The organism is Ornithinibacillus gellani (assembly GCF_003730295.1).
GTDB lineage: Bacteria > Bacillota > Bacilli > Bacillales > Amphibacillaceae > Ornithinibacillus_A > Ornithinibacillus_A gellani.
In genome coordinates this window covers 115,343-173,013 of the sequence record NZ_QTSZ01000049.1, presented here as the reverse complement: position 1 = coordinate 173,013, position 57,671 = coordinate 115,343, and the positions used below count along the sequence as shown (strand labels likewise).

General features: G+C 36.6%; 59 protein-coding genes (1 of these 59 cut by a window edge). 4 read left to right on the top strand and 55 right to left on the bottom strand.

Annotation, left to right across the window (positions count from 1 at the left end; all coding sequences use genetic code 11):
* The 8 genes from DX933_RS15620 to DX933_RS15585 form a co-directional block, all read right to left on the bottom strand.
* Nucleotides 1–357: the 5' end (the start) of a DNA cytosine methyltransferase gene (locus DX933_RS15620; protein ID WP_123317358.1), read on the bottom strand. The gene continues 705 nt to the left of window position 1, outside the view; only the first 357 of its 1,062 coding nucleotides appear in the window; its start codon is at nucleotides 355–357; its stop codon lies off the left edge, out of view.
* 619 nt (nucleotides 358–976) lie between these two features.
* Complete coding sequence (locus DX933_RS15615) at nucleotides 977–1,327, bottom strand: DMT family transporter (RefSeq protein WP_057995855.1); 351 nt, start codon at nucleotides 1,325–1,327, stop codon at nucleotides 977–979.
* Between the two features lie 17 nt (nucleotides 1,328–1,344).
* Nucleotides 1,345–1,659, bottom strand: coding sequence for a DMT family transporter (locus DX933_RS15610; protein ID WP_057995856.1), 315 nt, complete (start codon nucleotides 1,657–1,659; stop codon nucleotides 1,345–1,347).
* Nucleotides 1,660–2,196, bottom strand: coding sequence for a TetR/AcrR family transcriptional regulator (locus DX933_RS15605; protein ID WP_123317389.1), 537 nt, complete (start codon nucleotides 2,194–2,196; stop codon nucleotides 1,660–1,662).
* 341 nt (nucleotides 2,197–2,537) lie between these two features.
* On the bottom strand, nucleotides 2,538–4,103 hold the full coding sequence (locus DX933_RS15600) for a recombinase family protein (RefSeq protein ID WP_123317357.1): 1,566 nt from the start codon (nucleotides 4,101–4,103) through the stop codon (nucleotides 2,538–2,540).
* Between the two features lie 3 nt (nucleotides 4,104–4,106).
* Nucleotides 4,107–4,520 (bottom strand): serine integrase family protein, encoded by a 414-nt coding sequence (locus DX933_RS15595; protein WP_123317356.1) that lies wholly within the window; start codon nucleotides 4,518–4,520, stop codon nucleotides 4,107–4,109.
* Nucleotides 4,520–6,082: a recombinase family protein gene (locus DX933_RS15590; protein ID WP_123317355.1), complete on the bottom strand. Its 1,563-nt coding sequence runs from the start codon at nucleotides 6,080–6,082 to the stop codon at nucleotides 4,520–4,522. The genes DX933_RS15595 and DX933_RS15590 overlap by 1 nt, the downstream gene beginning before the upstream one ends.
* A gap of 53 nt (nucleotides 6,083–6,135) precedes the next feature.
* Nucleotides 6,136–6,363, bottom strand: a complete 228-nt coding sequence (locus DX933_RS15585; RefSeq protein ID WP_123317354.1) for an SHOCT domain-containing protein — start codon at nucleotides 6,361–6,363, stop codon at nucleotides 6,136–6,138.
* Nucleotides 6,364–6,660: 297 nt separating this feature from the next.
* Between DX933_RS15585 and aadD1 the strand changes: the two genes are divergently transcribed.
* Nucleotides 6,661–7,422: an aminoglycoside O-nucleotidyltransferase ANT(4')-Ia gene (gene aadD1 / locus DX933_RS15580; RefSeq protein ID WP_001014230.1), complete on the top strand. Its 762-nt coding sequence runs from the start codon at nucleotides 6,661–6,663 to the stop codon at nucleotides 7,420–7,422.
* A gap of 216 nt (nucleotides 7,423–7,638) precedes the next feature.
* Nucleotides 7,639–8,043, top strand: coding sequence for a bleomycin binding protein (gene bleO / locus DX933_RS15575; RefSeq protein ID WP_001242578.1), 405 nt, complete (start codon nucleotides 7,639–7,641; stop codon nucleotides 8,041–8,043).
* Between the two features lie 102 nt (nucleotides 8,044–8,145).
* On the opposite strand, the gene DX933_RS15570 is transcribed toward bleO, so the two are convergent.
* The 19 genes from DX933_RS15570 to DX933_RS15475 all read right to left on the bottom strand — a co-directional run bounded on the left by DX933_RS15570 (nucleotide 8,146) and on the right by DX933_RS15475 (nucleotide 26,748).
* The gene (locus DX933_RS15570; RefSeq protein WP_078756237.1) at nucleotides 8,146–8,853 is read right to left on the bottom strand and encodes an N-acetylmuramoyl-L-alanine amidase; all 708 of its coding nucleotides are present in this window, start codon (nucleotides 8,851–8,853) and stop codon (nucleotides 8,146–8,148) included.
* A complete protein-coding gene (locus tag DX933_RS15565; RefSeq protein ID WP_123317353.1) occupies nucleotides 8,850–9,260 on the bottom strand; it encodes a phage holin family protein in 411 nt (136 codons plus the stop codon). The genes DX933_RS15570 and DX933_RS15565 overlap by 4 nt, the downstream gene beginning before the upstream one ends.
* Nucleotides 9,261–9,335: 75 nt before the next feature.
* Entirely contained in the window at nucleotides 9,336–11,747 is a 2,412-nt protein-coding gene (locus DX933_RS15560; RefSeq protein WP_223805997.1) for a glycosyl hydrolase family 18 protein, read from the bottom strand.
* 56 nt (nucleotides 11,748–11,803) lie between these two features.
* Nucleotides 11,804–12,385 (bottom strand): hypothetical protein, encoded by a 582-nt coding sequence (locus DX933_RS15555; RefSeq protein WP_190279553.1) that lies wholly within the window; start codon nucleotides 12,383–12,385, stop codon nucleotides 11,804–11,806.
* A gap of 215 nt (nucleotides 12,386–12,600) precedes the next feature.
* On the bottom strand, nucleotides 12,601–15,120 hold the full coding sequence (locus DX933_RS15545) for a phage tail spike protein (RefSeq protein ID WP_123317350.1): 2,520 nt from the start codon (nucleotides 15,118–15,120) through the stop codon (nucleotides 12,601–12,603).
* 7 nt (nucleotides 15,121–15,127) lie between these two features.
* On the bottom strand, nucleotides 15,128–15,901 hold the full coding sequence (locus DX933_RS15540; protein ID WP_123317349.1) for a distal tail protein Dit: 774 nt from the start codon (nucleotides 15,899–15,901) through the stop codon (nucleotides 15,128–15,130).
* Nucleotides 15,902–15,916: 15 nt separating this feature from the next.
* On the bottom strand, nucleotides 15,917–18,538 hold the full coding sequence (locus DX933_RS15535) for a phage tail tape measure protein (RefSeq protein ID WP_190279552.1): 2,622 nt from the start codon (nucleotides 18,536–18,538) through the stop codon (nucleotides 15,917–15,919).
* Between the two features lie 73 nt (nucleotides 18,539–18,611).
* Nucleotides 18,612–19,067, bottom strand: coding sequence for a hypothetical protein (locus DX933_RS15530; protein WP_123317347.1), 456 nt, complete (start codon nucleotides 19,065–19,067; stop codon nucleotides 18,612–18,614).
* Between the two features lie 238 nt (nucleotides 19,068–19,305).
* Nucleotides 19,306–19,689, bottom strand: coding sequence for a hypothetical protein (locus tag DX933_RS15525; protein WP_190279551.1), 384 nt, complete (start codon nucleotides 19,687–19,689; stop codon nucleotides 19,306–19,308).
* 15 nt (nucleotides 19,690–19,704) lie between these two features.
* On the bottom strand, nucleotides 19,705–20,301 hold the full coding sequence (locus tag DX933_RS15520; protein ID WP_123317345.1) for a major tail protein: 597 nt from the start codon (nucleotides 20,299–20,301) through the stop codon (nucleotides 19,705–19,707).
* A 3-nt stretch (nucleotides 20,302–20,304) separates the two neighbouring features.
* The gene (locus tag DX933_RS15515) at nucleotides 20,305–20,652 is read right to left on the bottom strand and encodes a hypothetical protein (RefSeq protein ID WP_123317344.1); all 348 of its coding nucleotides are present in this window, start codon (nucleotides 20,650–20,652) and stop codon (nucleotides 20,305–20,307) included.
* On the bottom strand, nucleotides 20,649–21,080 hold the full coding sequence (locus DX933_RS15510) for an HK97-gp10 family putative phage morphogenesis protein (RefSeq protein WP_061114367.1): 432 nt from the start codon (nucleotides 21,078–21,080) through the stop codon (nucleotides 20,649–20,651). The genes DX933_RS15515 and DX933_RS15510 overlap by 4 nt, the downstream gene beginning before the upstream one ends.
* Entirely contained in the window at nucleotides 21,073–21,408 is a 336-nt protein-coding gene (locus DX933_RS15505; RefSeq protein ID WP_061114368.1) for a head-tail adaptor protein, read from the bottom strand. Before DX933_RS15505 ends, DX933_RS15510 begins: the two co-directional genes overlap by 8 nt.
* A gap of 3 nt (nucleotides 21,409–21,411) precedes the next feature.
* The gene (locus tag DX933_RS15500; RefSeq protein WP_061114369.1) at nucleotides 21,412–21,720 is read right to left on the bottom strand and encodes a head-tail connector protein; all 309 of its coding nucleotides are present in this window, start codon (nucleotides 21,718–21,720) and stop codon (nucleotides 21,412–21,414) included.
* A gap of 14 nt (nucleotides 21,721–21,734) precedes the next feature.
* On the bottom strand, nucleotides 21,735–21,962 hold the full coding sequence (locus tag DX933_RS15495) for a Head fiber protein (RefSeq protein WP_123317343.1): 228 nt from the start codon (nucleotides 21,960–21,962) through the stop codon (nucleotides 21,735–21,737).
* A gap of 18 nt (nucleotides 21,963–21,980) precedes the next feature.
* The gene (locus DX933_RS15490; protein ID WP_123317342.1) at nucleotides 21,981–23,177 is read right to left on the bottom strand and encodes a phage major capsid protein; all 1,197 of its coding nucleotides are present in this window, start codon (nucleotides 23,175–23,177) and stop codon (nucleotides 21,981–21,983) included.
* A 12-nt stretch (nucleotides 23,178–23,189) separates the two neighbouring features.
* Nucleotides 23,190–23,876, bottom strand: coding sequence for a head maturation protease, ClpP-related (locus DX933_RS15485; protein WP_123317341.1), 687 nt, complete (start codon nucleotides 23,874–23,876; stop codon nucleotides 23,190–23,192).
* Nucleotides 23,842–25,128 carry a phage portal protein gene (locus DX933_RS15480; protein ID WP_123317340.1) on the bottom strand — a complete coding sequence of 429 codons (1,287 nt, stop codon included), beginning with the start codon at nucleotides 25,126–25,128 and terminating at the stop codon, nucleotides 23,842–23,844. Before DX933_RS15480 ends, DX933_RS15485 begins: the two co-directional genes overlap by 35 nt.
* Before the next feature lie 21 nt (nucleotides 25,129–25,149).
* On the bottom strand, nucleotides 25,150–26,748 hold the full coding sequence (locus DX933_RS15475) for a terminase large subunit (protein ID WP_123317387.1): 1,599 nt from the start codon (nucleotides 26,746–26,748) through the stop codon (nucleotides 25,150–25,152).
* Between the two features lie 305 nt (nucleotides 26,749–27,053).
* On the opposite strand from DX933_RS15475, the gene ermCL reads away from it, so the two are divergent.
* The gene (ermCL, locus tag DX933_RS15470) at nucleotides 27,054–27,113 is read left to right on the top strand and encodes a 23S rRNA methylase leader peptide ErmCL (protein WP_123317386.1); all 60 of its coding nucleotides are present in this window, start codon (nucleotides 27,054–27,056) and stop codon (nucleotides 27,111–27,113) included.
* 60 nt (nucleotides 27,114–27,173) lie between these two features.
* On the top strand, nucleotides 27,174–27,908 hold the full coding sequence (erm, locus tag DX933_RS15465; protein WP_123317385.1) for a 23S ribosomal RNA methyltransferase Erm: 735 nt from the start codon (nucleotides 27,174–27,176) through the stop codon (nucleotides 27,906–27,908).
* Nucleotides 27,909–28,023: 115 nt separating this feature from the next.
* Here the strand turns inward: erm and DX933_RS15460 are convergent, their stop codons facing one another.
* From DX933_RS15460 to DX933_RS15325, 28 genes are all read right to left on the bottom strand, one after another.
* A complete protein-coding gene (locus DX933_RS15460; protein WP_223805996.1) occupies nucleotides 28,024–28,245 on the bottom strand; it encodes a hypothetical protein in 222 nt (73 codons plus the stop codon).
* A 10-nt stretch (nucleotides 28,246–28,255) separates the two neighbouring features.
* Nucleotides 28,256–28,723: an amidoligase family protein gene (locus DX933_RS15455; RefSeq protein ID WP_223805995.1), complete on the bottom strand. Its 468-nt coding sequence runs from the start codon at nucleotides 28,721–28,723 to the stop codon at nucleotides 28,256–28,258.
* Nucleotides 28,724–28,825: 102 nt separating this feature from the next.
* Nucleotides 28,826–29,053 carry a DUF4314 domain-containing protein gene (locus DX933_RS15450; protein ID WP_123317339.1) on the bottom strand — a complete coding sequence of 76 codons (228 nt, stop codon included), beginning with the start codon at nucleotides 29,051–29,053 and terminating at the stop codon, nucleotides 28,826–28,828.
* On the bottom strand, nucleotides 29,050–29,700 hold the full coding sequence (locus tag DX933_RS15445) for a virulence protein (protein WP_123317338.1): 651 nt from the start codon (nucleotides 29,698–29,700) through the stop codon (nucleotides 29,050–29,052). The genes DX933_RS15450 and DX933_RS15445 overlap by 4 nt, the downstream gene beginning before the upstream one ends.
* 90 nt (nucleotides 29,701–29,790) lie before the next feature.
* Nucleotides 29,791–31,290, bottom strand: a complete 1,500-nt coding sequence (locus tag DX933_RS15440; RefSeq protein ID WP_123317337.1) for a DNA cytosine methyltransferase — start codon at nucleotides 31,288–31,290, stop codon at nucleotides 29,791–29,793.
* The gene (locus DX933_RS15435) at nucleotides 31,283–32,521 is read right to left on the bottom strand and encodes a site-specific DNA-methyltransferase (RefSeq protein WP_123317336.1); all 1,239 of its coding nucleotides are present in this window, start codon (nucleotides 32,519–32,521) and stop codon (nucleotides 31,283–31,285) included. The genes DX933_RS15440 and DX933_RS15435 overlap by 8 nt, the downstream gene beginning before the upstream one ends.
* Entirely contained in the window at nucleotides 32,502–33,677 is a 1,176-nt protein-coding gene (gene metK, locus DX933_RS15430) for a methionine adenosyltransferase (RefSeq protein ID WP_123317335.1), read from the bottom strand. The genes DX933_RS15435 and metK overlap by 20 nt, the downstream gene beginning before the upstream one ends.
* An 18-nt stretch (nucleotides 33,678–33,695) precedes the next feature.
* A complete protein-coding gene (locus DX933_RS15425) occupies nucleotides 33,696–34,247 on the bottom strand; it encodes a P27 family phage terminase small subunit (protein ID WP_061114380.1) in 552 nt (183 codons plus the stop codon).
* Between the two features lie 105 nt (nucleotides 34,248–34,352).
* Nucleotides 34,353–34,718 (bottom strand): HNH endonuclease, encoded by a 366-nt coding sequence (locus DX933_RS15420; RefSeq protein WP_120021212.1) that lies wholly within the window; start codon nucleotides 34,716–34,718, stop codon nucleotides 34,353–34,355.
* A gap of 214 nt (nucleotides 34,719–34,932) precedes the next feature.
* Entirely contained in the window at nucleotides 34,933–35,391 is a 459-nt protein-coding gene (locus tag DX933_RS15415; RefSeq protein ID WP_123317334.1) for a hypothetical protein, read from the bottom strand.
* A complete protein-coding gene (locus DX933_RS15410) occupies nucleotides 35,388–36,746 on the bottom strand; it encodes a DEAD/DEAH box helicase (protein WP_123317333.1) in 1,359 nt (452 codons plus the stop codon). Before DX933_RS15410 ends, DX933_RS15415 begins: the two co-directional genes overlap by 4 nt.
* Nucleotides 36,727–37,008, bottom strand: a complete 282-nt coding sequence (locus DX933_RS15405; RefSeq protein ID WP_123317332.1) for a VRR-NUC domain-containing protein — start codon at nucleotides 37,006–37,008, stop codon at nucleotides 36,727–36,729. The genes DX933_RS15410 and DX933_RS15405 overlap by 20 nt, the downstream gene beginning before the upstream one ends.
* Nucleotides 37,009–37,267: 259 nt before the next feature.
* Nucleotides 37,268–39,613 carry a virulence-associated E family protein gene (locus tag DX933_RS15400; RefSeq protein ID WP_123317331.1) on the bottom strand — a complete coding sequence of 782 codons (2,346 nt, stop codon included), beginning with the start codon at nucleotides 39,611–39,613 and terminating at the stop codon, nucleotides 37,268–37,270.
* Nucleotides 39,614–39,631: 18 nt separating this feature from the next.
* A complete protein-coding gene (locus DX933_RS15395; RefSeq protein ID WP_449579705.1) occupies nucleotides 39,632–40,411 on the bottom strand; it encodes a phage antirepressor KilAC domain-containing protein in 780 nt (259 codons plus the stop codon).
* Nucleotides 40,412–40,502: 91 nt separating this feature from the next.
* On the bottom strand, nucleotides 40,503–42,437 hold the full coding sequence (locus DX933_RS15390) for a DNA polymerase (protein ID WP_123317330.1): 1,935 nt from the start codon (nucleotides 42,435–42,437) through the stop codon (nucleotides 40,503–40,505).
* Nucleotides 42,434–42,988 (bottom strand): DUF2815 family protein, encoded by a 555-nt coding sequence (locus DX933_RS15385; protein WP_061114387.1) that lies wholly within the window; start codon nucleotides 42,986–42,988, stop codon nucleotides 42,434–42,436. The genes DX933_RS15390 and DX933_RS15385 overlap by 4 nt, the downstream gene beginning before the upstream one ends.
* Before the next feature lie 2 nt (nucleotides 42,989–42,990).
* Entirely contained in the window at nucleotides 42,991–44,121 is a 1,131-nt protein-coding gene (locus tag DX933_RS15380; protein WP_123317329.1) for a DUF2800 domain-containing protein, read from the bottom strand.
* On the bottom strand, nucleotides 44,118–44,429 hold the full coding sequence (locus tag DX933_RS15375) for an rRNA biogenesis protein rrp5 (protein WP_123317328.1): 312 nt from the start codon (nucleotides 44,427–44,429) through the stop codon (nucleotides 44,118–44,120). The genes DX933_RS15380 and DX933_RS15375 overlap by 4 nt, the downstream gene beginning before the upstream one ends.
* 1 nt (nucleotide 44,430) lies before the next feature.
* A complete protein-coding gene (locus tag DX933_RS15370; protein ID WP_008357760.1) occupies nucleotides 44,431–44,634 on the bottom strand; it encodes a hypothetical protein in 204 nt (67 codons plus the stop codon).
* Nucleotides 44,635–44,736: 102 nt separating this feature from the next.
* On the bottom strand, nucleotides 44,737–45,240 hold the full coding sequence (locus DX933_RS15365; protein ID WP_123317327.1) for an RNA polymerase sigma factor: 504 nt from the start codon (nucleotides 45,238–45,240) through the stop codon (nucleotides 44,737–44,739).
* A 406-nt stretch (nucleotides 45,241–45,646) separates the two neighbouring features.
* Nucleotides 45,647–47,545: an ImmA/IrrE family metallo-endopeptidase gene (locus DX933_RS15360; protein WP_123317326.1), complete on the bottom strand. Its 1,899-nt coding sequence runs from the start codon at nucleotides 47,543–47,545 to the stop codon at nucleotides 45,647–45,649.
* Between the two features lie 50 nt (nucleotides 47,546–47,595).
* Complete coding sequence (locus DX933_RS15355; protein WP_123317325.1) at nucleotides 47,596–48,294, bottom strand: hypothetical protein; 699 nt, start codon at nucleotides 48,292–48,294, stop codon at nucleotides 47,596–47,598.
* A 117-nt stretch (nucleotides 48,295–48,411) separates the two neighbouring features.
* Entirely contained in the window at nucleotides 48,412–50,034 is a 1,623-nt protein-coding gene (locus tag DX933_RS15350) for a type I restriction-modification system subunit M (RefSeq protein ID WP_123317324.1), read from the bottom strand.
* Nucleotides 50,035–50,049: 15 nt separating this feature from the next.
* Nucleotides 50,050–51,282: a restriction endonuclease subunit S gene (locus DX933_RS15345; protein ID WP_123317323.1), complete on the bottom strand. Its 1,233-nt coding sequence runs from the start codon at nucleotides 51,280–51,282 to the stop codon at nucleotides 50,050–50,052.
* A 2-nt stretch (nucleotides 51,283–51,284) separates the two neighbouring features.
* Nucleotides 51,285–54,341, bottom strand: a complete 3,057-nt coding sequence (locus tag DX933_RS15340; RefSeq protein WP_123317322.1) for a type I restriction endonuclease subunit R — start codon at nucleotides 54,339–54,341, stop codon at nucleotides 51,285–51,287.
* 2 nt (nucleotides 54,342–54,343) lie between these two features.
* Nucleotides 54,344–54,928 carry a restriction endonuclease subunit S gene (locus DX933_RS15335; RefSeq protein WP_123317321.1) on the bottom strand — a complete coding sequence of 195 codons (585 nt, stop codon included), beginning with the start codon at nucleotides 54,926–54,928 and terminating at the stop codon, nucleotides 54,344–54,346.
* Nucleotides 54,929–55,222: 294 nt separating this feature from the next.
* Nucleotides 55,223–56,599, bottom strand: coding sequence for a 23S rRNA (uracil(1939)-C(5))-methyltransferase RlmD (rlmD, locus tag DX933_RS15330; RefSeq protein ID WP_123317320.1), 1,377 nt, complete (start codon nucleotides 56,597–56,599; stop codon nucleotides 55,223–55,225).
* A 95-nt stretch (nucleotides 56,600–56,694) separates the two neighbouring features.
* Complete coding sequence (locus tag DX933_RS15325) at nucleotides 56,695–57,597, bottom strand: diacylglycerol kinase (RefSeq protein ID WP_123317319.1); 903 nt, start codon at nucleotides 57,595–57,597, stop codon at nucleotides 56,695–56,697.
* Between the last annotated feature and the right edge of the window lie 74 nt (nucleotides 57,598–57,671).

Here is a 57,671-nt window from a genome sequence, read left to right as displayed (position 1 = left end):
TTCCCAAACAGCGATAACTGGATATGTTCCATTCGTTGCACACCTCATTTCTTCTATAATTCGGATTGCGTGAAAAAATAAACTCGATTGACTTCCTATAAGACCTTCTCGTTTACCAATATTGGATAGGTTCTGACAAGGGGAACCAAATGTAATGATATGAACAGGTGGAATTTCTCCCCCTTTTACTTTTGTAATATCTCCTAAATGATGTATGTTAGGAAAATGTCGTTTCGTAATAGATATGGGAGCTTTTTCAATTTCACTTGCCCATATTGGTTGAATCCCGTAACGAGAAGCAGCTAATGGAAATACACCAATCCCATCAAATAAACTTCCTAAAGTTAATTTTGTCATATTTCACCTTCTATTCTCCGTTTTTAGGCGTAAAAAAAAGACGTTCATTTTATTTGAACGCCTTACAATGTTTTTATTCTCTTGTGTTCCCACACCCCAGATCAATTACCACTGAAACGGTAATGTGGTTTTTCAATACTTTATTTCTACTTTTTTCACCTTCTCCTACAAACACGATATGCTTGTGAAAGTGTTTAAAACTAAGGATTTCTATATAGTTTCTCTTTGTAGCAACGATACACACTCCACATGGGACGAGCCACCAAGCTTGATGTCTAGCGCTTTTTTATGGGTGAGTACGTTTGCGGGAACATATCGACTAAAGGTGTACGTACGTGGGAACATATCAATGAATTTACTCAAATTCGGAACCTGAAATAGTTCTAATCAATACACAAAAAGACTCCCATTCAGCCGGGAATTTGTTGCTTCAACTTCTTTTAGATTACGTTTTTCTCGAATAATTTCATTCTAGAAAATAGAATTCCAACTGAACATCGTGTCAGTTGGATAAAATTGGGTTTATATTAATGATATTGACGTGAAAATTTATTCTTACCTTGATTTTAGAAATAACAATTACATATAATTTCTTAAGTAAATAATTTGTCAATAAACTTCATAGAGCATTTGAACTACTTAGATTATCAGACTTTTTTTCGAGATTCATGATGACGACACCAACAATAATGATCATAAGACCGAAAACGTTTAAGCCTGAGAGGATTTCATTAAAAAGAAACATTCCAACTAAAGCTGTTCCTGCAGTCCCAAGTCCAGCCCATATGCTATATGCGACACTTAGTGGAATAAACTTTAGAGAAATAATTAACAAAGTAAAAGAAATTCCAAAGCCAATGACAAGAGCAATACTAGGAATTAAATTCGTAAACCCATCAGATAGTTTAAGCATCGATGTAGCAAAAATTTCAAATAAAATGGAAGTAAATAAAATCAAATAATATTTCATACCATAATAACTCCTTTTTAAATTCTCATTAATACAACGCCAACAATCAGTAAAAGAATACCTACAGCGCCTTGTATAGTTATTTTTTCCTTAAAAATTAAAAAACCTACGAGTGCTGTTAATGCTGTTCCTGTCCCACTCCAAGCTGCATAAGCGAAACTTAACGGTATGGAAATTAATGACAATGAGAGTAAATAAAAGGCTAACGCATACCCAATAATTACCCCAAGGATCGAAAGTACTTTTTTATTGCTACTTATTGAAGTTAGTTTCATCATGCTTGTACCAAATACTTCCGCAAGAATCGCACTTACTAAAAATACATATGCCATTTAAATCACATCTCTTTCCATTAAATCACAATAATGAAGCACTATTTTTTCCATTCTTTCTTTAAAAATATCCACATAGCTATACATGATAGAAAACCAAATTCCGTCACAAATCAAACGCAGTTCTAAAATCTTATCAGGATTTCCTTTGTCTTGATCGAATAGTTTGATCCAGTGTTCAGATACGGATTCCCACAGTTCTTTACTCTTTCCATCTTCTAGAGAAGAAATAAAAACCGATGGAAGCAAAACATTTTCAGTATCATCTAAATAGTCAATGGTTGCTAATGCATATGCCCGTGTAAATTGATAAGCTCCAGACAGTTTAGATTTATATTTGTTAATTTTTCCCTCGAATTGTTCTATCACCATTTTATTCATATTTAATAATAATATTTCTTTACTATCAAAGTGATAGAGAACACCACCTTTTGTAATTCCAGACTTCTCGGCAAGGTACTGCATGGTTAATTTTTGGATACCTTCCTCATTTATAATCTTAGCCGCATTTGTAAGATGTTCTTCTTTTTTACTCAACATACATCACTCCAGTTATCTATATTACTGTACTGAACGTTCAGTACAGTAATATTAGCAAATCATTTTTAAATTGTCAATTATTGATTTTATATAAAATGATACTGTTATAAAAAAATGCCTACATCTAGTAGACATTCTTGAATTATTAATATTTGTTTCGGTAATGCTCCCCAAATTCGCATATCTTCCTGACCTACTGACCAAATGGCAATACTCTGAAACTTCCACTTGTAAGTTGTCCCTATTATCCAATCAACTAGACTATCGATATCTTGATAATAAAGAATTGAAAAGCCGATGAAAAGTTACCTCCGATTTCACAGGGTCATGCAATTAATCTATACATCAATTTCAACAATCATTTCAGACTTAAATTCAATCTCCAACTTTTCAGGATGAACTACAATTCTCTCAACCATCCGCTTAACTAGCTGCTCATCATACGTTTCTAGTTCGCATGTTTGCTCTTTTAATAACGCTGATATTTGTTCCAATCGTTCTCTTCCATTATCTTGTTCTGCAATCTCTAGTTGAAGTTGTTGCTTTTCTTCCCTTCGTTTGTAAATATTATCGACAACGTCATTATAATCTTTGTTTGAATTCGCTAAGCCGATTAAAGAATGCTGCAAGGCTTCCAGTTCTTTTTCAACTTTCACCAGTTTATCGTGTAAATGACTTGATAACGTTTGTGCAATATTTTGTTCTAAGACTTTGAGAAAGTTGCTCCGATTTTTAAACAGTTCATTTATCGCTTGGATAACGGCTTGCTTTAAGCCCTCTTCTCTAACAGTTCGTGCATCACAAAATACTCCAGTATTCTCTAACCTGCTGACACATCGCCAAACAATTGACCGCTTCCCCCGGTTATTCCAATGGACTCTTCTAAATATTTCTCCACAGTTTTCACAAAATACAATCTGAGCCAAACTGTGGTTGCTGCTGTAATTTCGCCTTTGTCCATTTTTACTAATATGAGCAATTTTTCGTTTTTTCAACTCTTCTTGCACGAGCATGAAGAGATGTTTTGGTATGATGGCTTCGTGGTTATTTTCCACATAGTATTGCGGAACAACACCATCGTTGTTCACTCGCTTTTTCGATAAAAAATCAACGGTATATGTTTTTTGTAGAAGTGCATCTCCCGTATATTTTTCATTCGTTAATATTTTATGAAGTGAACTGCTGTACCATTTTTTTCTTCCTGCACCTGTCAATATACCGTCCGCTTCAAGTCCTTTTGCAATTTTATTTAAGCTAGACCCTTCCAAGTATTCTCGGTAAATACGTTTGATGATTTCCGCCTCTTCTGGCACAATGACTAAACGTTTATTTTCATCTTTTGTATAACCCAGAAACCGATTATGGTTTACTTGTACTTCGCCTTGTTGGTATCGGTACTGAATTCCAAGTTTTACGTTTTGGCTAAGTGACTGACTTTCTTGCTGGGCAAGTGATGCCATAATGGTTAGCATCACTTCCCCTTTCGCATCCATTGAATTAATGTTTTCCTTTTCAAAGAATACAGGTATATCCCGCTCTTTTAATTTTCTTATATATTTCAAACAGTCTAACGTATTTCTTGCAAAACGACTGATGGACTTTGTGATGATCATGTCAATTTTTCCATCTATACAATCTTGTATCATTTTATTGAACTGTTCCCGCATTTTCGTGTTTGTTCCTGTAATGCCATCGTCTGCATAAACACCTGCAAGTTTCCACTCGGGATTAGCTTGAATGTATGACGTGTAATGTTCGATTTGCACTTCATAACTCGTTGCCTGTTCATCACTGTCAGTTGATACTCGGCAATAAGCAGCTACCCTCAGCTTTTGCTTATCACTTACTTCCCTCGTTCTTCTTGGTCTTGCCGGGATGACTGTAACATTTCTTGAACTTTCCATACTTTAGGTCACCACACTTTCTATTAAACTGTAAACATATTCTGCTTGTTTATATGGGTTGTCATGTTTGATATCGATAGTTGGTATAGTGAATGTGGGAATTTCAAACGGGGTTTCTTCTTTTTTTTTATTTAGTCTACCTAATTTTTTTGCCCGTTTATATCTTTCTATCTTCACTTTTTCAAATAATTCTTTTGATATTAAGGTAGGAAAAATATCCGTTCCTAAGTATCTTTCATCCGTTAATATTCGGGTAATACCGCCATGATTTCGCTTTATTCCCGCTTCCTTAGCGGCATTTTCTAATGACAATCCTGATAAATACGCTTGAAAAAGATGCTGCAGTTGTTTCAGTTCTTCTTTATTTATGACTACTTTACCGTTTTCAATTTGATAGCCAAATGGTGTATGTGCCATCACCTATTCACCTCTTCCTTTAGCAACAACCCACTTTTTAATAAAAAACCTATTTTTGTTGACGAGTGTATATAAACCTTTTCAATATATTCCTCAAATATCGTTTCTTCAAATGATGCAACTTCCTGCTGTTTATTGGTGAAACTCATCAGTCTTTTCAGTTCGTAGACTTGTTCTTCTTCGTTGCGAATAAGTCGTAGCAACCGTTCTTTATCATCCAACAACTCGTTAATTTGTTGGTCCATCTTCGCACGTTGCTCTTCATACAATTTCTGTTCTAAAAACTTATCATCCATTAGCTTTTTCAACATTTGACTCTTTGCATAGCACTCGGTCAATTGCAGTTCAATATTATCGAGTTGTTCTTCTGTATCCTGTTTAAAGCCATTTTTCATTGTTTCAAATAGCGGATGCAGTATTTTTTTACGAGCAAATATAAGTTTGTTCATCATCGTAATAAATGCTTGATGAATACGTTCTTCTCTCATAAAAAGCATCGAACATTCATCTTTATTTTTGACATGTGTTGAACAGCACCAGGCAATATATTTTTTATGGGTAGAAGTATGAATTCTTCTTTTAAATGTATCGCCACATTCCGCACACTCTATCTTTCTTGAAAAAGGATAGCGTTTTAAATATTTTCTACTTCCTGCTGCTACATTCTTTTGACTCGCTTGGTACTCAATCATTTGATTGGCTGCTTCAAAATCAGCATGTGTTATGATTGCCTCATGATGATTTTCAATTAAGTATTGATCCAATTCACCTTGATTTACTTTTCGATTAAAATGCTCATCAGTAAAAGTCTTTTGAAGTAGCACATCTCCAGTGTATTTTTCGTTCTTAACAATTCCACGTATCGTAGAACCTGTCCAATTGCCATTTCGTTTTGTTGGAATTCCTTCTTCATTTAACTGCCTGGCAATTCTTTCCGTTCCAATTCCTTCTAATACACTGTTAAAAATCCGCTTGACGACCTGTGCTTGTTCTTCATTTACAATTACTTGTTCATCGAGATAATCATAACCGTAAGGTGGATACGATAATTTGTAGGTCCCACGTTTGAAACGTTGTCTAATCGACCACTTACTATTTTCGGAAAGTGACACTGATTCATTTTCTGCAAGACTGCTTAAAATCGAAAGCATGAGTTCACTTTCCATTGAGTTCGTATTGATATTTTCCTTTTCAAAATAAATATGCACACCTAAGTCCATTAATTTTCTGACTAACTCCAAGCAGTCAATCGTGTTTCTCGCAAATCGACTAATGGATTTAGTTAAAATGAAATCAATCTTTCCTGTTTCACAGTCGGATATTAAACGAAGCAATTCAGGTCGCCTATCCTTTTTCGTTCCTGTGATACCTTCATCACTATAAATATCAACGAGTTGCCATTCATCATTATTTTCAATTAAAATTTTGTAGTGTCGTCTTTGTGCTTCTAAACTAATCAATTGATCCTCATTCGATGTTGACACTCGTATATAGGCAGCGACCTTTTGTTTCGGTTTTACTACTGAAAATGTTGTCATATCAAGTGTTGTTATCTTTCTCATCCACTCACCCCTTTTTCTTGTATGTGACATATTAGCGTTAGACCACTGTTATATCAAGGTTTATCGCACATTAAAGGGCCTAATAAGGGATTGAATTTTTGACGATTTAATTTGCTTATTTGATTGAATTCTTCCTTTGAAATGAGTTCTTTTTCACGTAGTTTCATGAGCATTTTTTCAGCAAGATGATAATTAAGTTCGTTTTGAAGTTGTCCTTCAGTTGGTTTTGATGGTTTATGATTAGGTGTTTGATGCTCAGATGAGAGTTGTGTCATTCGCATATGGTTTTCCTCCTAAATAGTCTTCTACCTATATGCGAAAAAAAGTGGGAATTCGAACCCTTATTTCTGTAATATGTTGATTAATAGTTGATATGTAATTGAAGTTCTAGATATAATGAAAGTAGATTATTCAACAAACGGGCCAGTTTGTTGAAGATTAGATGCTATAATTGTTATTAAAAGGATTGAAGGATGCTTAGGAAGACGAGTTATTAATAGCTGAATAAGAACGGTGCTCTCCAAATATTCTTATTTAGAAAAGCAAATCTAAAATTATCTGAAAAGGGAATGAGAATAGTGAATGGACCAATAATAATGACTAGAGAAGAAAGAATGAAGATTGTTCATGAAATTAAGGAACGAATATTGGATAAATATGGGGATGATGTTAAGGCTATTGGTGTTTATGGCTCTCTTGGTCGTCAGACTGATGGGCCCTATTCGGATATTGAGATGATGTGTGTCATGTCAACAGAGGAAGCAGAGTTCAGCCATGAATGGACAACCGGTGAGTGGAAGGTGGAAGTGAATTTTGATAGCGAAGAGATTCTACTAGATTATGCATCTCAGGTGGAATCAGATTGGCCGCTTACACATGGTCAATTTTTCTCTATTTTGCCGATTTATGATTCAGGTGGATACTTAGAGAAAGTGTATCAAACTGCTAAATCGGTAGAAGCCCAAACGTTCCACGATGCGATTTGTGCCCTTATCGTAGAAGAGCTGTTTGAATATGCAGGCAAATGGCGTAATATTCGTGTGCAAGGACCGACAACATTTCTACCATCCTTGACTGTACAGGTAGCAATGGCAGGTGCCATGTTGATTGGTCTGCATCATCGCATCTGTTATACGACGAGCGCTTCGGTCTTAACTGAAGCAGTTAAGCAATCAGATCTTCCTTCAGGTTATGACCATCTGTGCCAGTTCGTAATGTCTGGTCAACTTTCCGACTCTGAGAAACTTCTGGAATCGCTAGAGAATTTCTGGAATGGGATTCAGGAGTGGACAGAACGACACGGATATATAGTGGATGTGTCAAAACGCATACCATTTTGAACGATGACCTCTAATAATTGTTAATCATGTTGGTTACGTATTTATTAACTTCTCCTAGTATTAGTAATTATCATGGCTGTCATGGCGCATTAACGGAATAAAGGGTGTGCTTAAATCGGGCCATTTTGCGTAATAAGAAAAAGGATTAATTATGAGCGAATTGAATTAATAATAAGGTAATAGATTTACATTAGAAAATGAAAGGGGATTTTATGCGTGAGAATGTTACAGTCTATCCCGGCATTGCCAGTCGGGGATATTAAAAAGAGTATAGGTTTTTATTGCGATAAACTAGGTTTCACTTTGGTTCACCATGAAGATGGATTCGCAGTTCTAATGTGTAATGAGGTTCGGATTCATCTATGGGAGGCAAGTGATGAAGGCTGGCGCTCTCGTAGTAATGATTCACCGGTTTGTACAGGTGCGGAGTCGTTTATTGCTGGTACTGCTAGTTGCCGCATTGAAGTAGAGGGAATTGATGAATTATATCAACATATTAAGCCTTTGGGCATTTTGCACCCCAATACATCATTAAAAGATCAGTGGTGGGATGAACGAGACTTTGCAGTAATTGATCCCGACAACAATTTGATTAGCTTTTTTCAACAAATAAAAAGCTAAAATCTATTATTAATCTGTTCAGCAATCGGGCGCGATTGTGGAAGATTAAATAGTCATTTAAGTTACAACCGAAGAGTTTAACTACTCTTCGGTTGTTTTTATTTATTCATACTTCACAAACGCATCTTTAAACCCAGCTTTCTTTGCTTTTTCCAGCTGCTTATCAGCATTCTTTTTAACACTATACGCACCAATCTGTACACGATATAGTTTCTTTCCACCAGTTGATGGTTTAGATGTTGACGTACCTTTCGCTAATTCCTTCTTCACATCTGCCCTAAACGTATCCATTGACTTACCATGTTTTGAAAACCAATGACGTGGGTCGCCATGATTACTAGCGATTTTTTTCTGGTACCCTTCATAATGGCCGATGATATTTTTCTCCGTTAGTTTGTATTGTTTACAAAGATAAGCAGCAAGTTCAACTGCTTCTTTATATACCTTATTAAAGTAAGTTCTATCTGTTAAGTTATCCTCACAGATTTCAAAACCAATATGTGTATTATTCGCATCTCCACCCGCATGCCAACCACGATGATTCCAAGGTAATGTTTGGTAGGTTGCAATCGACCCATCTTTTAACTTTCCGATAAAAGCATGAACACACACTTGTCTGCCATCTGGACGTGGCTGGTTCCAGTGATTGTTGTATTGATTCTTTCCTAACAATCCATCGTCTGGGCCAACGTAACGCTTTAAATTCGGATTGTTTGCCCCTGTGCTATGAACCATAATTCCTTTTGGTGTGATTTTCCTTCCAGCTTTGTAACATTCATTCTTCGTTAAATATAACTTTTTTAAATTCATGATTCATTTCCTCCTTTATTGTGTAACTGAGCAAGTGCATTTTTCAACTTCTCAGGTATTGGTAAACCCAAGCGTGAAGCATTTTCTAGCATGGAAATCCCTTCATTCGAGCAATAAAAAAAGATGACTGCTGTTCTAAGAACGCTGCCATCCCCTATTAAATGTGTGTCAATCATATGCCCGACACCTACCAGTATAAAAATTAATACCTTCTTAAATATCCCTCGGTAACCAATCTCACTAGACAGTTCCTTATCAACAATTGCACACATAATTCCAGTGATATAATCAGCAACAACCAATATGATCAAGGCATACAAAAAGCCATCTAGCCCTCCTAAAAACCAACCAATAAATCCACCTAGTGCTGTAACGATGATTTGTATCCAGTTCCATATATCCTTCATAGAATATTTCCCCCTTCAGTTTTAAAACATCTATATAAAAAGGGTGTCCACATTTTGTAGACACCCTTGAATTATTCATATTTGTTTGGGTAATGCTTCCCACACTCGCATATCTTCCTGCCCTAATGACCAAATGGCAATGCCTCGTAATTTCCACCTGTAAGCTGCCTCATTTGCCCAATAAACCAAGCTATCAACATCTTGATAATAGAGAATTGAAAAACCATCCGCATCTCCTAAAAATAAACGTGATATCCAAAGGTTAATGTCCTTTGGTTTTATTTTGACGGTATAATCATTTCCCGCAATTAGTGGTAATTCTTGTGAGTGAAAGAAATCATAATCCATTGATATATCATCATTTCTTGTGCTTATCTCTTCCACATCATTATTTACTTTAAAGACTTGGAACTCATTATCCCAAGTAACACCTGTTCTTGGTATTCTTCCAAATTCTACTGTGTTTCCATTTGGAAAAGTTATATCTACACTTTCATATGGTTCGTATGTCCATGCATCTCCTAAACGAAGTAAGTCAGATATCATGCGGTTATCTGAACGAATTCCTGCAGAGCCTCCACTGAAATCATTTATATCCACTTTAAATCTGAATGTGTTTGCTGCCCCGGAATACACCCTGACAGAATTATTACGAATTCGCATTTCAATCGTGTACAGATTAGGAGCAGTTCGTAAATTAGCGTTTGATGTTCGTTCAATTTGAACATTATAACTACCCAGTAATGAATTACTTTTATACAACTCTAGACGTTGAGAAGTATAATTTAAACAGCAAAACAAATCTCCACAAAAAACTCCTGCTCTCCCACTTCCGTTTTGTGGGAATCCAATTCTTGCTCTAATGTGTATATCTTTAAAATCTGAATATCTCCATGTCAATTCACCTTTTCCATCAAGCTGTGCATAAGGACGTGGATTGTTAAAATCATCTTTTTTCCATACTTCCCATTCACCGCTTAGGGTTGTCCAATAATTGCTAGGTAGCGGATTTTCATCCCTGAAGTCTTCGTACCAAATAAGGGCTGAGTCTGGTTTTCTTCTCAATACTTCGGTCGTTAATTTAAATGCACGATCTGGTTCCACCATTTGACCATTTACCCCTTTAAACTTTCTAGGTGCAAGTAAGAACTCCGCTTCACCCGCGCTAGATGATTGTTGAAAGTCTGAGCAAACTCTAAAACCATAAAACTGTACACCAGGTATTCCTGCTTTAACTTTGATGGTATGTGCACCTGCTGTTAAGGATATATTCTTCTTTAACGTTAACCAACAAGTTGTTCTCCAATAAGGCCACCATAGCCTACTCTCTTTAATAGTTGTTTCATCATTATCAATTGATATCTTAATAGAATTCTTATCCCAAAATGGAAAACCAATTCTTACTGCAATGTCATAAGTTCCACTAGATTGTAATGTGAAATTATATATCGTTTCACCGTTTTCACCGAGAGTAACCATCTGAGAAGAATCAGATACAATTCCCGCATGACTATCATAATTACTGCCTTGACGGTCAATATATATATTTCCAAACTCCGTCTTTTGTTGTTTACTATACGCTGTTAAAAAGCTTCTTCGGTTATAATCTTCTGCAATTAATGGATTGGTTCTCGTAACTGCATCTGGACCTTCCATGTAATCATAGACATGTGGCAATGCCCATGGGACTTTATCGTAATCATCCCAATAAGCAATGATAGGAATCATCGGTTGCGGTGGTGCATCATTTGTAAAGTTATAACCACCTGTCATCCAAAGTTGTGCAGCATAATAGGTGTTGGACGTACCACGATAAACCCTATTTAAATTCTGAGGTGTATCATCAATTCGCCAGTTCCAACCGTAACCTGGAAGACCTAAGAATATCTTCTTTGGAGACATGACGCTTGTTGCATAATTATAAATACCTTCCAACCAATCTCGCGGGGAAACTGGACCAGGAGCGGAACCCGCCCAAGCCATCCCATAACTCATAATCGCAGCCGTATCACAATAAGGATCTAAGTCTTCATAAACACACCAGTTTTCTCCACCAACAGAACCTTGAACCCCTGTCATTCCAGGTAAGCAGATATTGACAAGCTTTGATGAATCGTACTGTTTTACAGTTTGATAAATATCTTTAAATAAAAGGTTTGCGGCATCTTTGTTTTCATAGCCACCACCACGTTCTAAATCAATATCAACTCCATCACACCATGGATATTTCTTCATGATTCGAACGATTTCTGATAAAAATTTATCTTTTGCACCATTTGTGTTATTTCTGATTGCTGTAAATATTGATGCCGTTCCATGATTCATGATTGTTAGCAACCATTTTATATGCGGCCATTTATTGATATATGGCATCATGCTCGATATACTTGTCCCTGTTTCTTTAATAGTACCTGTAATATCTACCTCAAATGTAAATATACCTACCGTATCAAGCCTATCCCCGTATTTGTTTAAAGCCTCATACATTCTTGCGTTTCCCATGAAACTCCACACCATTGTCTTTTTGCCTTCTAGATATTGACTCATTGCTTGCCACTTCCTTCTTGCATTTCCTGGAATTCAAATAAAACTCGTGCTGCTTTTCCTTCTTCGAGTTCTACAATGTGCTTACTATCAGATGCTGCGGTATATTGATAAAACCCTTCTTTTTCTGTTTTGCTTTGATTTCGCAATACTTCTCTAGTGGAAGCTAATAATGAAAATGTGTCATCTGGATTTGCTACAGCTTTAAATTTCATATGGTGGGATCCATATCCTTGCGAAAGTTTAATACTTCCTGCTTTCATTGATTGAAGGGGTGTGATATGACAATCCAGTCCTGCAGATGTTGTTCCCAGATTAAATATGACAATCGTTTCTTTACTTCTAACCACTCCATTATAGAAACGAACTGGGAGAACCCCGCTTTCTTCTCTATATTTTTCAAGTGAGGTTTCTGTGTTTAAGACATATCCCGTTAGCTTATCGCCTTCTTGAAGTTGTATATCTGTATAATAAATCGTCCCCGTACAGTCTGTAACGAACAATTTCAAAGTTACATTTACGACTCTTTTATCTTCTTTCACACGTATCGTTTCACTAAATCGAGTAAATTGTATCGCCATTCGAATCACCTAACCATCAAGAGTCCACTTTATTTCTGATACATGCCCAACCCACCCAGTAGCGATTGAGCCACCTTGCAAAAGAATATCTGTAAAATACACTGTCCCGGTGCAATCTTTTACAAATAATCGAATTGTTAATTTCTTAATTTTCCCAGATCCTTTTGGAGTAATTGCATGTGCAGTTTGAGTAAAAAAAACCATTTCAAACACCTCTAATATAAATCAATAATTCTCTTTTCAATCGATCCATCTTCGTATTCAATTTCCACTTCAATCCCTACTTGCCCATTTGGCCCTTTCTCTAGATTTTCAGAACCAATTTGTGCGGATATAGTATAATTCTTTCGATTTGCTGGATATACGGTTTGATACATAGATTTCGTCATTCCCAAAACACCTTCTGCTTTAAAAGATGCATCACCGCTTGCACCATTGTTAGGGTCAACTGTAAAACCAGAATTCACCCAATACGTAAATCCATCATCTGCCCTTGAATTTCTCAAATGATTAAACGGTACTAAATCTTTTATTTCCTGCCGATCAAGCACATCTGTGTCATGTAGCATATCTGCAGCCTTATCCCACTGGGCTGATGAATCACCTAATTCTTTTAATTTTGTCGATAATTCAATCACTGTTTTCCATGGTTCTTGCAAATTGTACTGCCTGCGTACGATACGAGTCTTCACTTGTAAATTTAATTCTTTATCGTTAACGGTAACAATATCTCCTAGATCCCATTCCTCATGTTCATAACCAGTTAGTACAGATAGGTCCATTGCTGTTAAAACATACGACACTCTCGGTTTTGCATATTGTCCTAATCTCATATTTGCAAACTCTAACATTTGATAAGGGTTGCTAAAGGATGAGGCATCAAGTGTTGCTATCCGTACCTCTGATGTAAAGCTATAATCTTCTACATATGCTTTGTTATTATTGATAGATGAAAATGTCATGCCATCTTTACCGTATGCGTATAATCTTGTCACTAAACTTCTTGTATCCACTGTTCTTTGAATACTTTTCATATTCTTTCTATAACTAAATAACGCACCACTATCTTTCCCGCCAAATGTCAGTAAATGAACTAAACGATTCGCACTATCAAAAATTAAATCTCCACCATGGATGTTTTGCACTTCTCGTAATATAGATAATGCATTTTTCTCCTCTGATTCCCACGTCCGCTTTGTAGTTACATTCACATTTCCAACAGACCACTCCGTTCCTTCTAACGCATATTTCATTGGGACATCAGCAGTATCTGCATTAAATTCAATAGGCTGTTTATCCGTACTAAAAGCTAAGTCATAAAAATCTGCTTCTGCATATACGTGAGTGATGATATTACCTTCTTGGCTTTTTTCATCCGTTATCGTTCGTATGCGATACACATCGTCTACGATTTGAATTTGTTTTTCGTTTTCAATACTTTCCCTTTTTAAATCGTGAAAAGGAATCTTAAACTCTAAAATATCCGCTCCATTAATTTCACTCGTCACAATAACATCATAAGCATTTTCCAAAACAGCATCCCAAGCCCCATTACTATCCAAAACCACGGGTCTAGCAAATCCAAGCTTTTCATAGGCGGGTTTGGGGATATCATGCAATATAACTTCTATTAGTTTCGGTGTTTTCGTTTCATCTTCTGTCGTTAAAGTAATGCGATAGCGGATATAAGCTCTATTAGGTGAAATTAATTCACCTGTTGGTCCAATTGTTTGCCACGAAGTCCAATCCTCAAGGTCATCTGATGTGGATGTTTCAACTAAACTAATCGCAGTTGTTCCAGCAATATATTCACTAGTTACTGAAACTCTACCATTGCCACCTAAACTACACTTTTTAGGTATTGTATAGAGCACACCACTACCTGGATACTTGTTATCTTCTTGCTTTAAAATAACAGCACCTGGTTCCGTTAATGCATCGACTTGGGATGCACTATCTGCACCATTTGCTTGAATAGAAGATTTAAAATGTAAGTGTATATCTTCCATTGTTAACTTTGAATCTTTCTCAAAAAACCAATCATCAAAACCACCAGCATAGTAATACGTATCTTGTAACATACCCACGACAATGTCAGCGGTACATTCTTCATTCAGTATACCTGTATAATTTCTTACAGGTGATTGCCAAGTTGCCCCGTTCGACCTGTCACCGATAAAGTTTTGAATTGTTTTATCAGTCCTATTAATAATGGTTGTGATAAAATACCAACCATTGTTTATAAAACTTATACTTGGTGTCTCGGATGTATCATAAATTAATGTCCCCGCGTTGTTATAAAGCATTAATCGTAGTCTTCCTTGATATAAAGATATATAGAAAATTGGTTGTCCAGGTCCATTCCTTGTACTAAATATAGGAATAAATGTTTGACCAATTGAATAGGTTGTCGGATTTATCCAGCCACCAACTACAATTTTCACCCCTAAATCAGTAAAAAAGCTACCATCATTGGTAGCGGTAAGATATGTCTTTTCACTTGTTGGATTGACAATATTCTGCCTGAAAAATCGCCCAAACCTTCCTGCTACTAAACTTGCAGATGTTCCAGACCAATTTGATATCGTAAAATGATGATTATTTGTGCCACTATCTATCAGCTGACTTTCATTTGGTTGTGATTCATTAAAACGCCATAATGCAACTGTTTCATCATGAATCGGAAACTCACCAGTAAAATCTGTTTGAGATGTTACAACCGATTTAATCGCCATAATAAAATCACCTCCATCTACTTTGACTTAATACATGAAGTTCCGTAAATGCTGCTCCTGTACCATTTACTTTTATTTCATTACTACCAGGATATAAAACTGGAAAATTTAACTCATCTAAAACAGATAAACCATTCCGAACCGTATTACCACTTGTATCTGTTATTTTTGCAGTTAGTAATCCACTATCAATGATTAATATTTCATTTGATGATAATGGTCCATTAACTTTTAAACTTTCGCCATTTGTGGTAACCGTTAAAAATGTTGAACTTGGATTACTGATATTTCCTTTCATTCGATATATCGGGAAAGATTCTATATTGCCTAACTCCCTTTCAACTACATGGCTACCAGTAGAATTAATCGTAAATTGCTCATCTGTAATCGCATAACCATAAGGGTCTGGACAAACAAATGTAAGTTCAAAGGAACCTGCACTTCTTAATATTCGTTCACAATCCACTTTCTCTACTAAACGTGCTAAAAAATATCTGTTTGGAATATCGTCTAGCACTAATTGTTTTAATCCTAAATTAGGGTTCAACCATTCAGCTACATCATCCAATAGATGAATCACTTCGGTAAATGAATGCTGCGGAAAAATATTACAAATGACTTTGATATATTTTTCTGATGTATCTGAACCTAGATCGGCAATTCCCATTCGACCAGGTATAACTTCAAATGCATTTCTAGGAGCGGGAGAAACTTGCCAACTAACAATTCTTGCGGTGATTTTCATGTTTTTCGAATGAACGCCATCAAATGTAAACCCCATTCATCCCACTCCTTTCTAACTTGGCACGAACCTCCCTTGTGCTCGAGACCCTGTTTGAATTAAGTTATATAATTCTTGTGAAACTTTTCTAATATCATCTTCACTTCTGACAATCATTTGTTGGATCGTAATTAATGATCCATATCCATCTTGACTTGTTGTAATACCGTTTGCCCCTACATTCACGTTTGATTGAATGTCGAAATCTGTCGGAACTGCATCTTGTATATCCTCAGAAACTTGACTCATTGCCTTATCAAAACCAACCCCTAAACCTTGAGCCATATCATCACCAATACCAGCAAATACAGTTGATGGAGATTTAATACCAAGTAAACCTTTTACTCCACTTACAATTCCACCTACAAAATTACTGATTTTATCTTTGATCCAAGTAACCATGGAGGCAATTCCATCCCAAAGACCACGTACAATATTTCGACCGATTTCGACAATTGCAATTGCTGCTTTTCCTATTCCCGTAATTAATGCCATCACAATTTGTGGTAAAGCAGCGACCAGGGAAGGTATAGCTTTAATTATGCCAACTACTAATTGCAAAATGATACGGATCCCCATATCGATAATCATCGGTAAGTTTGAGGTAATAAAGTTAATAATTGAATTTATTATTTGTGGTAAGGCTGCTATCAATCTAGGTAAAGCTGCAACAATACCTTCAGCTAAAGCCATAATAATTCGAAGAGCCGCATTTAATATTTGTCCTAAATTATTGATTAACGTATCTACAATTAAAATGATTGCTTCGATAACCGCTGGAATTAGCTGTGGCAAGGCATCTGCTATTCCGTTCGCTAATGCGATAACAATTTGGATGGCCGCTTCAATTAAAATAGGTAAATTTTCAATAATAAATTCCGCAACAGTTGTTACTAAATATACGACCATTTCAACTAACGGCTCGATATTCCCTACAATCGCCTCAATAATTCCTGTTAATAAAGCAATCGCACCTTCTAATAAAGGTGGCAGTAAAGTAGGCAAAAGTTCTACCAATACATTCACCAGCTCTGTTAGCATTGTGGCTATCATATCAATGGCACCCGGGATATACTCTGTAATTCGATTAATTCCTTGAATTAAAAAAGATGATATTCTCTCGCCTATAGCGGTAATATCACCTTCTTGAAATCCATCATTTAATATTTCAGTTATATCTCGAACTAATTCTGTCACATCACCAACTGCCCCTTGGGCCATTTCTGCAAACTGTTCTCCGATAACGATTTGTAGTCCTTCATAGGCTGATTTTAAACTTCGTACAGAACCCGCTAGTCCACTTTCCATCGTGTCTGACATTTGCTGTGCGGCACCATCAGCATTTTCAAGTTCCTTATATAGATTATTCATCTCATCGCCAGTTCCAGATAATAATGCATTCACGCCCGCTAGATCTTGTTTATTGAAAATATTACTTAATGCGTTCATTTTATCTGCTTCTGACAATCCATCAAGTTCTTTATTTAAATCTGTAAATATATCGTTCATATCACGAATATTTCCAGATGAATCGGTAACGCTTATGCCCAGACCTTCTAATTCTTTTGCAGCAGCTGATGTGGGAGAAGTTAAGGACATAATGATGTTTCTTAGTTTTGTTCCGCCTTCTGCTCCTTTTATCCCCCTGTTAGCGAGAACTCCTAACATAACATTTAATGTATCTAAATCTTGCCCAGCATTTTTCATTGTTGCTCCTGCAACAAGAATACCTTCACCTAATTGCTGTACATCTGTGTTGGACTTTTGTGATGTCTTTGCCATTTTGTCCATATACAGATCCATATCAGCGATTTCAAGACCTAAGGCAGCCATGGAATCTGTCACCAAGTCAGATGCCCTTGCTAAATCCATATCACCCGCAGCTGCAAGGGTAAGCACACCAGGTAATGCACCAATCGCCTGTTCTGTATCATATCCCGCTAAAGCTAGATAATTTAATGCCTCAGCTGATTCTGATGCCGAGAAACGTGTAGTTGCTCCAGCATCTTTTGCTGCTTGAGATAATTTATTAAAGGCTTCTTCCCCTTCTTCGCCTGTAAGTCCCATTGTTGCCTGAACTTGCTTCATGGCATCTTCATATTCGCCATAAACATTTAAAGAGTCCTTTATAAACTTACCTGATGCGACTGCCCCAGTTCCAATTGCGGCCATTGCTGCGGCGGCTGCTTTTAAGCCTGCTACCAATACTTTACCCGCAATTTCACCCGCTGTTTTTAAACCATTCACAAGTTTTTCAACTTTTTCTCGGTTAAGCTTCTTTACTTCCTCTTGTGAGTCCTTCAGTTCACGTTCTAAATTATTTAATTCGGCATTCGCATTATTTAACTGAGTTTGCCATGACAATGTTCTTCTATCATTTTCTCCAAAGGATTCAGCAGCATTGGCAAGAGCCTTTTCTAGTGTTGATACTTTTTCCTTTTGTGCATCAATCTCTTTATTTAATACTGCATTTCTTGCGGTTATTGCTTTAATAGATTTATCATTTCTATCGAATTCTGATGTCACTAATTTCATTTCTGAGCCTAACACTCTGAAGCTTTGATTTATCTCACGTAACGACTTCTTAAATTCACGTTCTCCTTCAACACCAATTTTAAGCCCAAAATTGTCTGCCATACTGCCACCCCCTTTAAAAATAAGCATAAAAAAAGAACAATCTATTGATTGCTCTCAAATCCATGTCCTTATATTAACGCTGTGTTGCAAAGCCTTCGTACTTTGGTTCATATTTGTAATGAAGTACCGCTTCAATCAAGCCCAATGTAAATATGCCAAGCTCAACATTCACTAAAATGTCAATCCTTCTGCAATTCTCTTTTATCCACACACCAACGTTTTCCTCAGTTATACCAAATTGCAACATATCCGGATCCCTTAATATTGATGCGGCTAACGTGCTTTGGGCTGATTTCGGATTGTAATGTTGACTTAAGAATCTAGGACCACTCTTAGAGCCTGCTTTGCCTATTTTTAAAAATCTGTCATTATACCAAAATGCATATACTCCCATCATTCCAATAGGAAGCGATTTTGGTTTATGTGGTAAACCTCTATCAATAATTTCATATCCTTCTACTACAATAGGTTTACCTATCGTTTTACTCACATCCTGTATTAATGAATCAATCTCGTTGATTAGTTCCATTCAATATTCCCCCACATTCAGATATTCTGAATACTATTGTATCAGAATTTTTAAATACCTAACGGAATAACATCATCAATCGATAGTTCATTTTTAGGTTTTGTGAGACCTGAGAATTGTTTGTGGATTTCCCATTGATCAAGTAAATGACCGATAGGCATCAACCAAACTTCCTGTTCAGTCCTTTTCAGCTGTGTCACGCCATAATAAATAAGTCGAGCAAACATTTCTTCATCGTTTACTCGACCACTTCGTTTTTTGTATCGGTTTCCTCCGATTCGATATGTCGTTTTGTTCCTTTAAACATTGCTTCCATAATAGCATCTTTAAAAGTTGCCATTTCAACAGGTGAAGTTAACAGTTCCACATCATCCTCTGTTAACAATTCCTTCTTTTCTTCATTTAATCGATTATGAATACGGATACTTTGGTTTGCGAGCAGGGTGATGAGCCAGACAATTTCATCTAAGGCCATCTCAAAGTTTTCAGCTTTCATTAACTTTTCACCCAAGTCTTCTAAACCACCATAACGTTTAGCAATTTCCTTCGTCGCTTTTGTTGTTAAAATTAATTCATATTCTGAACCACCAATCGAAATCTTCGCACTTCTTTCATTCGTCATAATTGTTCGCTCCTTTTACCCTTCGGTTCCCGCAGCAAAAACAGGTTCATACACTTCACTATACCAACCAGTAATTATTCCTTGATTCACACCATCGTCACCTTCACTAACTTCCGCTTTCCATGGATGTTTTCCTTGACCATCAAGCTTGTTTCTCCGTAAAACCGTACCTTCAATTGTTGGTGTAGAGTAGGTAATACTATCCCCTTTTGTCGCAAGGTTTGTTGCAGGAATACCAAATTTCACTCGGTACAACCAAAAATATCGGTAATTTCCATTTGCCTTTTTCGCCCTAAAACCAATCGCAACTGGATCTCCACCATCCTCACTTGTAGATATTAATACATGGTTATCGTCAATTGTTGCCCCAGTTAAATCACTAGCTGCGGCCACACCGATATCATCAATACCAAGCGATAATGTTCCAGTTTGAAATTCTTTAATCACTTCAGCCGCACCATCATCTGCATATAAAGTTGCTTCAGCTAACTCAACAGATAATTCAGCACTAATCGCCTTTGCTAAAGGTGTTGGAGTTTCATAGGTTTCTTCACCATTTTCTCCTTCTGTTATTTTTGCATAATAAAGCCGATCAAGACCAATAGTCGCCATAAATTATTCCTCCATTTCAAATTCATAATATTTTGCCACATCAATAGCTAAATGATGATATCCAGTATCATCTTCATGACCGATATATCTCCTATCTGTTATAACAAAATCCGCACCCAAAAGAGTGCGGACTAAACTATTTTTAATTGATGTATAATTCTTTTTTGAAAACAACGAAACCCTAACTTCTTGTACATCATACTTTGGAATATTATCTGCATGTAATTCAAACATATCAACGATTGGTGTGATTACAATGTATAAATCAGGAGCAGTATCTGAAAAGATACCTGTTTCAACTGGAATACCACATTGTTCCGCAATTTGAGTTACTTCGGCTAATACATTCATATGCTTTCCACTTCTTCTTCCAATTTTTTAATCATCGCATCCATACAAGGTTGCCTTGATGTTCTTCTTGCTGGTTTTAAAAATGGCTTTGCAGGTTGACCCGATTTTCCGTATTCGATTATATTAGCTAATTTAGCGTTGCTAACCCCATCTTTACGTGGTTCATTAAACCCTACTTTAACATTATGATTTCCTCTTCGGTCAACTAAGGCAGGTGATACTCCTAATGCAGATACCAACTCACCAGTTGATCTACTCGGAAGTTTTGTGTCCTTCCCAATAACCGAGCTTAAATTAGACTTCATTTTATCTAATACAATTTCTCCACCTGCTTCAAGAACCCTCGGAACGATTTCATCTGTTTTACTTCCCAATCTTGAAATCTTCATCAAGAATTCTTCTGGCATTTTAATATTAACTTTAGCCATCTGATGCCACCACCTTTTTTGTTAAAACCTCGATATACATATTTCTATTTTTCACATTATCAACGCTTACTACTTCATATCGCCCATCATCACATACAATAAACATTTTCGGTTTAATGGTTAAATCGGGAATGTTTCTAAAACGAAATAACGCATTCGCTTCAGAAAAGGCTGCCCTATTTGCCCAAGTCTTACTACCAAAGCGTTCTTCTTTGTATGCTGTCACAGATGCTAGGATTCTATCGGTTTCTTCACTGAAAGACTCTTCATCTTTTACAATTTCACGTGTTACGATATCGATAAATGTACGCATTTTACCAAAACTCATACGCTATACCTTCCAATCTCTATCTAGCCTTAATAAAAGGTTGACTGTTTTCCAAACTTGCTCTCCAGCAAGTGCGCTATCTGCGAAAAATCCACCTGTACTGCCATCTCGACTTTCGTAAAAGTGTGATGCCAACATGATAACCGCTTGTTCCGTTGTCGCGGGCATATTCTCATCTAAATATGTGCCTTCTTTAATATGTTGGTAACTTTCTGCATAAGATATGGCTGCAGTGATGTACATTTCTATTAAAGCATCATCTTTATCATGTTGGAGTATTAAATTAGCTTTTACTTTTTCTAGTAATGTCATCACTAACACCACCTTTAATTATCTGACATATAACCAGATGTTTTTAATTTTGATAGTAATGCATTAAAATCGGCAACTAAATCTTCTACTGTTTCTGCTGTACTATCTGATTGATTTACCATTTTTTCATTTGAAGAAGAAGGAAGGCCAGTAACCTTCGCTCCTTCTTCAATAACAAGCTCTCCACCAATAACCGTTTTTTCTCCGCCTTGTTCCGTATAATTCTTAACGTTATACCCCATCGCATTCTACTCCTTAATTTATTTTTGTTGTAAGACTTTAATTGCTTCTGGCAAGATTAACTTTCCATCGACACGTTGACTTGCTAGGAAACCAACTTGCCCTGTTGTTGCAAAAAGTTCGTTTAAACGCTTGAATGAACGACCTTGTCTGTCTGCAATCCAATAATATCCGAAATCACCAAAGGCGATAGACTTTGCTTTCGTTTCAATAGTCGGTGCATAAGCTGAAGTGAATACTGGACGATTCAATAACGTATCTGGTGTACCGGCAGTTAGTGATGGTTGCCATAAGTACTGACCTTGACCATCTTTTAATTTTCGAATTGCTTTTACTGTTGCATCATTCATAATGAATACTGCATTTTTACGATAAGGCGCCTTCAAAGAAAACACTAAATCAATAATCTCATCTGCAGTAATAGCTGTGGTAGATGCTGCTGTTACTCCAAGTTCAGCACCGCCAGTATCATTAAAGATTCCCGTTGGTTTTCCTTCGCCATTACCTACAAGAAATGCCTCTTCCTCTTTAGCACCAATTCTTCGAGCAAACTCAGTTGAAATATAGTTCTCTAAATTAAACACACTATCATTTAACAATTCATCTGAAACCTTTAACATTGTACCAAGCTTGTACGCTCCGATGGATGTTTGTCCAAATGCTGAGTCACTTTCTTCAAATTCTTCTCCCTCATCAAGCCATGCAGCAGACCCTTTCGTTGTTACAACTGGAATCTTACGGTCACCACTCGATGTCTTAACTACTTTTGCTAATTGACGGAATACATTTTCTTCTTCTAACGTTTGAACAAGTGTACGCTCAAATTCATCTGGAACTAAAAAACCACCTTCCGAGTCAGTTCCTACGGAAAGTGAGTTCATAACTTCTTGTGTTGGCGCTTTACTTCTCATTGCATTCCAAAATGCATTTTTATATTCGTCTGACGCTCGACCTTCTTTTGATTCCATGCCTGGCACAGAAGGTTTACCAATGATAGGTGTATTTATTGGTCGATTTAACTCTGCATCTAATGCTTCTTGCCTTTCTAATCGTTGGATTTCTTTACCTAGATTCATAATATCTTCTTCCATACGATCGTACATCTGCGCATCTTCAGCTGATACTAAACCATCACTTCCTCGTTTTGTATCTAAAAATGCCTTAGCTGCCTCCCATGCTTTTGCTCTCTTCTCTCGTAATTCTAAAATTTTATTCATATTGATTTCCTCCTAATATTTCAATAAATTAAGCCGCTCATAAAGCGGCTCAACTGATTGTTTTACTTGTGGTTTTTGTATTTTGTTTAACAGTGAATTTGTAACTGCTCGCCTACTAAAAACGAAACTATTTTCAGGTTGGTTTTCATCTTTACCATTTGCGAACATAATGGCATCCGCAAATCCGAGTTCAATTGCTTTATGTGCATTAAGCCACGTTTCAGCATCCATTAATTCCGATAGTTTATTTCTTGATAAACTTGTTTTAATTTCATAAGCGTTAATAATGCTTTCTTTTACTTCACCAAGCATATGCACCGTCTTTTTCATTTCTTCACTATCACCAATTGCAACAGTAAATGGATTATGAATCATCATTAGGGACGTTGGTGACATTTGAATTTCAGTGCCTGCCATCGCAATCACAGATGCTGCCGATGCGGCAATGCCGTCAATTTTGACAGTGACATCACCTGGATACTCCATTAACATGTTGTAAATTTGTGCAGCTGCAATACAGTCACCCCCCGGAGAATTAATCCAAACTTCGATATCACCTTTGCCTTGCACGAGTTCATCCCTAAAGGCAGATGGTGTGACTTCATCATCAAACCAACTTTCCTCTGCTATTGCTCCATATAAATGAAGGGTTCGCTTGTCAGTTTCATTTTCTTTTGTCCAATTCCAAAACTTCTTCATCTTCGGTTTCCTCCTTTTCATATTTCTTTGCAAACACACCTGCGTCTTGAAGTTTCGTCATATTCCCATTGATTAAATATAAGTCTCCCCCAAGTTCATCTGGTATTCGGTCTAAGTTCTCGAGTTCACGAATATCATTAGCACTCATCCAGCCATTTTGCCTTGCTGTTGCATAGCCGCTCATTCGTGAGGCATAATCACCTCTAAGCAATCCATCCACATTAAATTTCACAAAGTACGCTTTCTTTTCACTTTTAGTAAATAGTGAACGACTAATTGCTTGTTCCCACCGAATAACCCATGGATCAAGTGTGTATTTAACGAATTCTAACGATTGTTGCTCTATATTAGAAAAGCTCGACTTTTCCAAGTCACCTACCATGTGAGGTGGCACTCGGAAAATTCGAGCAATCTCGTTAATCTGAAATTTTCTTGTTTCAAGAAATTGTGCTTGATCGGGTGCAATTGCGATTTGTTGATACTTCATCCCTTCTTCTAATACAGCTACTCGATGGGCATTACTTGAACCTTGATAAGCTTTATTCCAACTATCCTTTACTCTTTGGGGGTCCTTGATAGTTCCCGGATGTTCTAAGACACCACCTGGTGCCGCTCCATTAGCAAAAAACTTTGCACCATATTCCTCAGTTGCCATTGCTAGACCCACTGCATTTTTAGCCATCGCAATTGGTGAATATCCAACTAAACCATCAAAACCAAGTCCGTGTATATGAAGTACATCTTCAGCTTTTAATGCAATAGTTGTCTTCTCTGACCCATTCATTTCCTCAAATGTTTTTGTGTATAAATAATACAGATTACCTCTCGCATCTCTTTCGACTGACATTTTATTTGGCATAAGTGGGTAAAGTGCAATAACCTCCCCTTTTCCATTGCGAATGATCTGAGCATACGCATTTCCCCATAATAAAAGATGAGTCATTAATGTTTCTCTAAACACAAATGAACTCATCTCAGGATTTGGTTCGTCATGAAGTAAAAAATATAAGGTATGGGATATTGCTTTTTCCTTCCCACCTGTATCTGTGTACTTATATAAGTGCAGTGGTAAACCAGCTACCGCTTCAGCTAATATGCGTACACACGAATATACTGCAGTCATTTGCATTGCTGTAAATTCATTAACGGATTTTCCACTACTAGAATTTCCAAAGATGAAACTATAATTGCTCCCAAATGAATAGTTTTGTGGTTTATCTCTTGCTTTAAATAAATTTGTAAACCACCGCATATGAACATCACCTCCTCAACGTTAGAACACAATCAATCCTCTATCATCATAAACGGAATCACTTGTTCCGCTTCTTCTTATCGCTCGGTCGAGTGCCATAATTGTTGCCACCGCACCATCAATCTTTTCCGTTGATTTTTCCTTGTCAGGTTTAATGTTTCCAGCTGGATCCGTTCGAACATGAATGTTATCCATCATCCAACGTAAAACTGGATGTCCGCCATGAGCAAGTTTTTCTTCTAATGTTAATTTCATCAACTCTTTTGATGATGGGCTCATATCTTTAAAACCTTGTCCAAAAGGAACTACAGTAAATCCTAAACCTTCAAGGTTTTGCGTCATCTGAACAGCACCCCAACGGTCAAATGCAATTTCTTTAATGTTGTATTTCTTTCCTAATTCTTCAATGAATTTTTCAATATAAGCATAATGAACAACGTTCCCTTCCGTTGTTTGCATATGTCCCTGTTGTTCCCACACATCATAAGGTACTCTGTCCCTATCCACACGTTGTCTGATGTTTTCTTCTGGTACCCAAAAGTATGGCAATATTACATATTTATCATCTTCATATTCTGGTGGAAAGATTAAAACAAATGCTGTGATGTCTGTTGTCGATGATAAGTCTAAACCCGCATAGCACTCTCTGCCAATTAAACTTTCAGGGTCAACTGGCAAACTACATCTATCCCACTTTTCCATTGGCATCCATCTGACAGATTGTTTTACCCATTGATTCAGTCTTAACTGCCTAAACAAGTTCTCCTCAGCAGGATTCTGTTTCGCACTTTCACACGCTTGTTCAACTTTCTCAATATCTACTGTAATTCCTAGTGACGGGTTTGCCTTCTTCCAAACTTCTGGATCTGTCCAATCATCATCTTCCTCTGCACCATAGATAACAGGATAAAAAGTAGGGTCTATTTTTCTTCCTTCAAGTACATCTTTTGCTTTTTGATGTACTTCGTAACATATTGAATGTTGGTCATTTCCTGCAGTAGTGATTAAAAAGTACAGTGGTTGTTTCCTTGCGTCCCCTGAACCATGTGTCATAACATCATATAACCTTCGATTAGGTTGCGCATGAAGTTCGTCAAATACAACCCCATGAACGTTCAACCCATGTTTTGTGTAAGCTTCAGCTGACAATACTTGATAGAAACTCCCTAAAGGTTTATAAATTAAACGTTTTTGTGACAACACTGGTTTAAATCTAGCTTTAAGTGCGGGTGATTGTTCCACCATATCGACTGCAACGTCAAATACAATCGATGCTTGTTGCCTATCCGCAGCACATCCATACACTTCTCCACCATGTTCAAAATCGCCACATGTTAAAAGTAAGGCAACCGCAGCGGCAAGTTCTGACTTTCCTTGTTTCTTGGCTATCTCAATATAGGCAGTATTAAACTGGCGATAGCCATTCGGCTTCATCGTTCCAAATACATCTCGAATAATCTGCTCCTGCCAATCTATCAAGTCAAAGTTTTTTCCAAACCATTCACCTTTTGTATGTTTTAAATAACTTATAAAGTTTACTGCCATATCAGCAGCATCCTTATCGTAGTAAGATTGTTCAGCTTTAAAGATTGTTGGTTTATAAATTTCTAGCTTTCTAATTATAACCACCCCCTTAGCAAATAAAAAAACTAAATGAATTTATAAAGTTTTGCACGACAAAAAAGCCCAGATTGCTATCTGAGCTTAAGACATCTATTTAATTGTTCCACAATCTGTACCCTTTTGCAGAACAATATTCACTGTTTAATTCACAATTTATGTGTTAAAATAACTTTAGGTTTAACAAGGAGGAATTTAAATGGGTAATTGTTCATTATTTGTAATTGACTTCTCCATTTTCGTCTAAGTTTTAACACTTAAAACGGAAGGAGAATTAGCACTTAAAACGGAAGGAGAATTAGCACTTGGGTATTTTTAGCATTTTTGTAATAAATACAGTTCATTATCAACCAAATGAAAAATAATTGGTTATAATGAATTGTTAATATAGAAAATTCATTATAACCACATTGGAGTGGGTTATAATCAACAAAAAAGAGATAAAATTTAGTCAAAACTTTATTACCTCGAAACGACATATAAATAAAATTATGAGTAATTTAGAATTAAATAGAAATGATAATGTTTTTGAAATTGGTTCAGGAAAAGGCCATTTCACACTAGAACTGGTTCAAAAATGTAATTATGTAACAGCTATCGAGATAGATTCAAATTTATGTATTCAAACACAAAATAAAGTTACAAATTACGATAATTTTCGAATTATAAATAAGGATATATTACAGTTCAAGTTCCCAAACAACAGAACATATAAAATCTATGGTAATATACCTTATTATATAAGTACGGATATAGTACGAAAAATTGTCTTTGAAAGTAATGCGACAGTTAGTTACTTAATAGTCGAGGAAGGATTTGCTAAAAGGCTACTCAATACAAATCGTTCTCTAGCGTTACTTTTAATGACTGAAGTAGATATATCCATATTAAGTAAAATCCCTAAAGAATACTTTCATCCAAAACCTAAAATTAATAGTTCTTTAATTATGTTAAAAAGACACCCATCAAAAATATCACACAAAGATAAAAAAATATATAATAATTTTGTTATGAAATGGGTTAACCAAGAATACAGAGAACTATTTACTAAAAACCAGTTTAATAAAGCCTTAAGTTATGCAAAAATAAAGGATTTAAGGAACATTAACTTCGAACAATTTTTATCAGTATTTAATAGCTATAAATTGTTTAATAACTAAGTGACAAATTCCTTAGCATTTAATAAAAAGGATTGCCATCTAGGCAGTCCTTTTTTGGTATTTTCCATTCACCTAGTGTGTTCAACTTTGCTTATATATTATCATATTATTCGGACTACACTAATTTCCCTCCATTAGATTCGTTTTCTAAAGTAACACCGTCTTTTTTATATGAATTCTCAACTGCTCTACGTAAATATTCGACATCAAATCCTGCGCTTTGATAACCTTCTAAAATGGTTGAGTAATAGTAACAACTCGGCTGCTCAAGTGGTCTGCCTTCATTCATAATATAGACCATCGCATTTACTGTCTTTTTATCTACTTTAACTTTCATCATTTCTTTTCTATACAGATGTGGCCATCTTAATTTCTAGTGCCTTGTAAAACAAATCGTTTCTACTTGCGATGATGTTTATAAAATTTCTAATGCTTCTTGGTGTATGTGGGCTCCCATCTAAGTGAATGTGAATGCCGCAAGATGAATTTGTAAAGGCGCCGGCTTTTCGTATCCTTCGAACAAGCTCCTGTAAAGTGTCAATGTCTTTTCGGTAGGTTAGAATTGGGCTTACAATCTCAACGCTATAATCTCTGTTTGCGTTAACCCTTCTACCGTTTCGACTAACTTGCGTTCGAATACTTCCGTCATAAACAAATTCCCATATCCGTCCGTCTGGAGCCATCACTTTCTTTACATCGTAATATGTTCCACCTTCGATGTATTCTCCTTCAAGAAACTTTGCCGCTACCTTCGCCGCTTTTTCTCTTGTAATTCCTGTAAATTCAATTTCAATTCCAAACTTTGCGTTTAACATTTTATCATCCCCTTTTAGAGTGATGTGTGTTTTTGTTACATACATATATCACTCTAAAAGCCTTATATAGCAAGTATTATCTACACTTATTCGGATGTATTTTTATTGTTCGATGATTAGACACTTATCGACTCCAAATACAATCCCGAGTGAACTTCCTTTATCCCATTTTATGTGTATTGTTCCAATATCATCAACGTCAGAAACTGTTCCTTCATCTCCTGGAATTAGATTTGAATATGGATCATCCATTTCAATTAAACGTACCCTTGTTCCGGGCTTATATTGTTTTTTTAACTTGGTCAGCGATTCTTTCGTTATATTGTTCATGAAGCTTCCTCCATCTTTTTTGTTCTTTTAAATGAAGAATCACCTGACAACTTTGACATCAGAAGCTTTCTGTCAGTTTTATATTCATCGCCTATAAAATTCAGCTTTAACAGGAAGCATCGAAATGCATATTTTTCGTTTTCGACTTGTTTTTCAACTGCCGTCACTCGTTTTTGTTTCAGGGCTGTTTCGCATAATGCGACAATGAATTTTGTGTATGTTTCTAGTTCATTAGGTGTCAATTCTCGCTCAAACCAAGGAAAGTTTATACGGTCATCTTCTAGTTCAATCCTAGTTGATTCAATAGCTAGTGCCTGTTTAATTAATGTGTTTTTACTCTGAATCAGTTTTTCTAAATTCTCTATTGTTTGTTCATCAAAGGCTTCCCGCGGGTATTCAATGGAAAGTGTATAAGTTTCCGCTTGCTCATGCCGCTCTGCTTCAAAGCTATATTTACTTTCTAATGTTTGGATTAACGCTTCATTAGAAGGTCCTTCCAATGTGCCAAACCTATCAACTACATAATCTCCAATCTGATATGCAAAGCTTGGTGTTCCTTTGTAATCAAAAGGAATATTCAAATGTTCGCTTACAGATTCGACTAGCTTTTTCCGTTCCTTTCCCTTCACATTAAATTTTACAATCATTTTTTATTCCACCTTTCAATTTTGGTACATACATATATCACTCTAAAAGGTGTTTATATCAAGTGTTTTGAACAGATTCCATCTGACTTTCTAATCCTTATTTAATTGCTTAGCGATTCCAGTTAAAACATATATAACACAAGGAAGTGCGACTCCATTTCCCCACATTTTATATTCAGCAGTGTCAGAATGTGGCTGGCTTAACCATTTAATGATTTGCTTTCGAGTTTTAGGTCGTTTATTTTTACTGATTAACTGTCGGTGCGTTTCCCACACTCTCTCCCAAAAGTTAATCTCGTCATCCGAGGGGTTATCATCTTCCAAGTTTCCACACCATCCATCTGGGAAACCTTGCAATCTCCCGCACTCAGTGGGAGTCAATCTTCTCACAATTAAATCTTCTACGTTTACTAATGGTGGATCCTTATAATCAGTAGCAACAAGCGTACTAGCAAGTTCTTTTTCTGCGCTTGTAAAATGTGAGTTTTTACTAGATGAATAGGTTGATTGTTTTCCTTTTCTTAATTCATCTTTACTACTCACAATTGCAATTCCGCCTTGATTACTGTTTGGTGAGTTACCAGATGTATCTATTGTTCTTGACACATCACTTTCATAAATATTTGCTCGAACGTTAACCGTTCCTTCAGATGTCAAACGAATATCAAAGGTTCTCGGTTTCTCTAAAACAAATGGCTGATTGTTTCCACCAGTTCCATATAACGACACAACGGTCTGGGCAACATCAACCGGTCCTTTAATTCTTGCATCCCTTCCATGGTTATCGAATACAAGTGGAGGATGATTTGATTTTGCTCGTAAAGTTGCTGTTACCCCTTTGGTTACATCCATTCGGCTACCACCTTGGTCATTTAAGCAGATATTGCTTGTTTCTTTAGAACTTTTTGAAGTATCTCCGGTAGTTCCTTGCTCCGCTGTTTTGCTCTGCGTAAAATACCCTCGCAAGCTCTCTGACTCAAATAATATTTTGGATGCACTTCTTCCATTAAAATCTGCGACAAGAAAGATTCGTTTTCTTCGCTGGGGTACTCCCCAATATTGAGCATCAAGGACTCGCCAGGCAATTGAGTAGTTATCTCCCAACACTTCTCCTGCGTTTTCCCATTTATCCGGTTTAGGGATATCAACTTTCTCGGTCTTGACCGTACTGAATTCCTCGATGACACTTTTGAAGTCTTCTCCTTTATTTGAGGAGAAGGCTCCACAGACATTTTCCCACACTGCGTATCTTGGATATTCACCATTTGTTTTACACCTCATTTCCTTTATAATTCGCATCGCTTCATAAAATAAAGAGGACTGACTTCCGTCTAGTCCTGCTCGTTTTCCTGCAATTGATAAATCCGTACATGGTGAACCAAACGTGATAACATCGACTGGTTCAATATCAGCTCCATTAATTGAACTGATATTCCCTAAATGCTTCATTTGTGGTATTCGTTTTGATGTAACTCGAATCGGAAATGGTTCAATCTCAGATGCCCATCTCGGTTCAATGCCGCTTATTAGACCAGCAAGTGGAAACCCACCCGAGCCATCAAAAAGCGAACCTAAGGTAAGTTTACGCACTTTCACTCACCTCAAGTTCGCTATAAGCAATCTTTTTATTATTTCGAATAACATACACATCTTCATCTGTTCCAACTTGTTCAATGTATCTTTTCGCAATCACATCACAATATTTTTCATCTAATTCAATCATGTAACATATTCGGTCTGTTTGTTCCGATGCGATTAAAGTCGAACCAGAACCACCAAATGGATCTAGTACAATACTATTTGTTAAACTTGAATTCATAATCGGATAGGCAATTAAAGCAATTGGTTTCATCGTTGGATGATCGGCATTTCGTTTTGGTTTATCAAATTCCCAAATGGTCGATTGTTTCCTATCTGAATACCAACGATGCCTACCTTTCTTTTTCCAACCAAATAATATCGGTTCGTGTTTCCACTGATAAGGTGAGCGACCAAGTACAAGCGATTGTTTCTTCCAGATACAAGTTCCAGATAAATAAAAACCAGCTTCTTCAAATGCCTTACGGAAATTAAGTCCTTCTGTATCCGCATGAAACACATAAATGCTGCCATCTTTCGCAAGTGCATCTTCCGTGTTCGTAAAAGCATCCAATAGAAACTGGTAAAATGTATCGTTATTCATATTGTCGTTTTTAATTTTCCCTGCACTACCTTCATAATCAACATTATAAGGTGGATCAGTGACAACCAAGTTTGCCTTTTTATCCTCCATTAACTTTTCAAAAGTTTCTTTTTTCGTACTGTCCCCGCATACGAGTCGATGTCTACCTAAAAGCCACACATCACCTTGCATCGTTATTGGTGGATTTTGAAGTTCTTCTTCGACATCAAAGTCATCATCTTCTACTCCATCTCGAAGTGTATCTTTAAACAAATCATCAATTTCAGCAGCGTCAAAACCTGTGAGTGAAACATCAAAGTCTGCTGCATCTAAATCTGTCATAAGTACAGCTAATTTTTCTTTATCCCAATCACCGCTAATTTTATTTAAAGCAACGTTTAATGCTTTCTCTTTTTCTTCATTTAATTCAACCACGACACACTCGACTTCAGTTCTTCCCATACTTGCCAAAACTTTCAACCGTTGATGCCCACCAACTACTCTGCCAGTTGTCTTGTTCCAAATGACTGGATCAACATATCCAAACTCCTCGAGTGAACGTTTTATTTTTTCATATTCGCTATCGCCTGGTTGTAAATCTTTTCTCGGATTATAATCAGCGGGAATAAGCTTTTTAACTTCAATCTTCTCTATTATCATATTTACTCACCGCCTGATTAAATTCTTTATACCTTTTCACGTCTTCCCATGGGAATAACCAACTATCGAAATGGCCATAAACTGCTGTATCGGCATACTGAACATCTCGCAACTGTAAGTATTCAATAATCGCTGCTGGTTTTAAGTTAAATACTGCTAGAGCTGCTTGTTCAAGTATTGAATCAGAAACTTTTCCCGTCCCAAATGTATTTATTGAAAATGCGACAGGATTCGCCTTTCCGATAGCATATGAAATACTTACCTCACATTTCTCTGCGTAATCGCACCACACGATGTGCTTGGCAATATGCCTTGCCATATAAGCACCACTTCTATCAACTTTGGTAGGATCCTTTCCTGAAAATGCCCCGCCACCATGCGCTGTAAAACCTCCGTAAGTGTCAACCATCAGTTTTCTTCCAGTTAATCCTGTATCAGCTGTTGGTCCTCCAACAACAAATCGCCCTGATGGATTGATTAAAATATCTGTATTTTCATCAAACGGGAAGTCTTCAAAAACCTGCCATAAGACATTTTCAATAATATCTCTTTCAATTTCTGTTTGTCTTTTATAAGCAAGATGTTGAACAGATACAACAATTGTTTTAACTCTGATTGGTTGATTATTTCTATATTCAATTGTGACCTGGGCTTTCCCATCTGGAAAATATCCTTTAATAATTTTTCCTTTGCGGACTTCATCTAATCGTTTTACAATTTTATGTGAAAGCACTAATGGTAATGGCAGCATTTCCTTTGTTTCATTTGTCGCATAACCATACATTGTTCCTTGGTCACCTGCGCCAATTGTTCCGTAAGGCTCTTTGATTCTCTGACGAGCTTCAAGTGCTGTATCTACCGCTTGTGCAATATCTGTACTTTGTTTCTGTACATATACAGATATTTTAAAATCTGTAGGTTTGTAACCCACATCAACTAATACACTTTTTACAACATCTTTAAGATTAAGTTTTTCGCTACAGGAGATTTCGCCCGCCACGATGATTCTTCCTTTTGTCGCAAGCACCTCACATGCCACACGTGAAGCTTTGTCTTTTGTTAAACAAGCATCCAAAATACTATCTGATATTAAATCACAAAGTTTATCCGGATGACCCGCACATACACTTTCAGCTGTTAAATATTTAATCGTCATCACATTACCTCGTTTCAGTTATTTGCCTTTACGCATCGTTAATAAACGCTCCATCATATCATCTTGTGGATTCGCACCAATGAATTCTGTTGCACTGTTTTCTCTTATAATTTGATAAATTTCTAACCAGAGTCGATTGGTTTGTGTCATGAAGTTTTGACTCATAGCAACATACGGGCTTTGCATAGCATTTCCCGTTGTTGGATGTTTTGCTAAAAAGCCAAACTCTGTCACAGCTGCCTCGCACTGCATCCATCTTGCTGCACTCATAGCATACCTTTCTAAAAGTTGCGGCATGATTAAATGAGCACAGTCCCTTTCATTTAACCAATTCCACGTTTCTTCATAAATTTCTGCCGCTTCAAGAGTTGAACCGTCCTTTTCAGTGGCAGATAGCATCTCTCTTGGCGGTGGCATTTCTTGTCCTTGAAGGTCAGGTGCATGTGTAAATTCGAGCACTTCTAATTTTCGTCTACCTGGATTTCCATCTTCTAATTTTTCGTATAATGGCTTTCTTTTACGTCCAGAACCAACCCGAGCACCGCCCCTATTTGTTCCATCCTTGGCCATTTCAACACCTCATTTCTGCTCGCCCCCTATATACCCTCTTTGAAATCGCGACTTTTTGCGTGACGTTCCCCGCCCGTTGTCCACATCATAAGTTGTAGAGATTGATTACCCCCTACCCCTTCGCCAACGATCACCATCTCGTGCGGTAATCGATGAGTGACAAGGTGTGCAAACAGACATCAGATTGCTTTCGTCATGCGTTCCACCTCTTGACAGCGGTAGGATGTGGTGTACTTCTTGCACTGGAGTCAGCTTCCCGTTTCGCTTACATTCCTCGCAGAGCGGGTTCTTTGCAACGTAACGGTCACGTATCCTCTTCCAGGCACGTCCGTATCGCTTTGCGGTGTTTGGATCACGTTGATACCTTTCATATCTTCTCGCCTCTGCCTTCCGGTGTTCATCACAAAAGCGTTCATGCGTTAACTCAGGACATCCTGGCTGTGAACAAGGTCGCTTTGGTTTCCTTGGCATAACTTTCACCTCCAAACAAAAAAGCCCCCGCAGGATTTCTCCCACGAAGGCTCTCAATATTTTGTCTATATTAATACCATAACATGCTCAAAGTCAAAAAGCGTCCGCAATATTACTCACTTGAATATTCAAAGGTCCATTTTGTTTCTCTTTGATACTTTTACCATACTACCACTATAACCTGCGTAATGTCTAAATGCATCCGCGATTTTACTCACTTGCCATAAAGCAGTAGTGTCAACCTATCCAACGCTCTATTCTTTTTGTTGTAGGCGGATGACCTTTCAATCTTAAAGTAATCGCAAATAGTATGCACAGCTTCGGTTCGTCTTTGATCTTCCACCATATAAAATTCATACAGAACAAACTGTTCATCTTCGGTTAACTCATCCCAAGCAGGCTGGAACCAATTCATATATTCGATGGCTTGTCTTAACCTTTCTTTCAGAACATCAATTTTATCTATGCTATAAGCAATACGGTTTTCATTTGCTTTTGGATTGTGAACAGACGGCATGCCATCATTCACTGGTGCACTTGGGGACATCATTCCATCATGAAGGATTGCAATATCGTCATCGGTATTATCTATAATGTGTTTCATACTATTATAATCTTTTATCACATCAATCGTTGCTGCTCGTTTATCCAAGTAGTGCCATACAATATTCATACAAGAATTCCCCCTTTTAACGTTGCTTTCACTGCATCAATGAGTGCTGACTGCGTATTATTCTTTTTATTTAAGGCATCCATCACTCGTTCGTCCATTGTATCTTTTGCGATTAAATGATGAATAATTACTGTCTCTGTTTGCCCTTGCCTATACAGCCTCGCATTTGTTTGTTGATAAAGTTCTAAGCTCCAAGTGAGTCCAAACCAAACGAGTGTTGAACCACCTGCTTGTAAATTCAAACCATGTCCTGCGGATGCGGGATGGATTGCAGCAATTTGAATCTTTCCCTCGTTCCATTTTTTAATGGAATCATTACTTGTTAAAACTTCTACCTTAAATCGGTTTTGTATTCGGAGCAGGTCGTGTTTAAACCAATAAGCAATTAATACTGGTTTACCATTGGCCGCTTCAATGATATCTTCTAGCATTTCGAGTTTTCGGTCATGTATTTGAGTAACAGAACCGTTATCGCCATAAACTGCACCATTTGCCATTTGAAGAAGTTTGTTTGATAAGACTGCTGCATTTGAAGCGGTTATATCCTCGCCTTTTATCGTTGTAATCAAATCACGTTTCATGACATCAAGCGTTTCTTTTTCTTTCTGATTTAACGAAACAGACATTTCATTCATGACTAAATCGGGTAGTTTTAAATAGTCCGTCCCTTTCATGCTGATAGTGATATCGCTTATTTTTTCATATATCGCTTCTTCTGCCCCTGGTTTTGGTTTATATGAAAAAATCATATGTTGATTTCTTTTGTCAGGATCGAAGTATGATTCTCTGAAACGTCCGATGAATTTTCCTAATCTTTCACCCATATCAAGTAATCGGTACTCCGCCCATAAGTCCATTAAACCATTCGATGATGGCGTTCCTGTTAAACCAACCATTCTTTTTATATTCGGTCTCACCTTCATCAAACTTTTAAATCGTTTTGATTGATGAGATTTAAACGATGATAATTCATCTACAACGACCATATCAAAATTAAAATCGATACCGCTTCTAGCAATCAACCACTCTACATTTTCACGATTAATGATATAAATGTGGGCATCTGAATATAATGCTTCAAGTCGTTCTTTTTCTGTTCCAACAGCAACTGCATAAGTTAATCCTTTCAAGTGACTCCATTTTTCAATTTCTTCTGGCCACGTATTTCTAGCAACTCGAAGTGGTGCGATTACTAAAACCCTATCAACTTCAAATCGTTCTAACATCAATTCATAAATAGCAGTCAGTGTAATCACACTTTTACCGAGACCCATTTCAAGAAATATTGCCGTTATAGGATTTTCTATAATAAAATTTGTTGCAAACTCCTGATATTTATGTGGCTTGAATTTCATCCAACATCTCTCCAATCCTTTTAGGATCATCTAGACAAAAGACAATAAAACCTAGTGATTCTAATTGCTCTTTTCTTTTCAATTGAAGCGGTCTGAGTTTCTTGCCTGGAGCTTTCACTTCAATAAAGGTAATTTTTCCGTTTGGTAGTAACACTAACCGATCAGGCAATCCATCAAAACCTGGTGATGTAAGTTTAATAGATAAACCCTTCATATTTTTGATCGCTTCGCTTAACTTTAACTCGATCGTTTTTTCCCGCATTCCAAACTCTCCTGTTCCAAACATTTTTAAACTTTCTTACGCGCGTATATGCGTATTTGCGTGATTTCATCCTATATTCTTATATTTTCCTAATATCATATTTTTCTTGGAACATTGGAACATGTTTTTTACAAACCCTTATACGACATAGGTTGATTGCTGTTCCTAACTATGTGACGAACTTCTTTTATTTTGTTCCAGGAACATAATATTCTGTTCCAATGTGATGTTTTTGTTCCAAACTCGATTTTTTGGAACGTCACTTTTTTAATTCATACACCCACTGCGTTCCGTAGATGGGAAGTCTCTTTTTCTTTGATAAGCCTGTCCAGCCACCAATGCTCGCCATAATGGTAGATATTTCGTTACCATCTATCCGTCTTAAATTGGAACGTTCCTTTTGGAAACATTCGCACCAAATCTCCATATTAGAAACATGCTCCCGTTTCCAAACACCTTGTTTTGGACTATCACCAAATTCAGTTCCATTGATAAATGCTCTACGTTCAAATAAGTCCATTTCATCCCAATCTTCAGGTAGCAACGTTTCAAGGTATTCACGAACCAAACCTTCTCGCTCGTCCGATTCCATCGCCATTCGTTGTTCTTCTTTCGCTAACTGATCAATATCATGCTCCAGGTACAGCTTTTCACCTTGCTTCACGTATTCGAGTGTTTCTGCCCATATTTGCAGCACTTCTTCTTCAGTTACTTCCCACGATTTCTTTACTCCATCACCTGGAGTTTTCACAGGCCAAAATCTTCTGTTACCTGTCGTATCCCTTAAATAACCTTTTTCAGCATTAGTTGTTCCAAAGAATACACATTGCCTTAAATGTGGTGTAACTCTTTTAGCAAAGCTCGCTCGATAAATGTCGTTTTGTCTTGATAGGAAACTACGTAATGTTTCTACTTCTGCTTTTTTGAGTCCAGCGAGTTCTCCGATTTCAATGATCCAGTATCCTTGTAACTTCTCAGCAGCTGTCTTATCTTTTGTATCTGATAAACTTAAACTATCTGAAAACCACTCACCACCAAGCCTTGCAATTAGCGTACTTTTTCCGACTCCTTGTGGTCCATTTAAAACGAGCATTGAATCAAATTTAATGCCAGGTGTGAGAACCCTAGATATTGCCGCACATAATGTTTTCCTTGTTACAGCACGAACGTATGGATTATCATCCGCTCCTAAATAATCAATTAATAATGTATCGACTCGTGGCACTTTATCCCACTCGGGCAATTCATCGAGATAATCTCGAATCGGATGATACGACCTATCATCAGCTACTTTCGCAATTGCGATATCATAATTTCTAGCTGAAAACGTTCCATAGTGCGTATCGATATAACTAACTAACTGAGCATCATCCGCATCCCGCCAATATTTAGATGGATGCGACCAAGGAACAGGACTAACAATCTCCAAGTTGTCTGATAGCTCATTAAAAACAATCCCTTGAAGGTTTTCATCATGTTCCAAAATTAAAGTAAGGTTTCTAAGTGTATTTTTAACTGCACCTGTTTTATCAAGCTCAAGTTGTCTTTCCCAGTCATCTTCTGTAAACTCAATTTCCGCTTGTTCTTTACGTTCTTCTGCGAACTGCACTTTCACTAGCTCATCCTTTAAAGCAAACTCAGTCATAGCCTTAAAGGATGGGAGTTTTGTTACTGCGGTTGAATAAGATGATTTATCATCTAAATCTTGAAACAAATGCAATCGAACTAGGTCAAACGCATTCAATAAGTTTCCTGAAGCAGGATCTGTTGCATGATGGCTATAAGCAAACTTTCCGTTATATACAACGACCCCAGCAGACGAATCAGCTGGTATATAATCAAATCTTCCTTCCATCAAACTTGGTTCATACACATGCGATAAAAAACTATCAATGGCTTCCTCGATAGAATAAGCCCTACAAAAGGCACCAATAATACCATCCTTCTCTAATGGGTCAGCTTGTTTTTTTATGTTTCGTTGTACAACTTCGGATTGTCTTGATGAAACAGGCCATGTTGTCGTATCTCGCCAATCGTCATATTTCGACAAATAGAAATCAGGATCTAATAACTCACCATCTTTTTGTTCAAAAAAGAACTCACCGTTTGAAGGTGTCGATGGCCAGTACATTAATCTTGAGGGTTCATATGTTGTATCATCAAAATAATCAATACCGATTTCTTTTGCGACCATTCTTGCGACCGCTGGATATTCATCTTCCGAAACATCACGTTTAAACGGAATAATTAAACGTAGCCTTGGTTTTTCAGGAGTGTGTTTATGTGTTGAATATACGCAGCATTTAAAATCATAAAGAAGTTCAATTTGATCCCAAATACCAGGTACTGCGTAGTCCATATCAAGGGTAAGAAGTGAACGTGACAAAACATGTCCGTTCCTTCTTTTCCCCTGCTTTAAAGCACCGCCAACAAAGCCACCAACATCCTTTGTTGCATCTTGTTTTGCACGATTCATTTTTCTATATTCATCTACCGTTTCAGTTGTACGGATTGTCTGATTTACAAGATTAATAAACTCGTCCCACGTTACATCTTTGTTCTTCCACTTTCTGTCCATTCGACTATTTCCGACAGCTATTTTCATATCGATTACCTCCAATGCTTAACTGTCCATTTCAATTTTAGGTAAGATTCCTTTTGCTTTTAGTAAGTCATAAATAAACAAACGACCTTTTTGCGTCCAGTAAGTATGAACTTTTGAACGATCATATCCATTGCTATCTTTAAATGTGTGAGTTTTTGTTGTTGTATAACCAAACTCTGCATGGTTTTGATAAAGCAACCAAATCTTCCCTTGTTTATATTGAACACCTTGTTCGTGTAAATATTTATTTAACCAACGGGCAGACTTTCCATAATCTTTCGCAATCACCGAAATCGCAACTGCATCTTTACAATTCAAAACAACATCGTAATAACTTGCTTTGGGTTTCATTTCAACAATTTGCTGTTCCTGGACTTTCGCTGTTTCTGATAATTGATTATTTTTTAATCGCTCTGCTTTTAATTCTTCTAACGCTTTAATCAAAATATCTGGATTAGCTAATACTTCATCCACTGCGTACAATCCATGTTTTCGAATTGACGGAAGGACGTCATGTGTAATCCATCTTCTGAATTTTTTAGCTTCTGGTTTTCTTGAGAGTAAGATAATATTGTATAATCCACTCTCATTTATAACGGAAACTTCCTGTTTTCCACCAAGGGTGTCGACAGTATCTACACCCTTTTCATCTGCATCTAAACGAGCGATAACATCACGATTATTTTTAATACCTAAGACATCGCACACATCTTTTGCAACCCACCAAACATTACCGTCTTTAAAAGATGTTCTTACCTCGTTTCCTTCGAAGTTAAAAGTTTTAATATTGTTCATCATATAAATGAACCTCCTACAAATAGTTGTAGAGTAAAAGAAAATTTACCCTCACCTATATGCGAAGAAAAAGGGGCATTCGAACCCCCTATAATTAATCTTTTTTATAAAAGTTTGTATCAAATCCATCCGCACGTAATTCCAAAGTTTCTGCCCAAGGTGGAGATACACTCATTAAATCACTGATATATTCGACCGTTACATCGTTTGGTGCTTCAATGACAATTTCGTCATGTACGTGCATGACAATACGAAAACCTTCATCATGAACGCGCTGTAAGGCAAAACACAATAAATCTCTTGAAACAGCCTGCACAATATTCTCGACAAACTTCGGACCATAGCTAAATATTCGCTCCCACTTCTTTGTCGCACCAATACCTTCATAAGAAACAGATTCATTTCCAAAACTATTTATCCCTATTCTTGGCTTTACATAAGAGAGCCATCTACCTGAAGGTAAACCAATCAGTAACATCCCACTTTGGTATTCAAACTTAATGCCATGGGTCATATGTGCTTTTCGTTGTCTCACAGTTTCTTTTGCTGCACGATCAACATCCCACCAAAATTTCACTATTTTTGAATTTGACTGCCGCCACACATCAACAAGTGGTTTTAATTCATGTTCTTCAAGTCCCATACTAAGAGCACCCATTGATTTCAGCGCACCAACAGAACCACCATAACCAAGCGCTAATTCAGCAATTTTACCTTTTTGTCTAAGTGGACTATCCTTAGTAATCTCATCCAAGGGAACTTTAAACATTTGAGAAGCAGATGCTTCATAGATTTTTCCGTGTGATGCAAACACTTCATTTCTCCATGTTTCTCCTGCAATCCAAGCAATCACACGTGCTTCAATTGCACTAAAGTCAACGATTATGAAGCGATTGTTCCGAATAGGAACAAATGCGGTCCTTATAAGCTGAGAAAGTACACTCGGAACAGATTCATATAAAATTTGTAAGGCTTCAAAATTACCTTGTTTCAATAAAGCACGTGCTTCGTCTAAATCGGATATATGGTTTTGCGGTAGATTCTGAACTTGAATTAACCTTCCTGCAAATCTCCCTGTACGATTTGCACCGTAAAACTGAATCAATCCCCTCGCTCGTCCATCACGACAAACGACATTTTCCATAGCCGCGTATTTTTTCACGCTTGATTTTGCGAGTTGTCTTCTCAGTTGAAGCACTTCTTTAATTTCACCTTCATTACTTTCAATTAAATGAGTTACAGCTGCCTTATTTAAACTGTCTGTTTCTACACCTTTTGTTTGTAACCATTCACGCATTTGTTTAACAGAGTTCGGGTTTTCTAGCTTAGTAATTTTCTTCATACGACTGATTAACTGATTGCGAATTAAGTCATCACATTTAATAGCCTGGGCAACTAACTCCAAATCTAGCTTTATTCCCCTATCATTAATTAACTGATCAAGAAGGTAGTTATCCCACTCTGCTTCGGGCATTGGAAATTTAGATAGTTTATCTTGTATCGCAATTTCAGTTTCTACATCACGTTTGTTGTATGCTTTAAAACTGTCCCATCGCTTAGGATCGTGTTCTTTTAGATTTCTTGTTCGGCCGCCATTTGTTTTTGTTGGTCTACAAGGAATAGAGAAAAAACGAATTAAATCTTTTCCTTCCGACATCTTTTGTTTATCTGCTCCCGTTACCATTGCAGCACCTTCTAAAGATAACGGTAAGCCTAAATAAGCAGACCACACCATTGTGCAACGCCAATCTACAGGTGATAAATCTTGCTTAAAATGTTTACTTAAACAAATCCGTTCAAACTGAGCATTAAAGGCCCATTTTGTTATATCTTTATTAAATATTGCTTGTTCGATTTCATGTGGAATCAACTCACCATTCGCTAAATCAATAACATGAACAGGTCCACTATCCACACTGTAAGCAAATAGCATTACTTCAAAATCATCTGCCTCCACATAGCGATAGACCCCGCTTTTAGCGAGGTCCACACTACTATACGTTTCAACATCGATATGCATTGTTTTCATGATAAGAAGTCATCATCCACATCAGTAGCAAAGTCTACCGATGCATCCGTTCTTCCACCTAATGGCTCCCCATCACGAATCTTTTGAATGTTACCAAGACCACAGGCAATGCCTCGGTTACCATTGGAGTTAAAAGCGTAAAAGTTAATACTTACGCGAGCATACACACCTGAGTAAACTTCTGAACGCTCTAAAATTGGATTAATATCAGCATCTACAATCTGTGGTGGTGTAATACTGTTTGCATTTACAAAGAAACTATCTGCATATGCTTCATCATCCGAACGATCAATATCTCCATCACGAAGCGGTAATTTTAACGACTGTTTGTTTGGAATCTTCCCACCAAACTTTCCACGACCTTCTTCAATTGCAGCATCGACTGCTTTTTCAATTGCCTCTAAAGTTTTCGTATCACTTTTTGGAATAATCACACTCACGCTATACTTTTCTTTTCCACCATTAATTGACTTTGGCTCCCACACGTTGGCATAAGATAAACGCACTACCCCTGTAATTACTTTTGTTGGATTTTTTACTGTTTTCGACATAATTATTTCTCCTCCATAAATTCATTTTTTGCTGTTGATATATTTATTTCTGGACGCTTATCCGATACCGGAACAAGTGTCGGCTTTCCGCTTGGCTTAATAATAAAATCACCAAGCACTTCATTAAATTTCTTTTTACCCATCAGCTTTTCCATGTTGGTTATTGTCAGCAGACTTTGCTTGTAAATATCTTCATAGCCTGCCTTCTTTGTGGCTTCAGCTACCGCTTCTTCATCTGCATATTTACGATTAGACCTACCTTCTACAACCTTAAAACCTGCCCACTGTTTTCCTTGCTGAACAGCAGCATTCGTTGCATAAGCAAATATTTCATTCGCCCATTTAGTAAGGTCATTTACATGAAGTAAGATTTCAGCAATTTCACCATCTGTTAATAAGGGTGGTTTTTTAAACTCAAATTTTGCTACCTTCAAATTTTCTTCCGCCCTTGCTCTGCAATCCACAGACGCCCTACAAAACCTACACCATTCACCTGGCTTAAATTCACCATCACCTTTGAACGCTAATTCAGCTTTTGGTTTAAGTGTGTTTTCTGCCCAATCTATTAGACTAGTTTTGCTTATTTCAAAAGTTGAGATGTTTTCACGTCTTGGTTGATAGATGGTCATTTTTACTGCACTGATATCATAAATTGCATCAAATAGATTAAGTGCCCCTAATGCATAAAGCATCATTTGCGGGTTATTTTCTGCTTCAACTAAAACACCTTGTCCATATTTAAAATCAATAACATGAACCACATCATCTGCAACAATGACACAGTCACCTGTCCCAAAACCTTCTGGGACATAATTCGAAAAGTCCAATCGCTGTTCAATAAGAAGAAGTGGATCTTTTGTTATTTGCTTTACTGCCGCTAATTCTTCTAAAATAAACTGGACATATTCATCGGTATAACGCTCCATCTCTTCAGAATCGTAAATGGATGTTGGCTTTTTCGTTAGGATCTTTAATGCAGCTCTAAGTTTATGTTCTCCTAGTTCATGAGCGGCTGTTCCTTCCTTGGCAGCTTCACCACTGGAATCTTCAAACTCTAATTCAAGACGAGCCGATGGAGTACAATTCATCCATCGATGTGCCCCTGAAGCGGATAAAATAGCATGTTTCGTCATTGCAATTCCTCCGCATCTTTCATCAATGCTTCATAGTCTTTTTCTTCAATCTCACTTAGCTTGGTTGCACCGTATTTTTCAAGTAACTTTTTAATGTCAGCTGTAAAACCCGCTTGGCTCTTTTGTGCAAGTAATGTACGAACTTCTTCAAGCGATATTTTTTTCGGCTTCGCTTTTTTTACTGGTGCTTTTTCTTCTGTTCGTGGTGTTTCTTCATTACTCGCCAACACTTCAGCAATCGTCTGAAGTGAACCAGCTAAATTTTGTAAATCAGTGACTACATCGAGAAGTAATTTTGTTCTGCTCATATTAAGCTTCACCGCCTTTCCGAGTTTCTTTTATTTCAACAGTTTCTACTGAGTCGCCAGGTGTGATAACAAGCAGATTTACTTTTTTACCAAACAATAAATCTAGCATTCGGCTACGTACAGTTTTACGTTTACCTTCAACTACTCTTGTTTTCTCACCATTTTCATCTTTAACATTGATGATTACCTTGTGTTTTAGACTCATCTGAAACACTCCTTTCTAAGGGTTTTATTTCGTCCCTTACTAGTAAGCGAAAAATCATGCCCTTTCGAACCCCTTTTTTAAAATAAAATTTAAAAGGCTCAATTAAGAGCCCTTTCTTATCAGTTTTTCTAATCTTCTGTATATTTTATTTAAACGATTTCTGATAGCCGCTTCAGTCACATCTTCTTCGGCTGCAATCTCAACGTTTGTTTTTTGTTCATAAAATTTCTTTTGTATGGTTCTAAATTGTTTATCTGTTAACCGACCCATTGCTTTGTGCAATTGTTCGATTAACTTTTGCTTCTCTTCATAGTTCTCCATTTCCAAAATTTCATTAAACGGATCTGCATCCCAATCTGCTAAATGTTTGTTATGTTCAGCTTTTGAATCTCCGTTTTCATCTACATAAGATTCTAAATTACAAGCAATTCGGTAATCATAGCGGCGACCTTCGTCCACTTCCTGATCATCTTCAGAATGTAAATATTCAATATCAACCTCTGTTACACCATTTTCTCCTGGTACGATGGTTGCTATCTTTTTACTTCCTGAATAGTAAATATAAGATTCTCTGTTCTTTTGGCTTGTTTTGTACTTTTTTGTCATTGTTTGGCATCCTCTCCGCCAATTTGCGGAGGGCAAAGGATGCAAACAATGAAGAGCTTGTCCTTTAGTAACCTGACCTTTACTTAAAAAAGTGCGCAACAAGGTAAGGGTACTAATATTGAGACACTACAATCCTAGTGTGGATTGCGTACTTCAATATGTATCCTTTGCCCTTATTGCAAATCAGGCATTTGATATTTTATTTAATAGATGAAAGCTAGTTATCTATTAGATAATTCCAGTATAGGAGAGTTAAATGCGCTTGACCCGGACATGCAGTGTCCGTTTTTCACTTAAAATAAACATAAAAAAGCGTCTTACGAAGTAATATTTGAATACTACTTCGTAAGACGCTTTTTTTATTGCTTTCTTTCATCGGACATTGCAAGTCCGGTGGGCTAAAATTTTAATCTTCTTTTGATAGTTTATTGAAATTACTACCGATCATCAATTCGTTACAAACTTCAATTGGACAATGGTACATTCCGTTAATAATCATTTGATAAAGAATATGTTTTTGATTACCAGGAATGTATATATTTCCAGATTTCCTTATTAAATCTTCACTAAGTGGAGGAGGTAATTTTAACCCTACACAGATAGCTATTATTGTTCCAAATTTTGGACGGTAGTTTATTTCATTCCTAATACGCTGAACAGTTTTATCACTTATATCTGCAGCTTCCGCTAATTTTTCAACAGTAAAATCCAAACGTTCCATGTGCGAAACAACGCTTTCGCCAAATGTAAACGGTAATTGGCGTTGGATTGTCGCTATCTTATTTGCTTTATCGCTCATTTTTTTTATTTCTTTAGCTTTTTCTTCAGCACCCATGTTATGGGAAGATTCAGAAAATGAAACTTCTACGAAACGATCTGAAGCTACATTTCGGAAGAGTACTGATTTTTTATAGCTTTTAAAACCATATTGATTGTTTACCTTAACCTTTATATCAAAAATCAAGCAACACTCATCTATGTGATTTCTAGCATAATTCGTCAATTTCACATATCCGTTTATATCATATTCAATATATTTGGGATCATTAATACAAACATGTGAATCGACATATAAAAAATTTCCTGAATCAATCATTTCTCGTAACTTTGGTCTTACAGCATATTCGAACAATAAATCATGAGCGCTTATAGAGAATGTTTGATTATTTTTTAATGCTTCTTCATCAAACGAATGACTAGGAACATACTTTTCATCGATATAATTAAATATCCCCATTGCCTGTTTATAACCAAGATCAATCATTCTGATTTTCGCTGCTACCTTAGAAACACCAAAAAATTCAGCCAATTCATTAATAACAACTTCATATAGTGAATGACTTGTCTTTTGTGATTCCTTATGCTTTATAATAAATTCTTCAATTTTTTGTTTTGTAGTACTCTTAGGCATTAGGATTCTTGGAGCAAGTGCATTTGCTTGCCACTCCATCCAATCTAGTGGCGTCCTATTACTCTCCGGTTTCGCGCCTTCGATAACTTGACAACTAATCCCTCGCGCTTCCGGATTGTATAAACTTTCAAGCTCAAAAAATTTTTTATGCAATTCCCAATGTACACATTCGTGAATGATTGTATTGTTTAAAGAACCTACATTTCGCATAAAAAAGACATCAGGATCTATAAGAATTGTTCCTCTTTTTACTTTTACTTTTTTATACGTATCCGCTCTCATATCATATATTTTGGTAATCGCATTTGAAAAATAAATTTGACCAAATATTATACCTGTCTTGGTGATGTGAACTTGTACAATTTTTAATCCCATAATTTCAGCAATCTTTTTTGGTGGAACCTTCATTGGGACTGTTAGTGCTTTAGGATAGTATTTTTTAAGGAACCCTTCAGCAATTTCATCTAACTGATTTTTACTGATAATAGGAACTAAATACTCTGATAATTGATGATGTCCGTTTTGTTTTTCCTTTATATATACAGCTATATCTGTTACAGAGAATTCATGTAAACCATTTTCTAAAATAGCTCTACAAGAAATCCTAAACCACTGAGTAATATCATCAATTTCCTTCTCACGCTTTATTGTCTCAGCAATTAAGACTTGGCTTTCAACAATCACATCAAAAAATATATAATTATCTGGAGATCCAGTTAGATTTATCCATTTCACTTCAAAGTCTATTAACTCTGCTTCATCAGGTTCTAGAACAAGATTTGATTCAGACTCTAATCTGGACGGATCTCCTTCAACAAAACTTGCCAACTTATTAAACAGTTCATCGTAATACAAATCATGAATAACGTATTTAAATGAGTGCAATTTCCCCATAGACAAGTCTCCTTGCTATAATTAATGTTTTTAATTACCTCGGGAAACTTTTAGTTGTGTCTGTCCGTATAATCTGCCCGGAGATATATCTTGAAATCATTCGTTTTATAACCATATTTCTTTAAAAGTTTCACCAATAGATTTCTTACACTGTTTGCATTAATATTTGTTTCAACATAAATTTTTTCATTGATTAACTTTGGCTTTCTCATCATCGACTTTTTTGTAGAAAAGTATGGACGTTTTCTACCGTTCATTGTTGGATCATGCTCAAATTCCCTAAATTTCTCTTCATCAATCGCCATAAGGACTTCAATAGTTTTTATCAATATCCCTTGCCAGGTAGATGCCTCAACAATCTTTTGTTCTCCCAATCTAAACCCATAAGGACGTTTATGTGTAAAATCCTCGTATAAACTATGTTCCATTTTTTCATCCACTAAATAATCGGAGTAATTTAACTCATAAGGAGCTTTTTCTGTCACTTCTAGTTCTTCTTCGGATTCAACCTCTAAGAAATTTATTAATTGCTCAATTTTCTTTTCATAAGCGTTAACACCTTCACCTAAATCGGTAAAATGTTTTAACTCACTGAAATCTCTCTTAGAATAAGCTGCATTAACTTGAACATTTATATCGTCCATTAAATCTTCAACAGTTCCTTTTAATAATTCCAATCCTTCAGATAGATCAATTGCTTTCTCTGGAGATACACTTTTAATAATATTAATCAACTCTTCAACCTTCAAATTAGTCACCTCTTAAGTTATTGGTTTTATCAATATTAAAAGAAGAAGTTCAACACAGATATGATAACTTTTTATTTGGCAGTCACCTAATAATCATTAAATGACTGCCATCTTGACCTAATTTTTACCCAACAGATCGATAAATTTACTTAGTTCATCTTTCGCTTCATCCGTAGTTCCATCTAACTCCGTTATTAATTCAAATAAAGCATTTTCTGATTCTTTAATTTCATTTGAAACTGCAACTAAATCATTTGCTAAGTCTGGTAGTGGAATGACTTCTTCTTCCTCAAACGTATCTACATAACGAGGAATATTTAAGTTGTATTCATTTTCTTCTTTTATTTCATCTAAACTTGCAACATATGAATATTTATCAATTGTTTCACGCTTTTCATATGTTTCAATGATTTTATTTATATGCTCATCGGAAAGCTTATTTTTATTTCTAGCTTTTTCAAATTCTGAGGAAGCATCGATGAATAATATATCCTTTGTCTTTCTTGCTTCTCGCCCTTTGAATACTAATATACTAGTTGGGATACTCGTCCCATAAAATAAGTTCGCTGGTAAACCAATAACTGTATCTAATAAATTGTTGTCTATTAAGTTTTTACGTATTCTTCCTTCAGCACCTCCACGGAATAATACCCCATGCGGGAGAACAATAGCCATTGTTCCTTTACTATCTAAATGGTACAAACTGTGCAAGACAAAAGCGTAATCTGCTTTAGATGCTGGCGCCACACCATAGCCTGTAAAGCGTGAATCTTTTTCTCGATTGATTGTTTTAATGTCCCATCTTTGTGAATATGGAGGATTAGCTACTACTGCGTCAAATTTCACTGGTATTTGCGTACCATTTCTCTCATCAAACGGCCAGTCGGCATCTAAAGTATCGGCACATCTAAGTTCCATATTACGATAGTTAACACCATGCATCATTAAGTTCATACGTGCTAAGTTGTAAGTTGTGGTATTCCTTTCTTGACCATAGAACTCCACACTTCCTTCTTGATCACCGTGTGGTAGTTCATTTTGAACGGTTAAAAGCAATGAACCTGAACCCATCGTAGGGTCATATAGTCGGAACTGTTCATCTGTATTTGTTACATCACTTGTAACAATTTTCGCCAAAACTTTACTTACCTCATGAGGCGTATAAAACTCACCACCCTTTTTACCAGCAGTTGCAGCAAACTGTCCAATTAAATATTCGTACACATCCCCTAAAATATCTCGCCCTTGATCATCCTTGAAGGTGAATTCATTTACCATAAGCACGATATCATTAAGCGCTTTTGCACGCTCGTTTGTACTTGTTCCAAGACGCGTATCACCTAAATTGACATCAGAAAAAACATTTGCAAAGTCTGCTTCTGCGCTAGCATTTCGTTTCGCATTTCTATTAAAAGCCTCAAACATATCTTGAAAATCACTAGCAATGATCTGATGATTTTCAATTTTAGATACGATATTATCCCACGTATATTCTGATTCAATTGCATAACCGATTCCGCGGCTAATTTCTTCTAAATAGTCTTCCATTTCTTCGGCATCTTCTACTTCATAAAAATCTTCTAATTGATTTTCTGTTAAATATTCCTCTTGATTTTCTGACAAATAACGATAGAACATAAATGGTAAAATATAGTTTTTATATTCACTCGCATCCATCGTTCCTCGCAGCTGATTCGCCATTTCCCATAGTCTTGAAGTTATTTCTTTTGCATTTGCCATTACACTTCTACTCCTTTATATAAACATTTTTTGTAACATCGTTTTCTTGTATTCCTTTAAAGTCTCCAACTTACACTGATGAAGGGTGATAGTGTTGTCTAATTGTTTGAAAAAGAAACCAATTATTTTTTGTTCCTCACAATTGGGTACTCTTATGGGAATTTGGTAAAATGACTCCATTTCAAGGTTTCGACGTACAACACTAGCCCCTTGTGTAGATGAATTCTTGTATTCTTCTAACATTCTTGGAATTCTAAGTTGCGGTTCAATAAATTGTTTATCCAAATCTACAAATTTGAATGTCCTATAACTAGGTGACACAAGTCCCTTCCCTATATCATTGACGTTAATATTTCCAAGCCAGAGATTCTGTGGCGAAAGTACCAAATCACCATCTTCAATAATTTTATATCCTAGGTTGGATGCCCCCGAGACCCGGCCATCCCTAACTTCCATCCCAGAATTTGTACTTGATAGAACAGTATATTCATCTTCACTTTTTGACTTAATATTAAATTCTTCGAGCAACTCCCCAAACTTACGCTGTTCCCAAGCGCCCGTAAATCCAGGAAAACGAACCTCTGGTATTTCCTGACCTTTTTTTGGAAACATTTTTTGCACTAAACTTTTTTTATTATTTTGCAGAATCTCCAGCTTACGCTGATGAAGGATGATTAGGTTGTCGAGATTTGAAAAAAATACTCCAAGTTCGTATTGTTCTTTTTTAGTTGGAATCATTACTTCCCATTTTTTAACCTCTGACATCGGAACCAAGTTAGTGATAGCTGAACCTGGATTAGCACCAGTAAATTTCCTTTGCATTTTATCCGATCGAATCCATTCCAGAAAATAATTTGAATCCACTTCATCTTTATTTATTCTTAAACGAATCAATGCTTGGTTAAATACCCCTTGTTTTATACCTTTTGGTACTTTTGCAATTCTTCCAATAGTACCCGCTCCGCTCAAAATAAAATCATCTTCTAGCAATTTAAATTTATGAAGCTCCTCAAACTTTTCCTTTGTAATGTTATATCTTGTTTCCCATTTATCATATATTGCATTTTGCTGTTCATATACAACATAATTACTCTCAGCAACAAATAATTCTTTTTTTAACGCACTTCCAAAAGGACCTCGTCGAATTCCATCTACCTCATCTAACAACTCAACGAACCTACGCTGTTCCCAAGCGTCTGTATATTCCTTGAATCTTATTTCTGGTGATTTACTTTTTTGTTTTTGCATCTTTATTCTCCCTTCTTCACTTCGTCTGCCATTTGATAAAAGGCTTTACGGAATTCAATACGGTAACGAACCCAGGATAATTTCGCAATTTCTTCTGCTGCAATTTCATGATAATCTGCTCTTGCGTCATTCATTATCGCAGTTAACTCACCCTGCTTATCCATATCTTCTTCTCCCAATCTATGTTTATCAATAAGATGGATAATATCCTTTGGCTTTACACTGTTGTCTAATCCCCATGTTCGAATAAAATTCGTCACAAGCAATATATTAGATTCATTCTGTGACCTATCCATTGCTTCATTCATTTTTTCTACATTTCTCGGCGCTGGATACTGATCAAATTCAAAGTTCTTTGTATAAATTTTGGATACAAAATTTCGAACTTTTGATTTTTCATTTTCATTTTCAGACTTTGCAATTTCAAGATCAATCTCACTTCTTGTTTTGTCAGCCTTTTCATAGTCATTCTCATGAACTTCATCCGCCATTTTAGCAATTAAGTCAATTAAATAATCATAATTAATTGTTACATCATGGATGTGAACCATCGAAAGATTCACCTGAGAAATATCAATACCCTCATTTCTAGCACGTATTTCTTTTAGTTCACCTGCAATAACAGTAGTTAAAATGACTTCTTCTTCCTTTGTAATTCCGATACGATTATAAAAATCTTCTGGATCATCGTAAGCAGATACAGAGTTCCCATCATCGTCTTTCGTATATTGTTTCAGCTGACTTAATAAACGATTGTACTCCTTCAACTGTTCAAAAGTTTCATCTTGTTCTCGCTCACTTGGTGGTAAGTGATTAAATTCATCTGTTAAATCAGACAGTTTACTAATAACTTCTTTTAAATTATTTTCAACTGCACTAAATGGTTTTGATAAAATACCAGATTCCTCGTTACCATCTTTTAATTCATCTAAAGAGAGTTGTTCATTTGCTGAAGCACGATTAGAATATACTGCAAAGGCCTGGTTCATTTCATATTCATTTTGCTCAGGCCAACGGTAATTCACTACATTTCCCCATGGCTTATCGACATGATTATGCATTCGATTTGTTCGAGAATACGCTTGAATTAAATTTCCACCTTTAAGTGTTCGATCTACGTATAATGTATTCATTTCAGGTGCATCAAATCCTGTTAAAAATTGTTCTACAACAATGACTAAATCTAAGTAATTCCCGTCATCAGCTGTTTTATTTAACCTTCTTGCTACGTCTTCTTGGTAAGCTTTTACAGAAGTCATATCAAAAGCAGTTTTAAACATCGCATTATACATATTCATCGCTCGGTGTAGATTTTCATTAGTTCTTAATTGATTTGGACTATTTGATGTGTCTGCTGAAAAAGTCACGGCCACTTTGATGCGCTTTTCTATTGGCAGCTTCATATTTTCTTCATTAAATTTATCAAAATACTCCATCGCTCGTGGTGTACTCGGTTTATTTCCCCCAACATGAACCGTAAAGAGTGCATTGTATTTTCTTTCATTTGAACGTTTGTCCCAGTTTTCAAGAATATCTGCTACAACTAATTCGACATGTTCTGGACTTGTATCATAAACACTACCACGAATACGATCATCTATATCTTCTTCCGTAGGATTCTCTGGCGCTTCAATCGTTTCTTTAAACTCGACATTAAACCCTAAGACGTTTCTATCTGCAATGGCTTCTTTAATCGTATAGGCATGTAGCAACTCACCGAATATTTCTTGTGTTTCAGGAAACTTTGGTGTTCCAGTATAACCTACCCATGCAGATGTTGGTAATGCTCCACGTATTCTTTCAAGCATCCCTTCATTTTCTGTCCCATCCCCAGTCGACCGATGCGCTTCATCTACAATAAACAAAATATTATCATCTAATTTTTTAAAGCTATCACGTGCTACATATCTCGACATCTTCTGTATACTTGTTACAATGATACTGTTTTCACTTTTCTTCGTTAGTTTATTGTGTAAATCAGAAATATTTGCTGTTTCACTTACTATTCCTGATTTACTTCCAAAACCAGCGATAGGATCATATGCTTTATAAGCATCGGCTGTCTGATTAGTAAGTGCGATTCGATCAACTAAAAACACAACTTTATCGATATTTGGCAATCGACTAGCCAACCAAGCAGTTTTAAAACTTGTAATCGTTTTCCCTGAACCTGTTGTATGCCAAATATATCCGATTTTCCCTTCATCATATTTAAAGTCATACTTTCTAACTTTATCTAAAACACTTTTAGTCGCATACACTTGGTATGGACGCATCACTTTAATACTTTCTTTGTTTTTCGTTCCATCTAAAATCATATAGCGTGTTGCCATTTCATGAGCCATTGGAATAGAGAGCACCTTATCAGCAAAAGTCTTCCAAGAACGGACCGGCCTAGCATCTTCTTCGTTTTGCCAGTTAAAAGCAAAGGCTCGATTAAAGCTTTGTAGTGTCGTGTTCGCCATATACCGAATATCATGCGGCGTCATTCCGATTAGTATTTGTAAGGTAGAAAAGATACCACTATACTGCTTCTCAGCAATATACTGCTCCATTTGATTTAAAGATTCTGAAGCACTATGTAGTGCTTTCTTTACTTCAATTTGAATAATTGGCAGTCCGTTAATCAACATTGTTATATCAAATCTTCTATTAGGCTTCCCATCAACCACTTTAGGTCGACTAATTTGGTTTACAATTTGATAAACTGTATTTCCACCACCAACTTGAGCTTGGTCAAACACAGTCAAAAATACGTGTTTTCCATTATCTAAATCAATTTCAATTTCTGAAACACCATTCACACCATATAAAAATTGACCAGCCTGATAAGGTGTTTCTATTTCCGATATAATTTTCTTCACTTGATTAAACTCTGAACTAGATAATGGCTCATCTAATCTAGCCTGGTTATTTTGCTCCAATATAACTTTGAAATTATCCCATAGTTGGTCAGTCGTCTTAATATCTTCTTTATATTCCCATTGTTTGACTCCGCCAATTTTCGTAAGATATCGTATAACTTCATTTTCGAACTCTAATTCAGATATACTTTTCATTTCTACTTACCCCCTCTTACACTTTCCTCAAGTATTGAGTGTGTCATTTTCTCGACCAAGTCTGAATATCTATTTAATTTTCCTTGAAGCTTTAAAACTTCAGAATAAATCTTTCCGATTTTTTCTTGTTCTTTCAAAGGTATTAAAGGAATGTCCAAGTCTTCAAGTGTTTTAATCGGAATGCGTAATATTGGACCGCTTCCCTGTAATTTCCTTTCCTTTTGTCTTTGAATTTCCTTAGACACATTAAATAAATATAAAAAATACCTTTTATCCAATTCTTTTTTGTTAAATTCTACCTTAGTAAAATTCAGTGATAACACTTTGTTTACATTAGATTCACCAACTAGTGTTGCAAGATTCAACGAGTTACTTATGACAACACTTCCTTTATCAAGAGACAAATCATCTGATTTTGAAGTATTAAGCAAATCTCCATCCATATTGACTTCTTTATAATGATAATCTTGATTAAAGGAATCCTGATCGTAAAACTTTATCGTCTTAGATTTAAATTGAGTTGCCGCTCTCGATTGGTTAATCCCTGGAACAAAAGTGACAAATTCTTTCAATTTGCATTTCTTCAAGCATCTCACCTCCAACTCTTAATGTTTTTTGTAATATATATATATATCATATTAAATCACTTTTCAAAGCTAGTGTCAACTATTTTGTGTAATATTTTTATATTTCAAATAAACTTTGCCTTTTTCATTTTTCCTGTCAACTCCCCTACCTAAAATCTAATCTGTCAACTCAACCCCAATTTTCAGTACATCTTTAGCCAATAAGAAAAAGGGTTCCACCTGTTTATTCAACTAGAATAAACTTAGTGAAACCCTATAAACCTTGATATATCAATACTTCAATTGCCGATGTAATTATTCCCTAGACATCAATGCTACGCACTCCACATGCACACTTTGAGGAAACATGTCCACTGGTTGTACTTCTTTCGTTGTATAGCCGCCGTCTTCCAATATGCGTAGGTCTCTGGCCAATGTGGATGGGTTGCAGGAAACGTAGACGATTCGTTTTGGTTGCATGCCGATCATGGCGTTTAATAGCGCTTCGTCACAGCCTTTTCGTGGAGGATCGACGACAATGACGTCGGGATTGAGTCCTTGTGCTTTCCACCATGGCATGACTTTTTCCGCCTCACCGACAACGAATTCTGTATTTGTGATACCATTTAGCTTGGCGTTTTGCTTGGCATCTTCAACAGCATCTGGCACAATTTCTACACCGTATACCTTTTTTGCTCGTTGGGCGAGGAAAAGAGATATGGTGCCAATGCCACAGTATGCGTCAATGACAATATCATTTTTATCGATTTGGGCATATTCCAATGCTTGGCTGTATAATACTTCTGTTTGGATTGGGTTGACCTGGTAAAACGATTTGGCGGAGATGGCAAATAGAATATCGCCTATTGAATCATATATATATGCTGCACCGTAAAGTAGCTTGGTTTTCCTTCCCATGATCACATTTGTTCGCTTCGGATTAATGTTATGCATAATCGATTTGATCTGCGGATATGTTTCCGTCAGCTGGCGCACTAATTCGGCTTGGTGTGGGAGTTTTTCTGTCCGTGTTATGATTACAATCATCGTTTCCCCAGTCGTATGACCAGTTCGAACCATCACATGTCGTAATACACCACGATCCTTCTTTTCATCATATGCGCGAATTCCTAATCGATTAGCAATACTGCGAACGGCTTCAATCATGCGGTCATTCACTTCGTCCTGAACGATGCAGGCATCCATATCGGGAATGATGTCGTGACTGCGCATTCGATAAAATCCAGTGATGAGTTCTCCATCCTTCTCTCCAACTGGTATCGCAACTTTATTGCGATAGCGCCATGGGTCTTCCATGCCTCGGACGGGATGCACAGGTACTTCATCAAGCTTTGCAATTTTCCGCATCACATTTTTCACTTGTTCGTGCTTCATTTTTAGCTGTAGATCATAGCTCATATGCTGAATTTGACAGCCGCCACAACGATAAAACACATCACATGGTGGTGTCACACGCTCTGGACTCTTTTCCAGCACTTCAAGTAATTTACCGAAGCCGTAATTTTTATTGACCTTAACTACTTTTACCCGGGCAAGCTCACCAGGCAATCCATACGGGACAAAAATCGGATAACCATCCTGTTTGGCCACTCCATTTCCGTCATGTGTCAGGTCTTCAAATTTCATCGTAATAATGTCATTCTTTTTAACTAGCGCTGAAAATTTTGCCATTTTTATCTTCCTTTTCCTTACAAGTCATATGGTTTCCATCTTACCATGTTTTCATTAATCTATGCATGATATACGAAAAAAACGGAAGACTACCTTCAGTAATCTTCCAGAAAAATAGCTGGCACAAAGAACTCAATATGCTGCTGTAGATTTAAAAATTCACCTGGCAGCATGCCACCAAATTCGCCATCAATATTCAACTGCATTTTCTCTTCTGTATTCACTTTAATATGCTTTGCTCTTGTATAAATAACGTTATCATGCTCCAAATGGGCACCACGCAATGCCATGGTAACGATGCGGATAAATTCTGCCAGATTCGTTTTTCTTAAAATGAGGACATCGAATAATCCATCATTCAAAATAGCATCTGGTGCAAGCTTCTCAAAGCCGCCGACCGAGTTCGTATTGGAAACGAGAAACAGCATAATATCCTCGTCTACCACATTGCCGTCATACTCAATTCTGGTATGAATTGGGCGTAAGGATGGAAGCATTTCAATCCCCTTCATATAATAAGCAAGCTGTCCAAGCATCGTCTTCAACTTACTTGGAACCTCATAGGTGAGCTCGGTTAGCTTTCCACCGCCGGCAATATTCATGAAATAATGTTCATTAACCTTACCGATATCGAGTAACATCGTTTGGTCGGAAACGATAATTTCTACTGCTTTTTTTATATCTCTTGGGATATGTAACGCACGGGCAAAATCATTCGTCGTTCCGGTTGGAATAATACCTAGCTTTGGACGAAATGGTTGTTCAGCAATGCCGTTAATAACCTCATTTATTGTACCGTCACCACCGGCAGCTATGACAATATCAAAACGGCGTTCTACTGCCTGTTTTGCTGCTTCAATGGCATCTCCCTCACCAGTTGTTGCGTGTGTAGATGCTTCATATCCAGCTTGTTCCAGCTTTTCTAATACGGCTGGCAATTCTTTTTTAAAGGCTTCTCTTCCCGAGGTTGGATTATAAATGATTCGGGCCTTTCTCATACTGACCCCTCCCATACAAAAGAAATAAGTGCATACATTACGATTTATTTGATTGAATATCTCATATTTATAAA

Excerpts from the sequence above, each read along its gene's own strand:
- DX933_RS15615 (WP_057995855.1), bottom strand. The coding sequence starts at position 1,327 with ATGAAATATTATTTGATTTTATTTACTTCCATTTTATTTGAAATTTTT.
- DX933_RS15610 (WP_057995856.1), bottom strand. The coding sequence starts at position 1,659 with ATGGCATATGTATTTTTAGTAAGTGCGATTCTTGCGGAAGTATTTGGT.
- DX933_RS15600 (WP_123317357.1), bottom strand. The coding sequence starts at position 4,103 with ATGGAAAGTTCAAGAAATGTTACAGTCATCCCGGCAAGACCAAGAAGA.
- DX933_RS15595 (WP_123317356.1), bottom strand. The coding sequence starts at position 4,520 with ATGGCACATACACCATTTGGCTATCAAATTGAAAACGGTAAAGTAGTC.
- DX933_RS15590 (WP_123317355.1), bottom strand. The coding sequence starts at position 6,082 with ATGAGAAAGATAACAACACTTGATATGACAACATTTTCAGTAGTAAAA.
- DX933_RS15585 (WP_123317354.1), bottom strand. The coding sequence starts at position 6,363 with ATGCGAATGACACAACTCTCATCTGAGCATCAAACACCTAATCATAAA.
- DX933_RS15570 (WP_078756237.1), bottom strand. The coding sequence starts at position 8,853 with ATGAATTTAAAAAAGTTATATTTAACGAAGAATGAATGTTACAAAGCT.
- DX933_RS15565 (WP_123317353.1), bottom strand. The coding sequence starts at position 9,260 with ATGAAGGATATATGGAACTGGATACAAATCATCGTTACAGCACTAGGT.
- DX933_RS15560 (WP_223805997.1), bottom strand. The coding sequence starts at position 11,747 with ATGTATGAGGCTTTAAACAAATACGGGGATAGGCTTGATACGGTAGGT.
- DX933_RS15555 (WP_190279553.1), bottom strand. The coding sequence starts at position 12,385 with ATGGCGATACAATTTACTCGATTTAGTGAAACGATACGTGTGAAAGAA.
- DX933_RS15545 (WP_123317350.1), bottom strand. The coding sequence starts at position 15,120 with ATGGCGATTAAATCGGTTGTAACATCTCAAACAGATTTTACTGGTGAG.
- DX933_RS15540 (WP_123317349.1), bottom strand. The coding sequence starts at position 15,901 with ATGGGGTTTACATTTGATGGCGTTCATTCGAAAAACATGAAAATCACC.
- DX933_RS15535 (WP_190279552.1), bottom strand. The coding sequence starts at position 18,538 with ATGGCAGACAATTTTGGGCTTAAAATTGGTGTTGAAGGAGAACGTGAA.
- DX933_RS15530 (WP_123317347.1), bottom strand. The coding sequence starts at position 19,067 with ATGGAACTAATCAACGAGATTGATTCATTAATACAGGATGTGAGTAAA.
- DX933_RS15525 (WP_190279551.1), bottom strand. The coding sequence starts at position 19,689 with ATGACGAATGAAAGAAGTGCGAAGATTTCGATTGGTGGTTCAGAATAT.
- DX933_RS15520 (WP_123317345.1), bottom strand. The coding sequence starts at position 20,301 with ATGGCGACTATTGGTCTTGATCGGCTTTATTATGCAAAAATAACAGAA.
- DX933_RS15515 (WP_123317344.1), bottom strand. The coding sequence starts at position 20,652 with ATGAATGTATTAGCCGAAGTAACTCAAATTGCGGAACAATGTGGTATT.
- DX933_RS15510 (WP_061114367.1), bottom strand. The coding sequence starts at position 21,080 with ATGGCTAAAGTTAATATTAAAATGCCAGAAGAATTCTTGATGAAGATT.
- DX933_RS15505 (WP_061114368.1), bottom strand. The coding sequence starts at position 21,408 with ATGAGTTTTGGTAAAATGCGTACATTTATCGATATCGTAACACGTGAA.
- DX933_RS15500 (WP_061114369.1), bottom strand. The coding sequence starts at position 21,720 with ATGACATTACTAGAAAAAGTAAAAGCTAATTTAATACTCCAACATGAT.
- DX933_RS15495 (WP_123317343.1), bottom strand. The coding sequence starts at position 21,962 with ATGGGGTATAACGTTAAGAATTATACGGAACAAGGCGGAGAAAAAACG.
- DX933_RS15490 (WP_123317342.1), bottom strand. The coding sequence starts at position 23,177 with ATGAATAAAATTTTAGAATTACGAGAGAAGAGAGCAAAAGCATGGGAG.
- DX933_RS15485 (WP_123317341.1), bottom strand. The coding sequence starts at position 23,876 with ATGAAGAAGTTTTGGAATTGGACAAAAGAAAATGAAACTGACAAGCGA.
- DX933_RS15480 (WP_123317340.1), bottom strand. The coding sequence starts at position 25,128 with ATGCGGTGGTTTACAAATTTATTTAAAGCAAGAGATAAACCACAAAAC.
- DX933_RS15460 (WP_223805996.1), bottom strand. The coding sequence starts at position 28,245 with ATGAAAGTTAAAGTAGATAAAAAGACAGTAAATGCGATGGTCTATATT.
- DX933_RS15455 (WP_223805995.1), bottom strand. The coding sequence starts at position 28,723 with ATGTTAAACGCAAAGTTTGGAATTGAAATTGAATTTACAGGAATTACA.
- DX933_RS15450 (WP_123317339.1), bottom strand. The coding sequence starts at position 29,053 with ATGAACAATATAACGAAAGAATCGCTGACCAAGTTAAAAAAACAATAT.
- DX933_RS15445 (WP_123317338.1), bottom strand. The coding sequence starts at position 29,700 with ATGATTGTAAAATTTAATGTGAAGGGAAAGGAACGGAAAAAGCTAGTC.
- DX933_RS15435 (WP_123317336.1), bottom strand. The coding sequence starts at position 32,521 with ATGATAATAGAGAAGATTGAAGTTAAAAAGCTTATTCCCGCTGATTAT.
- metK (WP_123317335.1), bottom strand. The coding sequence starts at position 33,677 with ATGACGATTAAATATTTAACAGCTGAAAGTGTATGTGCGGGTCATCCG.
- DX933_RS15425 (WP_061114380.1), bottom strand. The coding sequence starts at position 34,247 with ATGGCCAAGGATGGAACAAATAGGGGCGGTGCTCGGGTTGGTTCTGGA.
- DX933_RS15420 (WP_120021212.1), bottom strand. The coding sequence starts at position 34,718 with ATGCCAAGGAAACCAAAGCGACCTTGTTCACAGCCAGGATGTCCTGAG.
- DX933_RS15415 (WP_123317334.1), bottom strand. The coding sequence starts at position 35,391 with ATGAATATTGTATGGCACTACTTGGATAAACGAGCAGCAACGATTGAT.
- DX933_RS15410 (WP_123317333.1), bottom strand. The coding sequence starts at position 36,746 with ATGAAATTCAAGCCACATAAATATCAGGAGTTTGCAACAAATTTTATT.
- DX933_RS15405 (WP_123317332.1), bottom strand. The coding sequence starts at position 37,008 with ATGCGGGAAAAAACGATCGAGTTAAAGTTAAGCGAAGCGATCAAAAAT.
- DX933_RS15400 (WP_123317331.1), bottom strand. The coding sequence starts at position 39,613 with ATGAAAATAGCTGTCGGAAATAGTCGAATGGACAGAAAGTGGAAGAAC.
- DX933_RS15395 (WP_449579705.1), bottom strand. The coding sequence starts at position 40,411 with ATGATGAACAATATTAAAACTTTTAACTTCGAAGGAAACGAGGTAAGA.
- DX933_RS15390 (WP_123317330.1), bottom strand. The coding sequence starts at position 42,437 with ATGAAAACAATGCATATCGATGTTGAAACGTATAGTAGTGTGGACCTC.
- DX933_RS15385 (WP_061114387.1), bottom strand. The coding sequence starts at position 42,988 with ATGTCGAAAACAGTAAAAAATCCAACAAAAGTAATTACAGGGGTAGTG.
- DX933_RS15380 (WP_123317329.1), bottom strand. The coding sequence starts at position 44,121 with ATGACGAAACATGCTATTTTATCCGCTTCAGGGGCACATCGATGGATG.
- DX933_RS15375 (WP_123317328.1), bottom strand. The coding sequence starts at position 44,429 with ATGAGCAGAACAAAATTACTTCTCGATGTAGTCACTGATTTACAAAAT.
- DX933_RS15370 (WP_008357760.1), bottom strand. The coding sequence starts at position 44,634 with ATGAGTCTAAAACACAAGGTAATCATCAATGTTAAAGATGAAAATGGT.
- DX933_RS15365 (WP_123317327.1), bottom strand. The coding sequence starts at position 45,240 with ATGACAAAAAAGTACAAAACAAGCCAAAAGAACAGAGAATCTTATATT.
- DX933_RS15360 (WP_123317326.1), bottom strand. The coding sequence starts at position 47,545 with ATGGGGAAATTGCACTCATTTAAATACGTTATTCATGATTTGTATTAC.
- DX933_RS15350 (WP_123317324.1), bottom strand. The coding sequence starts at position 50,034 with ATGGCAAATGCAAAAGAAATAACTTCAAGACTATGGGAAATGGCGAAT.
- DX933_RS15345 (WP_123317323.1), bottom strand. The coding sequence starts at position 51,282 with ATGCAAAAACAAAAAAGTAAATCACCAGAAATAAGATTCAAGGAATAT.
- DX933_RS15340 (WP_123317322.1), bottom strand. The coding sequence starts at position 54,341 with ATGAAAAGTATATCTGAATTAGAGTTCGAAAATGAAGTTATACGATAT.
- rlmD (WP_123317320.1), bottom strand. The coding sequence starts at position 56,599 with ATGGCAAAATTTTCAGCGCTAGTTAAAAAGAATGACATTATTACGATG.
- DX933_RS15325 (WP_123317319.1), bottom strand. The coding sequence starts at position 57,597 with ATGAGAAAGGCCCGAATCATTTATAATCCAACCTCGGGAAGAGAAGCC.